The sequence below is a fragment of the Elioraea tepida genome (genome assembly GCF_019203965.1).
Lineage (GTDB): Bacteria > Pseudomonadota > Alphaproteobacteria > Acetobacterales > Acetobacteraceae > Elioraea_A > Elioraea_A tepida.
Genome location: NZ_CP076448.1, coordinates 1001212 through 1057501 on the forward strand (window position 1 = coordinate 1001212; position 56290 = coordinate 1057501).

Genomic DNA, 56290 nt, shown 5'->3' on the forward strand with positions numbered 1-56290 from the left:
CTGCCAGCCTGCCGTCTCCGCCGCCGCGCGCATGCGACCATCATCTCCTCGTGAGCGCGGCGAGATATCCGCCACGAAGCCGCCGTGGTAGCCTCGTGCCGCTCCGGCGGCAAGGCGCACGGGGCCTTCACGGACAAGGGGTTCGGCACCATTCCATGGGTGCGGTGAGCGGACGGGGATGAGCGTCTGGGGCAAGATCCTCGGCGGGATGGCGGGCTTCGCGATGGGCGGGCCCGTGGGGGCGTTGCTCGGCGCCGCGCTCGGGCACGCGGCCGACACGCGGGGGGGTCAGGGGCTCTCCGGGATGCGCCCGGCCGACTTGCTCGGCCGGCCCGACCCGCTCCGGATGACCGAGATCGCGGCGATGCTCGGCAGCCGCGACACCGTGTTCTCGATTGCCGTCGTCGTTCTTGCGGCCAAGCTCGCCAAGGTCGACGGGCCGGTGAAGCGATCTGAGATCGACGCGTTCAAGCGCCTGTTTCGCTTCGCGCCTGAGAACGCCAAGGACATCGCGCGTCTTTGGGACGGGGCGCGGGAGAGCGCAGACGGGTTCGAGCCCTTCGCCGAGAAGCTCGCCGAGGCATTCGCCGACAACCGCGCCGTGCTCGAGGAGGTGCTCGCCGCCCTGTTCGCGGTCGCGCGCGCGGACGGGCCGCTCAACCCGGCCGAGGAGCGGTTCCTCGCCGCGGTGCGCGCGCGCTTCGGCCTGTCCGAGCGGGCGTGGGAGCAGGCGCGCGCAGGCGCTGCGGGGCGCGTCGAGCCCGCCGGGCCCGACCCCTACGCTGTGCTCGGCGTCTCCCGCAACGCCTCGACTGAGGAGATCCGCGCCACCTGGCGCCGGCTGATGCGGGAGAACCACCCCGACACGCTCGCCGCACGCGGCGTGCCGCCGCACTTCATCGAGGCGGCAACGCGACGCGTCTCCGAGTTCAACGCGGCGTGGAACCGGATCAAACGGGAGCGTGGGCTCTGACCGTCAGCGTGATCGACGCGCCGAGCCCAAACCACGACGCGCGCCCCGACGGGGCGCCGATCGACACGCTGGTGCTCCACTACACGGGGATGCAGAGCGGCGAGGCGGCGCTCGCCCGGCTCCGCGACCCCGAGGCCAAGGTCTCGAGCCACTATCTCGTGGAGGAGGACGGGCGCGTCTTCGCGCTCGTGCCGGAAGCCCGCCGCGCCTGGCACGCCGGCCTCTCCTTCTGGCGCGGGCATGCGTCTCTGAACGACCGGTCGATCGGGATCGAGATCGTCAACCCTGGCCACGAGTGGGGCTATCGCGACTTCCCCCCTGCTCAGACCGCCACCGTGATCGCGCTCTGCCGCGACATCCTCAGGCGGCACCCGATCCCGCCCCGGAATGTCGTCGCGCACAGCGACATCGCGCCGGAACGGAAACAGGACCCGGGCGAGCGCTTTCCTTGGGCCGCGCTCGCCGCTGCCGGCATCGGGCTCTGGCCGGGCGAGGCGCCGGAGGAGGCGCGGGCGCTGCCGACGCTCGCGGTCGGCGACGAGGGTCCGGGCGTGGCGTCGCTTCGCCGCACGCTCGGGCGGATCGGCTACCGCGTCGCCGCGGAGGGCGCGTTCGACCGCTCCCTCGCCCTCGCCGTCACGGCGTTCCAGAGGCACTGGGCGCAGCACCGCACCGACGGCGTGGCGGATGGCGAGACCCGCTGGCGCATCGGCCGTGTGGCCGGCCTCGCCGAAGGGCGCGTGCGCTCGGCGCAGACCAGGCAGGCGGAAGCACGCGGCGCTTGACCGGGGCGATCATCCGGGAGCATGACGCGTGCGGGTCAGGCGGCCGGGCGGCCGCGCTCCGCACCCGCCCCGCGAGGGGCGGCAGGCTCCGAAAGGAGGCGGGGTGAGGAAAGTCCGGGCTCCACGGGAACACGGTGCCGGGTAACGCCCGGCGGGGGCGACCCCAGGGAAAGTGCCACAGAAAAGAGACCGCCTGCGCTCCGCACCGGGCTCCCGGGGCGGACCGAAGGCAAGGGTGAAACGGTGCGGCAAGAGCGCACCGCGCGCGCCGGCAACGGCCGCGGCACGGCAAACCCCACCGGGAGCAAGACCGAATAGGGGCGGACGGCCGCTGGTCCGACAGGGCCAGGCGGCAGGCGCGTTCCCGCGCTCTCCGCCCGGGTTGGTCGCGCGAGGCGCCCGGAGACGGGCGTCCTAGAGGAATGGCCGTCCAGGGGCCGAACGGCCCCGGACAGAACCCGGCTTACAGGCCGCCTGACCCCGCTTGCGCGCACCGGGACGCGCCGCGCGGGCAACGACCGTGAAGAACAAACCGTGAATACTTGCGCCGCCCCCGGGCTTGTCCCTCGGCGACCGGAGAAGGTCCCTCGACGCGCGCGGATCCGACGGATGACGGGCTGTTTCCATTTGTATCCCATACTGTCCCGTGTTATCCCATGTTTGACCATGGACGGGAGGCGCCATGAAGCGCCACCGGAAGAGGGCGCGGCTCCCGTCACGGCAGCGCAGGGTGGGGCCTCGCGGCCGCCGCGCGGGGCACCCCCGTCGACACCGGATGCGGAGGCAGTGTCGGAGCCTGGATGACCCAGTTCTACGACACCTATACGAACCGGCTTGACCGCAAGGGCCGCGTGTCGGTGCCGGCGCCGTTCCGGGCCGTGCTCGAACGCCTCGGCGCGACCGATCTCATCCTCTCGCCGAACCACAAATACCCCTGCATCGACGCCCGGCCCGACACGCTGTTCCGCCAGCTCGCCGCGCAGCTTGAAACGCTCGACGTGTTCTCCGACGAGCACGACGACCTCACCACCACGCTGTTCGCGCGCTCGACCTCAGCGATGCCGGATGCGGAAGGCAGGATCACGCTGCCCGAGCGCCTGATCGCGCATGCCAAGCTGACCGACCAGGTCACGTTCATGGGCGCCGGCGCCTCGTTCCAGCTCTGGGCGCCGGAGGCGGCCGAGGCGCGCCTCGCTGAGGCCGAGCGACGCACCCTCGAGCGGAGGCTCACCGTTCCGCGCCGCCGCAGCGCGGGGCCGGCATGACGGGCCGAGGCGTGATGGCCGAGGCCGGCCACACCCCGGTGATGCTCGCCGAGGTGCTCGGGCTGCTCGCGCCGCGGGACGGCCGAACCTATCTCGATGCCACCTTCGGCGGCGGCGGCTACACACGTGCCATCCTCGAGGCGGCGGCGTGCCGGGTGTTCGCCCTCGACCGCGACCCCGACGCGATCGCCCGCGGCGCTGCACTCGCGGCGCGCTTCCCCGGCCGGCTCTGCCTGATCGAGGGACGCTTCGGCGACATGGTGGCGCTGCTCGCCGAACGCGGGGTGGCCGCTCTCGATGGGGTGGTGTTCGACCTCGGCGTCTCCTCCTTCCAGCTCGACGATCCGCGCCGCGGCTTTTCCTTCCGCAATGACGGCCCGCTTGATATGCGCATGGGCCGGGCGGGGCCGACCGCGGCCGAGCTCGTCAACACCCTCTCCGAGCGCGCGCTCGCTGCGCTGCTTCTCGAGTTCGGCGAGGAGCGCTATGCCCGACGCGTCGCCCGCGCGATCGTCCGCGCCCGCGCCGAAGCCCCGATCGACACCACGGCCCGGCTCGCCGTCGTGGTGCGCGACGCGCTGCCCCCTTCGGCAGACGGGATCGACCCTGCGACGCGCAGCTTCCAGGCCCTGCGGATCGCTGTGAACGACGAGCTCGGCGAACTCGAGCGCGGGCTTGCGGCGGCAATCTCCCTGCTCGCGCCCTCAGGCCGCATCGTCGCCGTCTCGTTCCATTCGCTCGAGGACAGGCTGGTGAAGCGGCACCTCGCCGAGGCGTCGGGCCGCGCGGCGCGACCCTCGCGGCACGACCCGGCCGCCCTCGCCTCCGCCCCAGCGCCGCCTGCGCTCCGCCTGCTCACGCCGAAGCCGCTCCGCCCCTCCGCCGCCGAGGTGGCGACCAACCCGCGCGCGCGCTCGGCCCGGCTGCGTGCCGCCGAACGGCTTCCGGAGGCGGCCTGATGCTCCGCCCCGCCACGCTCCTGTGGTTTGCCGTCGCGATCGCCGTCGGTCTCGTCCTCTACAACGTCAAGCACGAGGTGCAGGGGCTCGAGCGTCGCCTCGTCGAGCTCAACCGCGCGATCGCCACCACCCGGGAGCGCATCCACGTGCTCGAGGCGGAATGGTCGCTTCTCAACGAGCCCGAGCGGCTGCGCGCTCTCGCAAGCCGCCATCTCGAGCTCGAACCGATGCGGCCAGCCCAGTTCGTCGACCAGGCCGTCATCGCGTCCCTCCCGGCTGCCCTGCCGCGCTCCGGGGAAGCCGAGGTCGCCGCCTCCCCCGGCAGCGGGCGCGCGGCGCAGGCTGCCGCCCCCGCCGCCACGCCCGTCCCGGCGCCGCGGCCTGCCGAGGCACGGCGCGAGGCGCAGCCGGGCACGCAGCCGCCGTCGCGGCTTGCGCCGCCGCGCGAGGAACCGCTGCCGCGGCCGCGCGAGGCGGCACCAGCCCCGCGGCGCGACCTCGAGGCGGGAGCGCCACGCCCCCTCCTGCCCGGCACCTCCCCTCCCCCGGCCGCGCGTCCGCCTACTCCCGTGATCCCTGTGGCCGCCCCTCCGACAGCGCCACCACCGCGGGCCTCCCACTCGGCGCTCGGCGCTCCCGCCCCGGCCCTGCCACCGCCGGTGCCGATCCGGCGCGGCGCGGACGCGAACTGAGGCGGCGATGATCCGCTCCGTCCCACCCGCTCCCGTCAGCATCGGCCCTGACCAGCCCGGCCGCGCCCCTCTCGCACTGGGGGCGCGGCCGTCGGGGCGGATCACCGCCGACGGCAGGCGGCGGCTTCTGCTCGAGCGCGCGCGCGTGAGGCTGATGATCGGCGCCGGACTGTTCGGCGTGCTCTATCTCGCCGTGGCCGCACGGCTTGCGGATGCGACCGTGTTCAGCCGGGCCACGCCGCGCGTCGCCGCGGCACCTCTCGCCGCGCTCGCTCCCGAGCCGCCGGTCGGACGCGCCTCGATCGTCGACCGCAACGGCGTGCTGCTCGCTGTCTCGCTGCCCACCGTCGCCCTCTACGCCAATCCGCGCCAGATCCCCGACGCGGCCGAGGCGGCGAGCGCGCTTGCCCGCGTCCTGCCGGGGCTCGATGTCGCGGCCCTCACCGAGCGCCTCTCCGCCGACCGCTCCTTCGTTTACATCCGCCGCCACCTTGCGCCGCGCGAGCAGGAGGCGGTGAACGGCCTCGGCATCCCGGGCCTCCATTTCGAGCGCGCCGAGCGTCGCGTCTATCCCCAAGGGAGGGCCGCCGTGCACGTCCTCGGCGGCACCGATATCGACGGCCATGGCATCGCCGGCGTGGAGCGGTTCTTCGAGCAGCGCCTGCGCGAGGAGCCGGGCGAGCCGCTCAGGCTGTCGATCGACGTCAGGGTGCAGCATGTTCTGCGCGAGGCGCTCGCGCGCGCGATCGAGCGGTTCGACGCGATCGGCGGCGCGGCAGTGGTGATGGACGTGCGCACGGGCGAGGTGCTCGGCATGGTCAGCTTGCCCGACTACCTCCCGGCGGAGGTCGGGACGGCGACCAACGACCAGCGCTTCAACCGGATCACCGTCGGCGTCTACGAGCCGGGAAGCACCTTCAAGCTGTTCACCACCGCCATGGCGCTCGAGCTCGGCACCGCGCGGATTTGGAGCGGCTACGACGCCTCCCGCCCAATCACCTACGGCCGCTTTACGATCAGCGACTTCAAGGGCAAGAACCGGTGGCTCACCGTGCCCGAGATCTTCACCTACTCCTCGAACATCGGCACTGCCCGGATGGCGCTCGAGGTCGGTGTGGCTCGGCACAAGGCCTTTCTCGAGCGGCTCGGGCTCACCGCCCGGCCCGGGATCGAGCTGCCGGAGGTCGCTGCCCCCCTCTACCCGCGCGGCAACGCCTGGCGCGAGCTCAACACGCTCACCATCAGCTACGGCCACGGGATCTCGGTCAGCCCGCTTGCGGTCGCGACCGCGACCGCGGCGATGGTCAATGGCGGCGTGCTGCATCGCCCGACCCTGCTCGCCCGCGAGCCGGGGACGGAGGCGCGCGGCACGCGCGTGATCCGCCCCGAGACCTCCGACACGCTCAGGCGTCTGATGCGCCTTGCCGTGACCGACGGCACCGGCAAGGGCGCGGACGTGCCCGGCTATCTCGTCGGCGGCAAGACCGGCACCGCGCAGAAGGTCGGCCCCCGCGGCGGCTACCTCCAGAATGCGCGGATCTCCTCCTTCACCGGCATCTTCCCGAGCCATGAGCCGCGCTACGTCGTCTACGTGATGGTCGACGAGCCGAAGCCGCGGCGTGACACCGCAGGCTACGCCACAGGCGGCTGGGTGGCCGCCCCAGCGGCACAGGAGGTGATCGGCCGGATCGGGCCGCTGCTTGGGCTCGCGCCGATCGCCGAGACGGAGGCCGTGCGCAGCGCGCTTGCGATGCCGCTGCAGCCGCCGCGCCCGCAGCGCCAGGCCGCCCCGCCGGTGCAGCGCACCGCCGCCGCCCCTGCGTCAAGGGCCGAACCCCGTGCCGCGTCTCATTGACCTGATGCGCGCGGCGGGCCTCATCTCTGGTTCCGGCGAGGCGGAGGCCGGCGTCGCCATCGCCGGCCTCGCGGCGGACAGCCGCGCGGTCCGCCCGGGCTTCCTGTTCGCCGCCCTGCCCGGGACACGCGCCGACGGCCGCGCCTTCATCGCCGAGGCCGTGGCGAACGGGGCGGCGGCCGTGCTCGCCCCCGAGGGCACCATGTGGCCTGAGAGCGTGCCGACGCGGCCGCTTCTCACCGACGCCGACCCGCGCCGCTGCCTCGCCCTGATGGCGGCCGCCTTTTACGGCGCTCAGCCGAAGACGATCGCCGCCATCACCGGAACGAACGGCAAGACCTCGACGGCCGATTTCCTGCGCCAGATCTGGGCCGGGCTGCACCAGGGCCGCGCCGCCTCGCTCGGCACGCTCGGCCTCGTCGCGCCGGGGCATGCAGCGGGCCCGAGCCTCACGACGCCCGACCCGGTCGCGCTCGCCGCCACCCTCGCCAGGCTCGCGCGCGAGGGGATCGACCACGCAGCGATCGAGGCCTCCTCGCACGGCCTCGACCAGCGCCGGCTCGACGGCGTTCGCCTCGCGGCGGCCGCCTTCACCACCTTCAGCCGCGACCATCTCGACTACCACGGCACGATGGAGGCCTATCTCGCGGCGAAGCTCAGGCTGTTCGACATCCTCCCCGAGGGTGCTCCCGCGGTCGCCCACACCGCTCTTCCCAATGAGGCGCGCGCGCGCCTTCACGCGATCGCCGCGTCGCGCAGGCTTCGCCTTCTCACCGTCGGGCCGGGAGGCGAGTCGATCGCCGTCGAACGCACCGAGCCGAGCGCGGAGGGGCAGACCCTTACCCTCACCCATGCGGGGCGGCGGCTGCGTCTTGGGCTGCCTCTGATCGGCTTCCAGGGGCAGAACGCTCTCGTCGCCGCGATGCTCGCGATCGCGACCGGGGCGGAGCCGGAGGCGGTGTTCGCTCTCCTGCCGCGCCTTGCCGGCGTGCGCGGGCGGATCGAGCGCGTCGCCGTGCTCGGCAATGGTGCCGCCGTCTATGTCGACTACGCCCACACGCCAGATGCAATCGCAACCGTGCTCGCAGCACTTCGCCCCCATGTCGCTGGGCGTCTTGCGATCGTGCTCGGCGCAGGGGGAGACCGCGACGCCGGCAAGCGCCCGCTGATGGGAGAGGCGGCGGCACGCGGCGCCGAGGTCGTGATCGTGACCGACGACAACCCGCGAAGCGAGGAGCCGGCGCTGATCCGGGCGGCCGTGCTTGCCGGGGCGCGCGCAGCCGGCGCCGAGCCGCTCGAGATCGGCGATCGGGCAGAGGCGATCGCCGCCGCGATCGGCTTGCTCGGCCCCGGCGACGTGCTCGTGATCGCGGGCAAGGGCCACGAGCAGGGGCAGGAGATCGCGGGCCGGATCATTCCCTTCGACGATGCCGCCGTGGCCCGTGCGGCGGCGGCGAGGCGCGCATGAAGGCCCCCCTCTGGACCTCGGCCGAGGCGGAAGCGGCGACGGGCGGCAGGGCGAGCCGCGACTTCGCCGCCTCGGGCGTGTCGATCGACAGCCGAAGCCTCGCAGGCGGCGACCTCTTCGTCGCGCTCAAGGCCAGGCGCGACGGCCACGCCTTCGTCGCCGATGCGTTCGCCAAAGGCGCCGCCGCGGCTTTGGTCTCCGACCCTCCGCCCGCTGTTGCCGCCGACGCCCCGCTTCTCACCGTCCCCGACACGCTCGAGGGCCTGCGCGGCCTCGGCCGCCACGGGCGCGCGCGCTCCGCCGCGACCGTGATCGGCATCACCGGCTCGGTGGGCAAAACGAGCACCAAGGAGGCGCTCGCCGCCGCGCTCGCGCCGCAAGGCGCGACCCATGCCTCCCCAGCCTCCTACAACAACCATCTCGGCGTGCCGCTCACCCTCGCCCGCCTGCCGCCCGAGGCGCGCTTCGCGGTGGTGGAGATCGGCATGAATCATCCGGGCGAGATCTCGCCGCTTGCGCGCCTTGCGCGCCTGCATGTCGCGGTGATCACCACCGTCGAGCCGGTGCACATCGCGTTCTTCCAGAACGAGGAGGCGATCGCCGAGGAGAAGGCCTCGATCATGGACGGCCTCGAGCCGGGCGGAGCGGTGGTTCTCAATCGCGACAACCGCCATTTCCCCCGCCTCGAGGCGGGAGCGCGGGCGCGCGGCATCGGCCGCGTGCTCACCTTCGGCGCGGACCCGCACGCCGATGTGCGGCTCCTCGCGTGGGAGCCCGAGGGCTGGAAGGCGCGGGTTCGGATCGGCCTGTTCGGACGTGCGCTCGAGGCCACCCTCGCCTCGCCCGGGCGGCATGCGGCGCTGAATGCCTGTTGCGTTCTCGCTGCCGTCACGGCTGCAGGGGCGGATGCGGACGCGGTGCTTCCGGTGCTCGCGTCGATCGCGCCGGCGGGCGGCCGCGGCCGTCGCCGCACGATCACGCTCCCGGGCGGCGAGGCCACACTTCTCGATGACAGCTACAACGCCTCGCCGCCCTCCGTTCGCGCAGCACTTGCCGTGCTCGCCGCCGTTCCGGCGGCGCGACGGATCGCCGTGCTCGGCGACATGCTCGAGCTCGGCGACCGTGCGGAGGCGGAGCACCGCGCGCTCGCGGGGCCTCTGGTCGAGGCGGGCGTCGATGCCGTGTTCACCTGCGGGGCGCTGATGCGCGCCCTGCACGAGGCTCTGCCCACCGAGATCGCCGCCGTGCATGCGCCCGACAGCGCAGCGCTCGCGCCGCTGGTTGCCGAGGCGATTCGGCCGGGCGATGTCGTGCTGGTGAAGGGATCGCTCGGCAGCCGGATGGGGCTGATCGTCGCCGCGCTTGCGGGCGAGGCGGGCGGGGGGATGCGCTGATGCTGTTCCTCGCCCTCGCCCCGCTCGCCGACGAGTTCATCCTGTTCAACCTGTTCCGCTACCTCACCTTCCGCTCCGGCGCGGCCTGCATGACGGCGCTTCTGATCGCCTTCGCCACCGGCCCGGCGATGATCCGCCGCCTCCGTGCGCTGCAGGCGGAAGGCCAGCCGATGCGCGAGGCCTACATGACCGAGGCCCATCTCCTCGGCAAGCGCGGCACGCCCACGATGGGGGGCGTGCTGATTCTGCTCGCGCTCACCTTCTCGACCCTGCTGTGGGCCGATCTGCGCAACGCCTTCGTCTGGGCCGTTCTGCTCGTCACCGGGGGCTATGGCCTGCTCGGCTTCGCCGACGATTTCCTGAAGGTGACGAAGCGCAACACACGCGGCGTGCGGGGCTGGGTCAAGCTCGCCGTCCAGGCAGGCGTGGGCCTGGGCGCTGCCGCCATCATCATGCTCGCGACGAGGCCGCCGCTTGCGACCGCCCTCGCCGTGCCGGTGTTCAAGGACGTCCTGATTCCGCTCGGGCTGTTCTTCCCGCTCTTCGCCGCCTTCGTGATGATGGGCGCCTCTAACGCCGTGAACCTGACGGATGGGCTCGACGGGCTTGCGATCGTTCCTGTGATGATCGCCGCCGGGTGCTTCGCGCTGATCGCCTATCTCGCCGGCAACGCCGTGTTCGCGAACTACCTCCAGATCAACTTCGTTCCCGGCGCGGGCGAGCTCGCCGTCGTCTGCTCGGCGCTGATCGGGGCGGGCATGGGGTTCCTGTGGTTCAACGCCCCGCCGGCGATGGTGTTCATGGGCGATACGGGCTCGCTCGCCCTCGGCGGCGCGCTGGGTGCGATCGCGGTCGCGACCAAACACGAGATCGTGCTTGCGATCGTCGGCGGGCTGTTCGTTCTCGAAACGGTCTCGGTGATCGTGCAGGTGGTCTCCTTCAAACTCACCGGCAAGCGGGTGTTCCGGATGGCGCCGCTGCACCACCATTTCGAGAAGAAGGGCTGGGCGGAGAGCACGATCGTCATCCGGTTCTGGATCATCGCCATGGTTCTGGCGCTGATCGGCCTCTCGACTCTGAAGATCCGATGAGCGTCGATCCGATGAGCGCCGTGCCCGACCCGCCCGTCTTCGCCGGCCGGCGCTTCGCCGTGATGGGGCTCGGCCGCGCCGGCCTCGCCGCGGCGCGGCGGCTCGCCGCCTGGAGTGCGGAGGTGACGGCCTGGGACGACAGCGCGGCCGCCCGCGACGCCGCGCGCGACGCAGGCGTCACGCTCGCCGATCTCGCCGCGCGCCCGCTCGCCGGCCTCGATGCGCTCGTCCTCTCCCCGGGCATCCCGCACCTTCTGCCCGAACCGCACCCTGTGGCGGCGAAGGCTCGGGCTGAAGGCGTGCCCATCCTCGCTGACGTCGAGCTCCTCTATCGGGCGGTGCGGGCGACGGGCTCGCGGGCGCGCTTCCTCGGCATCACCGGAACGAACGGCAAGAGCACGACGACGGCTCTTCTCGCGCACATCCTCCGCCGCGCCGGGCTTCCCGTCGAGGCTGGGGCCAATCTCGGGCCGCCCGCTCTCTCCCTCAAGATGTTGGGGTCGGATGGGGTGTATTGCCTCGAGATGTCGTCTTACATGTTGGAGCGACTCGCGACCGTCCGGTTCGATGCGGCGGCGATGCTGAACCTCAGCCCCGACCACCTCGACCGGCATGGCGACATGGCCGGCTACGCCGCCGCCAAGCGGCACATCTTCGACCGGCAGGACGAGTCCTGCACGGCCGTGGTCGGCGTCGACGACCGCTATGCCGCGGCGATGGCGGAGGCGCTCGCCCGAGGCCCTGCGCGTCTTGTGCGGATCTCCGGCCGCGGGGTGGTTCGGGGCGGGGTGTATGTCGCGCATGGCCGGGTGGTCGATGACCGCGGACCTTCGCCCGTTCGGCTTGCGAGCCTGATCGGCACGCTGACGCTTCCCGGCACGCACAACGCCCAGAACGCCGCCGCCGCCGCCGCGCTCGCCGTCTCGCTCGGTGTCGGCGCAAACGAGATCGCCGACGGCATCGCCTCCTTCCCCGGGCTGCCGCACCGGCAGGAGCTGGTCGCCGAGGTCGCGGGTGTGCGCTTCGTCAACGACAGCAAGGCCACCAATACCGATGCCGCCGCCCGCGCTCTCGGCTGCTACCCGCGTGTGTTCTGGATCGCGGGCGGTCGGGCGAAGGAGGGGGGAATCGCCTCGCTCGCGCCCCACTTCCCCGCGATCGCCCAGGCCTTCCTGATCGGCGAGGCGGCGGAAGCCTTCGCCACCACACTCGCTGCCGCGGGCGTTCCCCACACCATCTCGGGAACGCTCGATCGGGCGGTGGCCGAGGCCTTCGCCGCGGCCCGCGCCGAGGCGCCCTCGGTCGTGCTCCTTTCTCCGGCCTGCGCGAGCTTCGACCAGTTCCGCGACTACGAGGCGCGCGGCGCGGCCTTCGCCGCGCTTGCGCGCGCGCTTGCCGTGGAGGTGGGGCGATGACCGCGCTCGCGCCTGCCGACGGGTCGATGCTCGGCCGCTGGTGGTGGACGGTCGATCGCCTGACCCTCACCGCGCTTCTGCTTCTGATCGCCGTCGGCATGCTGATGACGGTCGCCGCCTCGCCGGCCGTCGCGGTGCGGATCGGCCTCGACCCTTACGCCTTCGTGCGGCGCCAGCTCCTGTTCCTGCCGGCGGCGTCGGCGCTGATGCTCGGGGTGAGCCTGCTCGGGCCGCGCGGGGTGCGCCGGCTCGCACTCGCGGGCTTCGCCGCCTCCTTCGCGCTCACCGCCGCCACCCTCGTCGTCGGCGCCGAGATCAAAGGGGCGCGGCGCTGGCTCGCGTTCCCTGGGCTGTCGCTCCAGCCCTCGGAGTTCCTCAAGCCCTGCTTCGCCGTGCTGACCGCCTGGCTGTTCGCTGAGGGCCAGCGTGCGGGGCGCTGGCTCGGTGCCGCCGGGGCGTGCCTTCTGCTCGCGCTCGTTCTCGCGGTGCTGAAGCTTCAGCCCGACATCGGCATGGCCGCCGTCGTGCTCGGCGTGTTCCTCGCGCAGTGGTTTGTCGCGGGCCTTCGGCTGTTCTGGGTCGGCGTGCTTGCGGCCCTTATGGTCGGCGTGGCGGTCGCCGCCTATAGCTTCTTCCCGCACGTGCAAAGCCGGGTGCACCGCTTCCTCGACCCGTCCTCTGGCGACACCTACCAGGTGGCGACGGCGCTTGCGGCCTTCGCCAATGGCGGGCTGACGGGCCGCGGGCCGGGTGAGGGCCGGGTGAAGGGCATCCTGCCCGACGCGCATGCGGATTTCGTCTTCGCCGTCGCGGGCGAGGAGTTCGGCATGCTCGTCTGCCTCGCCATCCTCGCCCTGTTCGCCGTCGTGGTGATCCGCGGCTTCTTGCGCCTGCTCGCCGAGATGGATGCGTTCGTGATCATCGCCGCGACCGGGCTGCTCACCCAGTTCGGCCTTCAGGCCTTCATCAACATGGCCTCGTCTCTGCACCTGATCCCCACCAAGGGCATGACGCTTCCCTTCGTCAGCTATGGCGGGTCGTCGGTGTTCGCGGTCGCGCTCGGGATGGGAATGCTGCTCGCGCTGACGCGACGCCGAAACCACGGAGAGGCGGGATGAGGGGGGCGATGCTTCGACCGGTCGCGATCGCCGCCGGCGGAACGGGCGGGCACCTCTTCCCGGCCGAGGCGCTCGCCGCGGCGCTTGCCGCGCGCGGGCAGCGCGTGGCTCTGTTCACTGATCGGCGCACCGCCCGACACCTCGGCCCCGGTTTCGCGACCGCGGAGACGCACGTGATCCCGGCCGCGGGGCTCGCAGGCCGCGGCCTTGTGCGCGCCCCCGGCGCGATCGTTTCGCTCGCTCGGGGAACCCTCGCCGCCCGCTCGGCTCTCGCGCGCATCGGCGCGGCCGCCGTCGTCGGCTTCGGCGGCTATCCCTCGGTGCCGCCGCTCGTCGCGGCGCGCACCCTGCCGCGCACCCGCCGCCCCGCGCTCGTGCTCCATGAGCAGAACGCCGTGCTCGGCCGCGCCAACCGCTTCCTCGCCCCGTTCGCCGACCTGATCGCCCTCTCCTTCGCCGCGACCGAACGTGTTCCGCCCGGGGCGAGGACGCTGCTCACCGGCACGCCGGTTCGCCCCGCGATCGCCGCTCTCGCGGGCGAGCGCTACACGCCGCCCGATCCGGCCGGGACGGTCCGGCTGCTCGTGCTCGGCGGAAGCCTCGGCGCGCGCGTCTTCGCACGCGTCGTTCCGGCCGCACTCGCCGCTCTTCCCGTGGCCCTGCGCGCGCGCCTCTCCGTCGCGATGCAGGCGCGGCCCGAGGACGTGGCGTCGGTCGAGCACGCCTTGGCGGAAGCGGGCGTTGAGGCGACCGTCTCGCCCTTCTTCACCGACGTGGCCGAACGCCTCGCCGCGGCGCATCTCGTTCTCGCCCGCGCTGGGGCTTCGACGGTCGCCGAGCTCGCCTGCCTCGGCCGCCCGGGCCTGCTCGTTCCGCTTCCTGGCGCGATCGACGACCACCAGGCGGCGAATGCGCGCGCGCTTGTCGAGGCGGGTGCTGCGCGGGCGATGCCAGAGCCTGCGTTCACGGCAGAGGCGCTCGCCGCCGCTCTCATCGAGCTCCTCGATGCGCCGTCGCGGCTTGAGGCGATGGCGCAGGCCGCCGCCCGGCTTGGCGCTGCCGATTCGGCCGAACGCCTCGCCGATGCCGTGCTCGCTCTTGCGCCGACGGAGATCACGCCATGAGGGCGCTGCCGCTCAGCATCGGAACGATCCACTTCGTCGGCATCGGCGGCATCGGCATGTCCGGCATCGCCGAGGTCCTGCACAATCTCGGCTACCGCGTCCAGGGCTCCGACATCGCCGAGAACGCCAACGTCAAGCGGCTGCGCGAGGCCGGCATCCCCGTCACGGTCGGGCATGCGGCGTCGAACCTCGGCGATGCGCAGGTGGTCGTCGTCTCCTCCGCCATCGGGCGGGACAACCCGGAGGTGGCGGCGGCACGGGCGCAGCTCATTCCGGTGGTGCGGCGTGCCGAGATGCTCGCCGAGCTGATGCGTCTGCGCTGGTCGATCGCGATCGGTGGCACGCACGGCAAGACGACGACGACGAGCCTGGTCGCCGCCGTGCTCGAGGCAGCCGATCTCGACCCGACCGTGATCAACGGCGGCATCGTCAACGCCTACGGCACGAACACGCGCCTCGGCGCGGGCGATTGGATGGTGGTCGAGGCCGACGAGAGCGACGGCTCCTTCCTCCGCCTCCCGGCGGTGATCGCGATCGTGACGAACATGGATCCCGAGCACCTCGACCACTGGGGAACGGTCGAGGCGATGAAGGAGGGTTACGCGCAGTTCGTCGGCAACATTCCGTTCTACGGCTTCGCCGTGCTCTGCCTCGACCATCCCGAGGTGCAGGCGATGATCCCCCGCCTCTCGGACCGGCGGATCGTCACCTACGGGTTCAGCCCGCAGGCCGATGTGCGGGCGGACCGGCTGGTGATGGACCGGCTCGGCGCCACCTTCGAGGTGGTGGTGGCGGACCGGCACAGCGGCCGGACGCGCCGGCTCGCTCCGTTCCGCCTGCCGATGCTCGGGGCGCATAATGTGCAGAACGCGCTCGCGGCGATCGCCGTTGGCATCGAGATGGAAATCGCCGAGGACGTGATCCGCAGCGCCCTCCTCGGCTTCAAGGGCGTGAAGCGCCGCTTCACCCGAACCGGCGAGGCGGGCGGCATCACCGTGATCGACGACTACGGCCACCATCCGGTCGAGATCGCCGCCGTCTTGAAGGCGGCACGCCAGGCCGGGGCGCGCGACGTGATCGCGGTGGTGCAGCCGCACCGCTACACGCGGCTTGCGACACTGTTCGAGGAGTTCTGCACCTGCATGAACGACGCCGGAACGGTGATCGTCGCCGACGTCTATCCGGCGGGCGAGCAGCCGATCGAGGGGGTTGACCGCGACGCCCTGGTCGAGGGCCTGCGGGCGCGCGGCCACCGCTCGGTCGTGCCGCTTCCGGGGCCCGAGCATCTCGCCGAGATGGTGCATGCGATCGCCCGTCCGGGGGACTACGTCGTGTGCCTCGGTGCCGGAACGATCACGTCTTGGGCACACGCCCTTCCCGGCGAGCTCAAGGCTCTGCAGGCGGCGATCCCCCGCCGCGCCAACGGGGGCGCGCCATGATGGCGGCGAAGCGTTTCCCACCACACCTGATCGACACGCTCCCCCGCGTGCGCGGGCGGCTCGTCGCCGATGCGCCGCTCGGCCCGCTCACCTGGTTCCGCGCCGGCGGGGCGGCCGAGGTGCTGTTCCGGCCGGCTGATGTTGAGGATCTCTCGGCCTTCCTCTCCGCTCTCGACCCTGCCGTTCCGGTGACGGTGATCGGTGCGGGCTCGAACCTGATCGTGCGCGACGGCGGGGTTGCCGGCGTCGTCATCCGCCTCCCTGCATCCTTCGCGCGCATCACGGTCGAGGCGGACGGGATCGTCGCCGGAGCGGCGGCGCTCGACCTCACGGTCGCCGAGACCGCCGCCGAGGCGGGGCGTAGGGGGCTTGCGTTCCTGTCCGGCATTCCCGGAACGATCGGCGGGGCGGTGGCGATGAACGCCGGCGCCTACGGTTCGGACACGGGCGCGGTGCTCGACTGGGCCGAGCTCGTGCTGCGCGACGGCGCCCGTCTCCGGTGCGCCGATCTCGCCACCTCCTACCGCCGCACCGACCTTCCTGAGGGCGCGATCGTCACCGCCGCGCGCCTGCGCGCCCCTCCCGGCGACCGTGCGGCGATTGCCGAGGAGATGGCCGGAATTCACACCGCACGCGAGGCGACGCAGCCGGTGCGGGCGCGCACAGGCGGCAGCACCTTCAAGAACCCCCCCCTCGGCCCGAAGGCCTGGGAGCTGATCGACCGCGCCGGCTGCCGCGGCCTTCGCCTCGGCGCGGCGCAGGTTTCGGAGAAGCACTGCAACTTCCTCATCAATCTCGGTGGCGCAACGGCCGCCGAGATCGAGGCCCTCGGCGAGGAGGTGCGGCGCCGCGTGGCGGAGGCGACCGGCGTCGTGCTCGAGTGGGAAATCCGCCGGATCGGCAGGCCGCTCGCTGCGGGAGGCGGCCCGTGACGCGCGTGGCGGTTCTGTTCGGCGGCCTCTCCGCCGAGCGCGAGGTGAGCCTCTCGACGGGGCGGCAGGTGATCGAGGCGCTTCGGGAAGCGGGCTTCGAGGTCGCGCCTGTTCTGGTCACACGCGATCTCAAGGCGCTGGTCTCGGCGCTGACGGAGCCTCGACCTGACGTCGTGTTCAACGCGCTGCACGGGCGCTACGGCGAGGACGGCTGCATCCAGGGAATCCTCGAGTGGCTCGAGCTCCCCTACACCCATTCGGGCGTGCGCGCCTCAGCGGTCGCGATGGACAAGGCGGCGGCGAAGGCTGCCTTCGCCGCCGCCGGGCTGCCGGTCGCGAAGGGCCGGGTGGTCCCGCTTGCCGAGCTCGAGGCCGAGGACCCGCTGCCGCGCCCCTATGTCGTCAAGCCGCTCGACGAGGGCTCCTCGGTCGGGGTGCATATCCTGCGCGAGGGCGCGAACGCGCGCGCCGAGATCGCCCGCTTCTGGCGCCACGGCAGGATGGCGCTCTGCGAGGAGTATGTTCCGGGGCGGGAACTGACGGTCGGCGTGCTCGGCGACACGCCGCTGGCGGTCACAGAGATCATCGCGCTCGCGGGCGGCGGCTTCTACGATTACGAGGCGAAATACGCCGCCGGAGGCTCCCGCCATGTCGTTCCGGCTGAGCTCCACCCAGAGGCCTATGCGCGCGCGCTCGAGGTGGCGCGCGCCGCGCACGCCGCGCTTGGCTGCCGCGGCGCCACGCGGGCGGATTTCCGCTACGACGACACCGCGGGCGAGCCGGGGCGGCTCGTCCTGCTCGAGGTGAACACCCAGCCTGGGCTGACGCCGACCTCGCTTCTGCCCGAGCAGGCGGCCTATCGCGGCATCGCCTTCCCCGACCTGTGCCGGTGGATGGTGGAGCAGGCGGCATGCGGCTTCTGAGCGCCCCGCGGAAGACGCAACGGCCGAGCCGGCTCAGGCTCTGGCTGCGGCGGAACCGCGCGCTCGCGCGGCCGGCGGCGCTCGGGCTCGCAGGCGTCGCCGTCCTCGCCGGCGCCGTCCTGCTCTGGCGCGCGGCGGAGCCTGGCCGCGCCCTCGCCGCGTGGCGTGACCATGCGCTCCGGCTCACCGCCGCTTGGGGGCTCGCGGTAGAGGAGATCACCGTCGAGGGGCGGCGCAACGCCTCCGGCCCGATGCTGCTCGAGGCAAGCGGGCTCGAACGCGGCATGCCGATCCTCGCGGTCTCGCCGGAGGCGGTGCGCGCGCGTCTCGAGGCGCTGCCGTGGGTCGAGCGGGCGACGGTGCAGCGGCGTTTCCCCGGGCGCGTCCATATCGTGCTCGCCGAGCGCGAGGCCTTCGCTCTCTGGCAGCGCCAGGGCCGGTTCGCCCTGATCGACCGCTCGGGCAAGGTGATCGTCGAGAACGACGTCGCCCCCTTCGCCGGCCTGCCGCTCGTGGTCGGTGCAGGGGCGGAACGGGCTGCGGCGTCGCTGCTCGACGAGATCGCCCGCTTCCCCGAGGTGAAGCTGCGCGTCACCGCGGCGATCCGGGTGGGCGAGCGGCGGTGGAACCTGCGGCTTGCCTCCGGAGCGGACGTGATGCTGCCCGAGGGAGCGGAGGCGGCGGCGATCGAGCGGCTCGCCGCCCTGCACCGCGACCAGGGGCTGCTCGACCGGTCGCTTGCCGCGATCGACATGCGCCTGCCGGACAGGCTCGTGCTCCGCCCCCAGCCGGCGCCGGAGCCGCCGGCCGGAGCGCGGCCGCCGCCGCGTCGGCCGACATGAGGCGGGAGGGGCGATGAACGAGCTGTCGCGAGCAGGGGTTGCCGAAGCCGGGGCGGAGGGACGCGCAGGCCTCTCCATCGGGCCGGCGGCGCGCGGCCGGTTCCGTCGCGCCTCCGGAACGCTCGCCGCGCTCGACATCGGCTCGACCAAGATCACCTGCCTGATCGGCCGGGTCGAGAGCGACGGGCAGCTGCGCGTCCTCTCGGTCGGGCAGCACCGGGCCCGCGGCATACGCGCGGGCTCGGTGGTCGATTTCGAGCAGGCGGAGGCCTCGATCCGCGCCGCCGTGGCGCAGGCCGAGGAGCTCGCCGACATGCAGGTGCGCGAGGTCGTCACCAACCTCTCCTGCGGGCGGCCGGCGAGCCACCGCCTCGACGTGCGCCTCACCCTCGGCGGCCACGCCGCCGACCAGAACGCGCTCCGCCGGATCGTGCTGGAGGGACGGGCGCGCGCCTATGCCGAGGGCCGCGAGATCATCCACGCGCTGCCGCTCGGCTATGCCGTGGACGGCACGGAGGGGGTGAAGGACCCGCGCGGCATGGTGTGCGAGACGCTTTCGGCGCGTCTGCACATCGTCGATGCCGAAGTGGGCACGCTTCGCAACCTCGCCTCCTGCCTCGCCCGCTGCGACCTCGACATCGAGGCCCTCGTCGCCGCGCCCTTCGCGGCGGGTCTCGCCGCCCTGGTGGAGGATGAGCGCGAGCTCGGCGTCACCGTCATCGACATGGGCGGCGGCACCACGAGTCTCGCCGTGTTCGCCGAAGGCCAGCTCCAGCACACCGACGTCATCCCCGTCGGCGGCCAGCACGTCACCAACGACATCGCGCGCGGGCTCTCCACCACCATCGCGCATGCGGAACGGATGAAGACGCTGCACGGCTCGACCCACGCCGTCCCCGAGGACGAGCGCGAGCTCCTGCCCGTGCCGCTCGTCGGCGAGGACGACCACGCGATCGCCAAGGTGCCGCGCTCGATGCTCGTCGGCATCATCCGCCCGCGGCTCGAGGAGACCTTCGAGCTCGTCCGCGAGCGGCTCGAGGACGCAGGCTTGGGCCGCGCGGCCGGACGGCGCGTGGTTCTCACGGGCGGCGCGAGCCAGCTGATCGGCGTGCGCGACCTCGCCGCCCAGATCCTCGACAAGCAGGTTCGGCACGGCCGTCCCCCGAGCCCCCGCGGCCTGCCCGACAGCGCCTCCGGCCCCGCCTTCGCCGTTCCCGTCGGCCTGCTCGTCTGGGCGGCGACGGAAGGACAGATCGCCCGCGACCTCGCCTCCACCGGCCACGAGGCCCCGCCCGGCCTCCTCGGCCGGCTCGCCACCTGGCTGCGCGAAAGGCTCTGAGCCGGATGCGCCGCCGCTCCGAAACCGCCTGACCGCCCCACCCAAGGAGACCACGCCATGGCCATCACGCTGACCCTGCCGCCCCAGGCGATGACCGATTTCCAGCCGCGGATCACCGTCATCGGCGTCGGTGGCGGCGGCTCGAATGCCGTCAACAACATGATCGCAGCCAAGCTCGAGGGGGTCGAGTTCATCGTCGCCAACACCGACGCCCAGAGCCTGATGGCGAGCCGCGCTGACCGGAAGATCCAGCTCGGGCCGCACCTGACCCAGGGGCTCGGCGCCGGCGGCCGGCCGGAAGTCGGCCGCGGCGCGGCGGAGGAGGCGGTGGAGGAGATCGCCTCCCACCTCGCCGGCAGCCACATGGTGTTCATCACCGCCGGCATGGGCGGTGGCACCGGCACGGGTGCGGCGCCGGTGGTGGCGCGGATCGCCCGCGAGCGGGGGATCCTCACCGTCGGTGTGGTGACCAAGCCGTTCGAGTTCGAGGGGCTGAAGCGGCGCCGCGCGGCGGAGGCAGGGATCGAGGAGCTGCAGTCGGTGGTCGACACGCTGATCGTCATTCCGAACCAGAATCTCTTCCGGATCGCAAATGACCGCACCACCTTCGCCGAGGCGTTCAAGATGGCCGACAACGTGCTCTACATGGGGGTGCGCGGCATCACCGACCTGATCGTCAACCCGGGCGTCGTCAACCTCGATTTCGCCGACATCCGCTCGGTGATGGCCGAGATGGGCAAGGCGATGATGGGCACCGGCGAGGCCGAGGGCGAGGACCGGGCGACCCGCGCCGCCGAAAGCGCGATCAGCAACCCGCTGCTCGAGGAGGCCTCGATGAAGGGCGCGAAGGCGGTGCTGATCAATATCACCGGCGGCACGGACATGACGCTGTTCGAGGTGGACGAGGCCGCAAACCGGATCCGCAAGGAGGTCGGCGACGAGGAGGCCAACATCATCTTCGGCTCCTCGATCTCTGAGGAGATGGACGGCAGGATCCGCGTCTCGGTGGTGGCCACGGGTATGGAAGCCAACACCGCCGCCAAGCCGCGCCCCACGCTCGTGAGTGTTGCCGGCGCCCCCGCGCCACGGCCCGCGGCTCAGCCCACCCCGCAGGCCTCCGGCCAGGCAGCGGCTGCGGTGGCGGCCGCTGCGATCGGCGGGACGGGCGCGTTGCCGCAGCGCGCCGCCGCCCAGCCGACGATGACCGCCGCCCCGGCCCCGTCGTTCCCGACCGCCGGCGCCACCGCTCTGGCCCCCGACCTCGAGCCGGGCATCGCGCCCGCGGACCCCGCACCGGCCCCACCAGCCGAGCCGCCACTGCCTGCGGCACCGTCCTTCGCCGCACGCGCCCCCGAGCCGCAGCCGGAGCCGCAGGCCCAAGTCTCCCAGGGTGGTGAGCGCCGGCCGAGCCTGTTCCGGCGCGTGACCAACCAGCTGATGCAGCGTGACCTGGAGCCGCCGCGGCAGGCGCCGACGCTCGGGGCGGCGGCCGCGCCGCTGCGCCAGCCGCCCGCTCCTCCCGCTGCTCCCACCGTGCGGGCCGAGCCGCCCACCCGCCCGGCCGCCCCGAGAACGCCCCCGATCGACGAGCTCGGCCTCGACATTCCCGCCTTCCTGCGCCGCCAGGCGAACTGACGCCACAGCGATCGCCCCTGCTTCGGCCCCCGCGAAACTGGCCTGCGGGGGCCGAGTCGGCGCATTTCCGAAGTATTCCCGAACTTGCCCAGAATTCGCCCGAAATGTGCAAGAATTGGGGCAGGGCTTTGAAATACGCGGTAACAAGCCTTGACTTGAGCCTCGGCCTCCCGCCGCCTAGGGTCGAATCGTGCCACGGTGCCTTTCCGCGCGTCGTGGCTCCGGAACGGCGCTGGAGGTCTACGCCCCACCCGGTCCGCTGCCTTCTGACGACTGAAGGGTCGCCCGGACCGTTTGGAAGATCGCCCGTGCCGATGACACCTGAGCGCGCTCCGCGCCGGAACCGAGTGGGCCCCTCGGGGGCACGACGCAAGGGGCCGAGATGAGAGCTGAAACAACCGCACGCGAGGACCGGGCCGCTTTCGGCAGGGGTGTGCGTGACCGGGCGGTGCTTGCGACCTTCGCCTCGCCGCAGCGCACGCTTCGGGCACCGATCGGCTGCACCGGCGTCGGCCTGCACTCGGGGGCGCGCGTCTCGCTCCGCCTTCTGCCGGGGGCTGCCGGACGGGGGATCGTGTTCCGGCGAACCGACCTTCCCGGCGGCCCGGTCGAGATCGCCGCCGCCCATGATCGCGTGGTCGACACGCGGCTCAACACCACGCTCGGCCTTCCCGGCCGTCCCGAGGCCGTGGTCGGCACGGTCGAGCACCTGATGGCCGCGCTCTCCGGCATGGGGATCGACAACGCCGTGGTCGAGCTCGACGGGCCGGAGGTTCCGGTGCTCGACGGTTCCGCCGCACCCTTCGTGTTCCTTCTCGAGTGCGCGGGTGTGGTGCCGCTCGAGGCGCCGCGGCTGATGATCGAGGTGCTGCGGCCGGTCAGGGTCGAGGACGGGGAGGGCTTCGTCGCCCTGCTTCCGGCCAAGGCACCCGGACTTGTGATCGAGGCGGAGATCGACTTCCCGGCCGCGGCGGTGCGTCGCCAGGCACGCGCGATCCGCCTCACGCCTCAGGCCTTCAAGGCCGATCTCGCTGCCGCGCGCACCTTCGGCTTCGTCGAGGAGGTGGAGGCGCTCCGGGCCGCCGGCCTCGCCCGCGGCGGATCATTGACCAACGCCGTCGTGGTCTCCGGCGCGCGTGTGCTCAACGAGGGCGGGCTTCGCTTCGCCGACGAATTCGTCCGCCACAAGATCCTCGACATGGTTGGGGACCTTGCCCTCGCCGGCCTGCCCCTCTCGGCGCATGTGATCGCGCGGCGGCCTGGCCACCGGCTGAACAACGCGGTGCTTCGCGCCCTGTTCGCCGACCCGGCGTCGTGCCGGATCGTGCCGGCAGGAGCCGGCGCGGGCGCCCAGGTCAGGGCCGGCGTGGGCGGCCTCTCCGCGGCGGCGGCCGCGCCGGCCTAAGTACCCGCCAACGCGGGGTGACCCGCGGCCGATCGGCACGGCGGGAACGACGCGCCTCTGGCGAGACGCGCACCGATGCTATAGTCCAGCACCCTCATGAGCAGGACGGCTGATCCGGCACGCGCGCGCGCCTCGCCCCGCCGGCCCGCGACACTCGTCGCGGCGCTCGCGGCAGCGCTCGCCCTCGCCGCCTGCCGCACCGACGACCCGGCCGACCCGCTGATCTCTCGCGAACGGCCCGTGGAGCAGATCTACAACGAGGCGGTGGACGAGCGAGAGGCGGGCAACTACGGCCGCGCCTCGGCCCTGTTCCAGGAGGTCGAGCGTCAGCACCCCTACTCGCCCTGGGCCACCACCGCCAAGCTCATGGCCGCCCATGCCGAGTACACGCGCGGCCGCTACACCGAGGCGATCGGTATGCTCGACCGCTTCATTCGCCTCCACCCGGCGCACCGCGACATCCCCTACGCCTACTATCTCCGGGCGATGTGCTACTATGAGCAGATCGCGGACGTGCAGCGCGACCAGAGGATGACGCAGCAAGCCTTGAGCGCGCTGCAGGACGTCGTCAACCGCTTCCCCGACACGGCCTATGCGCGCGATGCGCGGCTCAAGATCGATCTCGCCCGCGATCATCTCGCCGGCAAGGAGATGGTGATCGGCCGGTACTACCAGCAGCGGCGGCTCTTCGCCGCCGCGCTGAACCGCTTCCGGACGGTGGTGGACCAGTACGACACCACCAACCACGTGCCCGAGGCGCTGCACCGTCTCGTCGAGGTCTATCTCGCTCTCGGCCTGACCGAAGAGGCGCGCAAGACCGCTGCCGTGCTCGGCCACAACTATCCCGGCAGTTCCTGGTACCAGGACAGCTACGCCCTGCTCACCCCGGGCGCCCAGCCGTCTGAGGGCGAGCGGCCGGGCCTGCTCACGCGGCTGTGGAACTCGGTGTTCTGAGCCTCGGCGCGGCTCGGACCGCGCGCGCTCCCGGCCGAGCGTGAGCTGCGGCCATCGATGCTCGTCTCGCTCTCGATCCGCGACGTGGTGCTGATCGAGCGGCTCGATCTCCCGCTCGGGCCCGGCCTGACCGCGCTCACCGGCGAGACCGGGGCGGGCAAATCGATCCTGCTCGACAGCCTCGGGCTCGCGCTCGGCGAGCGCGCGGAGGCGGGGCTCGTTCGGCAAGGCGCGGCGCAGGCCTCCGTCACCGCCACTTTCGCGCCGCCCAAGGGGCACCCGGCCTTCGACCGTCTCGCGGAGCACGGCATCGCGGCCGAGGGCGAGATCGTGCTCCGCCGCGTGCTCGCCGCCGATGGCCGGTCGAAGGCCTTCGTCAATGACGAGGCGGTCGGCGTCGGCTTCCTGCGCCGTCTGGGTTCACTTCTCGTTGAGATCGAGGGGCAGTTCGCGCAAACCGGCCTTGCCGACGAGGCGACGCATGCGGGGCTGCTCGACGCCTTCGGCGGGCTCGCTCCGCTCCGCGCCACGGTGGCCGGCGCCCATGCCTCCTGGCGCGCCGCGCGTGCGGCGCTCACCGATGCCGAAGCCGCGGTGGCCGCGGCGCGGTCGGAGGAGGCGTTCCTGCGCCACGCGGTCGAGGAGCTGCGCGCGCTCGCTCCGGAGGAGGGAGAGGAGGAGCGGCTCGATGAGGAGCGGCGTCGGCTGCAGCAGAGCGAGCGCGCGGCGGAGTCCTATGCGGAGGCGCTGGCCGCGCTCACCCGCCAGCGCGGCGTGGCGTCGGCCCTGCGCGAGGCGGCGCGGGCGCTCGAGCGGCTGCCGCGCCCGAACGAGGGCACGGAGGCGCCGCTCGCCGCGATCGGCCGGGCGCAGGACGCGGTCGCCGAAGCCGAGACGCTGCTCGAGCGGCTTCTCGCCGAGAGCGGGCCCGACCCGGCGGCGCTCGACCGCACCGAGGAACGCCTGTTCGCTCTGCGGGCGATGGCGCGGAAGCATCACACGACGGTGGCGGACCTTCCGGCGCTCGCCCGGTCTCTCGCCGAGCGGCTTGCCGAGCTCGAAGCCGGCGAGGAACGGATCGCTGCCCTCGTAGCGGCGGTCGAGGTGGCGCGCACCAACTACCGCTCCGCCGCCGCCGCTCTCTCGGCCGCACGTGCCGAAGCGGCGCGGCGTCTCGACCGGGCGGTCGCCAAGGAGCTCGGGCCGCTCAGGCTCGAGAAGGCGCGGTTCCTCACCGAGCTCGCGCCTCTGCCCGAGGAGTCGCACGGGCCGGGCGGGGCGGAGACGGTCCGTTTCCTCGTCGCGATGAACCCGGGCCTTCCGCCCGCTCCGCTCGCGCGCACCGCTTCGGGGGGCGAGCTCGCGCGGCTGATGCTCGCGCTCAAGGTGGTGCTCGCCGCCGGCGCGCCCACGCCGACCCTCGTCTTCGACGAGGTCGACAGCGGCGTCGGCGGCGCCACCGCCGCGGCCGTCGGCGAGCGGCTCGCGCGGCTTGCCGCAACGCGCCAGGTGCTGGTCGTCACCCACTCGCCGCAGGTGGCGGCGAAGGCCGCCTGCCACTGGCGCGTTGAGAAGCGCGCCGGCCGTTCCGGAACCGTCACGCTCGTCACCCCGCTCGACGCGGCGGCGCGGCGCGAGGAGATCGCGCGCATGCTCGCGGGCGAGCGCGTCACCGACGCGGCCCGCGCCGCCGCCGAAAGCCTGCTCGCCGCCGGATGACAGGGGGGTTGCGCGCGCGCCCGCCGGAGGCGCTGACCGAGACGGAAGCGGCGGAGGAGCTTGCCGCGCTCGCCGCCGAGATCGCCCGGCACGATAGGCTCTACTTCCAGCGCGACCGGCCCGAGATCTCGGATGCCGAATATGACGCGCTGAAGCGACGGAACGACGCGATCGAGGCGCGGTTTCCCCATCTCGTCCGGCCCGACAGCCCCTCGCGCCGGGTCGGCGCCGCCCCGGTGCGCGGCTTCGCCAAGGCGCGGCATCGCCAGCCGATGCTCTCGCTCGACAACGCCTTCGATCGGGAGGATTTCGCCGCTTTCGTTTCGCGCATCCGCAATTTCCTCGGCCTCGACCCGGGCATCCGCCTCGCCTTCGTCGCCGAGCCGAAGATTGACGGCGCCTCGATCAACCTGACCTACGAGCGGGGCGTGTTCGTCCGCGGCGCCACGCGCGGCGACGGCACGGAAGGCGAGGACGTGACCGCCAACCTGCTCACCGTCGCTGACCTGCCGCGCCGGCTCTCGGGCGACGCCCCGGCGCTGATCGAGATTCGCGGCGAGGTCTACATGGAGAAGGCCGAGTTCCTCGCGCTCAACGCGCGGCTCGAGAGCGAGGGCGAGGAGCCGTTCATGAACCCGCGCAACGCCGCTGCCGGATCGTTGCGCCAGAAGGACCCGTCCGTCACCGCAACGCGGCCGCTGCGCCTGTTCGCCTATGCGATGGGCGAGGCCTCGGAGCGCGTCGCCGACACCCACCACGGCTTCCTCGAGCGCCTGCGCCTCTGGGGCATGCCGGTGAACCCGCTCTCCGCCCTGCTCGAGGACTGGCAGGAGGCGGAAGCGTTCCAGGAACGAATCGGCGCCCAGCGCTCCGCCCTGCCCTACGACATCGACGGTGTGGTCTACAAGCTCGATCGGCTTGATTGGCAGGAGCGGCTCGGCGTCGTCGGCCGCGCGCCGCGCTGGGCGATCGCGTGGAAGTTCCCGGCCGAGCGGGCAACGACCGTGCTGCGCGACATCGAGATCCAGGTCGGCCGCACCGGGGCGCTGACGCCGCGCGCGGTGATGGACCCGGTCACCGTCGGCGGCGTCGTCGTCCGCCACGCCACGCTGCACAACGAGGACGAGATCGCGCGCAAGGACATCCGAATCGGCGATACGGTGATCGTCCAGCGCGCCGGAGACGTGATCCCGCAGGTGGTCGGCGTGGTGCTGGAGAAGCGGCCGGCCGGCGCGGCTCCTTACGTGTTCCCCGACCGCTGCCCGGCCTGCGGCAGCCACGCGGTTCGCGCCGAGGGAGAGGCGGTGCGTCGTTGCACCGGCGGGCTGATCTGCCCCGCCCAGGTGGTGGAGCGGCTGCGCCATTTCGCCTCGCGCGGCGCGGTCGACATCGAAGGCCTCGGCGAGGAGAACATCATCCTGTTCCACGACGCGGGCCTGATCCGCGAACCGGCCGACATCTACCGCCTCCATCGCCACCGCGAGGTGATCCTCTCCTGGAAAGGCTGGAAGGAGCGCAAGCTCGACAACCTCCTCAGGGCGATCGAGGCGCGGCGGCGCATCCCGCTCGAGCGGCTGATCTTCGCCTTGGGGATACGCCGCGTCGGCGAGGCAACGGCGCGGCTGCTTGCCCGCCACTACGGAAGCTTCCGCGCCTGGCGCGAGGCGATGCTCGCGGCGCGTGTCGCCGGCTCCGAAGCCCGCCAGGAGCTCGGCACCATTGTCGGCATCGGCCCCGCGATCGCCGAGGAGCTCGTCGAGTTCTTCGCCGAACCGCGCAACCTCAAGGCGCTCGATGCGCTGATGGCGGAGGTGACGGCCGAGGACGCGACCGTGCCGGAGGCGGCAGCGAGCCCGCTCGCCGGCAAGACAGTGGTGTTCACCGGAACGCTCGAGACGATGACGCGCCAAGAGGCGAAGGCGCGCGCCGAGGCGCTCGGCGCGAAGGTGACCGACAGCGTCTCGAAAAAGACCGATCTCGTTGTGGTCGGCGCGGACGCCGGCTCGAAGGCGGAGAAGGCGGCGGCGCTCGGGGTGCGCACCCTCACCGAGGCGGAGTGGCGGGCGCTCATTGGGCTTTGAGGAGCTCGAGCGTGCGCGCGCAGCGCCTGCCCGCGCAGAAGCGGTCAAGCGCGCGCTCGAACACGCTGTCATCTTCGAGTGCTGCTTCGGCGAATAGGGTCATCGAGGAGCGGAACTTCAGATCATCGGGCGAGCCGAAGATCTCGGCGAGGCTCCGCCCGGCATGCGCGAGCACGGCCTCCGTGCAGACGCGCAGCCTGGGCCCGAGCACCGGATGGGCGAGATAGGCGCGCGCCTCGGCAAACGAGCTGATGCCGTAGCGCTGCGCCATCGGCGAGGTTCCGAGGCCACACAGCTGCGGGAAGACGAACCACATCCAGTGCGTGCGCTTGCGGCCCGCGCGGAGCTCGCCAAGAGCGGTCTCGATCACCGGAGCCTGGGCGGCGAGAAAACGGGCGAGGTTGTACGGGTCGTCCATCACGCCCGCCCGAGCGGCGCGCAGGCGCGCGCGAGCCAGTCGCCGACCTCCGGCTCGACGAGCGGGGCGATCTCGCGCTGCACGCGCGCGTGATAGGCGTCGATCCAGGCCCGTTCCGAGTCCGCGAGGAGCGCGGGCAGGATCAGGCTGCGGTCGAAGGGAACAAGCGTCAGCGTCTCGAAGCCGAGGAAGGGCCGCGCCGCCCCCTCGATCGCCTCCTCGCGCACGAGCACGAGGTTCTCGAGCCGGATGCCGAACCGGCCCGGAGCGTAGAAGCCGGGCTCGTTGGAGAGGATCATCCCAGGCGCGAGCGGGACCGGCCGCGCCGCGCGCGAGAGCGACACCGGCCCCTCGTGCACCGAGAGGAAGCTTCCCACGCCATGGCCCGTGCCATGATCGTAGTCGAGGCCCACGTCCCACAGCGCGCGGCGGGCGAAGGCATCGAGATGCGGCCCGGCGACACCTTTGGGGAAGCGGGCGGTTGCGATCGCGATATGGCCCTTAAGCACGCGAGTGAACCGGTCGGCGATCTCGTTGCGATCGGGCGGAGAGGGCCCGACGAGCACGGTGCGCGTCACGTCCGTCGTGCCGTCGCGATACTGGCCGCCGCTGTCGATCAGGAACAGCTCGCCGGGGCTGATCCTGCGGTCGGTCGCCGCGGTGGCGCGGTAGTGGATGATCGCGCCGTTCGGCCCCGACCCCGTGATCGCCGGGAAGCTTTCGCCGACGAAATGCTCGCCCGAGGCGCGGAAGCGCAGAAGCGCCTCTCCAGCCGCGCGCTCGGTGAGACCGCCGCCCTCTGCCGCGCGCTCGAACCAGGCGAGGAAGCGGGCAAGTGCTGCGCCGTCGCGTCTGTGCGCGGCGCGGGCGCCTTCCTGCTCGGTCTCGTTCTTGACCGCCTTGGGCAGGGCGACAGGGTCGTCGGCCGCGACCACGGTCGCGCCCGCGGCGCGCAGAGTGGCGGCGAACCAGGCGGGAACGGTGCGCGGGTCGACGAGCACCCGCGCCTTCGCCGCACCAAGGTCTGCAAGCGCTGGGCGGAGCCGCTCGACCGGCTCGACCGTGACGGCCTCGCCGAGCGCCGCCCGCACCTCCGCGCCCACACGGTCAGGCGCGAGGAACAGGGCGACACGTCCGTCGGCGTGCACGAGAGCATGGGCAAGAGCGACCGGGGTGTAGGGAAGGTCGCTTGCGCGGATGTTGAGGAGCCAGGCGATGCTCTCGGGCGAGGCGAGCACCGCCGCCGCCGCCCCCGCCTTGCCGATCGCCGCGCCGATCCGCTCCCGTTTCGCCGCCGCCTCCTCCCCGGCGAAGCGGACCGGGTGGAGCACCACCGGCGAGGCGGGCGGGGCGGGACGGTCGGTCCACACGCGATCGATGAGATTGTCCTCGACCGGCACGAGCACCGCCCCGGCCGACTCCGCTGCGGCCGCGAGCTTGGCTACCCCCTCCTCGCCGTGAAGCCAGGGGTCGTAGCCGAGCCGCATGCCGGCGCGCAGAACCTCGCGCAGCCAGTCCTCCACCGGCGCCTCGACGCTGTGGCGCAGCGTGAACAGGGACTGGTCGATCTCCGCTGCCGCCTGGAGCTGGTAGCGCCCGTCTGTGAAGAAGGCGGCACGGTCGGCGAGCACGACCGCGAGCCCGGCGGAGCCGGTGAAGCCGGTGAGCCACCGAAGCCGGTCGGCCGAGGGGGGGATGTATTCGCCGAGATGGGAATCGGCGCGGGGGACGACGAAGCCGTCGAGGCCGCGCCGGGAGAGCTCGGCCCGAAGCGCTGCCACGGGCGTGTTCACGAAAGGTTTCACGACGCTGTCATAGCTCCGCGAAATCCATGCGCTAGGCGCATAGCGGCCGAGGCATCATCTCGCATGTGCGAAATGCCGGCGACTCCCATCTTTCCGTCAGCGATCCGGGGGTGGCAGCCGGCGCCAGGGACGGCGACGGCCGAGAGCTGCCCCCCTCGCCGGAAAGGACCCTAGACCATGGACCCCCGCATCACCAAGGAGGAGACAGCCCTCCTCCTCAACCTGGCGCCGAGCCGCACCGCGCAGGAGGTGGAGGCGATCCGGCTTGCCGCCATCCGCGCGCGCGACGAGGCGATCGGCCGGGCGATCGCGCGCGGTGTCTCCGCCCTGTGGCGTGGCCTCCGCGCCGCCGTTCTGTTCCTGCTCGACTATCCGCGGCGCCGGGCCCTGTTCGAACAGCTCCAGGCGATGTCTGACCGCGAGCTCGCCGATATCGGGCTCACGCGCTCTGACCTCGCGCGCGTGTTCGACGAGGACTTCCCGATGAGCGTGGCGACGCGCGAGCGGGAGCGGCGCGAGGCCGCGGCAGAGGCCGCGCAGCCGAAGGCGGCGGCGGCGAACAGCAACCTCCCCGTCGGGGCGAAGACCGCCGCCTGAACCGCGCCGCGACGCCTTGGCGATACGGGGCGGGCTCCGGAGACGGGGCCCGCCCTTTTCGCGTGCCGTGGCTCAGCGCCTCTTGAGGATCAGCGTTGCCCAGTGGCCGAGCGCGATCCGTCCAGCGAGGGCGAAACCGACGCGGCGATAGGCGGCGAGCACCATCGGCGCCTGCTCGACCAAGAGGCCGGAGAGGACGGCGTGGCCGCCGCGCCTGAGGTTGCGCGCGACATCTACCGCCATCGCACAGAGCGGCCGGGCGAGGATGTTGGCGAGCACAAGCCCGTACGGCGCGTGCCGCCGCAGCGCGGGCGCGGCCAAGCCGTTCCCGTGCACGATCATCACCCGCCGATTCAGGCGGTTCATCCGGGCGTTCTCGGCCCCGACCCGAGCCGCCCAGGGCTCGATCTCGACCCCGACCGCCCGCACATGCCAGAGAGCGGCGGCGGCAAGGGCAAGTATCCCCGAGCCGGTGCCGACATCAGCCACCGGGCCGCGCGGCCGGGGCAGACGCTCGAGCGCCATCAGGCAGCCGCGCGTCGTCGCATGCTCGCCCGAGCCGAAGGCGAGGCCAGCGTCGATGGTAAGAGCGATCCGCCCCGGCATCGTCACGCCTGCGTCGTGCGTGCCGCGGATCAGGAAGCGACGGCCGATCGGCTGCGGCGGGAAGGCATCGCGGGTGCGGGCAAGCCACCCCTCCGCCTCGACACTGTCCTCGCGCACATCGGGCGGCGCGATTCCGGAGGCGGCGGCGGCGAGCGCAAGAGCACCCGCAAGCCTCGCCCGGGCAGCGGGATCGGTCAGCAACCCCTCGACGGTCCAGTCGGGGCCAGTGGGATGGCCCTGGTCATGGCTTCGGAAGAACGCGACCCCTTCGCAGGCGGTTTCGAAGGCGGCGGCGAAGGCGGGGACGGCGTGCTCCGGCACCGTGACGGCAAGACGCGGCAGAGGGGGAGCGCTCATGCCCGCTCCACGAACCGGTCAAGCAGGCGCTTGAGGCCAGTCGCGAACTCGACCTCGAGCTTGTCGTCCTCGACCGATCGCACTGTCCCGTAGCCGAACTTCTGGTGGAACACGCGTTCGCCGACGGCGAAAGGGTCGGGTCTCGCCGGCCGCTCCGCCACCTCCCACGCACCGGCCTCGATCACCCGGCCGCGTCGGGCACCGCCGAAGCCGATCGCGGGGAAGACGGAGGGGGCGTCCTGAGGCGGGCGGCCCGCAAGCCCGGGCGCGGCCACACGCTCGACCTCCGCCTCGGGCAGCTCGGCGAGGAAGCGTGAGGGGATCGCCGCCTGCCAGTTTGCATAGAGCCGCCGGTTCGCGGCCCAGGAGATGATCGCGCGTCGCCGGGCGCGGGTGAGCCCGACATAGGCGAGTCGGCGCTCCTCCTCGAGCGCCTTCTGCCCCCCGTCGTCGAGAGCACGCTGGTTCGGAAACAGCCCCTCCTCCCAGCCGGGCAGGAACACTGTGTCGAACTCGAGCCCCTTCGCGGCGTGCAGCGTCATCAGCGTCACCCGGTCACCGTCCGACGCCTCGTCGTTCTCCGTCACGAGAGCGACGTGCTCGAGAAACCCCTCGAGCGTCTCGAAATCGGCGATGGCGCGCAGAAGCTCGCGCAGGTTGTCGAGCCGCCCGGGCGCCTCCGGAGACGGGTCCTTGCGCCACATCTCGGTATAGCCGCTCTCGTCCAGCATCGCCGCGACGGTGGCGACATGCCCCTCGCGGTCGAGCATCGCCCGCCAGCGCGAGAGGTCGCGGAAGAACTCGGCGAGCGCCGGCCGCGCCCGTCCTTTGAGGAGATCGGTGCCGAGGAGCGCCTCGGCGGCGAGCGACAGCGGCAGCTTCTCGGCACGCGCATGCGACGTGATCGCGCGCAGGGCGCCGTCGCCGACGCCGCGGCGCGGGGTGTTGACGATCCGCTCGAAGGCGAGGTCGTCGGCAGGGCTCGCGAGCAGGCGCATGTAGGCGAGCGCGTCGCGGATCTCGGCGCGCTCGTAGAAGCGCGGGCCCCCGACCACGCGGTAGGGGATGCCGAGCAGGATCAGACGCTCCTCGAAGGCACGAGTCTGCGCGCCTGTGCGCACGAGAACGGCAATCTCGCCGGCCGCGTGGCCCTCGCGGCGAAGCGCCTCGATCCGCCCGGCCACCATGCGGGCCTCCTCCTCGCTGTCCCACAGCGCATGCACCTCGATCTTGTCGCCCTCGGCATCGTCGCGGCCGGGGCGAAGCGTCTTGCCGAGCCGGCCCTCGTTCTGCGCGATGAGCGCCGAGGCAGCGGCGAGGATCGGCCTGGTCGAGCGGTAGTTGCGCTCGAGCCGGACGATGCGGGCTCCAGGAAAGTCGCGCTCGAACCTGAGGATGTTCTCCACCTCCGCCCCGCGCCAGGAATAGATCGACTGGTCGTCGTCGCCGACACAGCAGATGTTGCGGTGCGCTTGGGCGAGCAGCCTGAGCCAGAGATACTGAACCGTGTTGGTGTCCTGGTACTCGTCGACCAGGAGATAGCGGAAGCGTCGCTGGCACTCGGCGAGCACCTCCGGCTGACGTTGCAGGAGCGTGACGGTGTGCAGAAGCAGGTCGCCGAAGTCGCAGGCGTTGAGCGAAAGAAGCCTCGCCTGGTAGTCGGCATAGAGCGAGCGGGCGCGGCCCGGGGCGAAGTCACTGTCCTCGGCGGGGGTGATGCCCTCGGGCGTGAGGCCGCGGTCCTTCCAGCGCTGGATCACCGCCATCAGCCCCTGCGGCGGCCAGCGCTTCTGGTCGATCCCGGCCGCCTCCATCACCTGCTTGAGGAGGCGGAGCTGGTCGTCGGTGTCGAGGATGGTGAAGCTTGAGCGCAGCCCCACACGCTCGGCATGGCGTCGCAGAAGCCGCACGCAGAGGGCGTGGAAGGTGCCGAGCCAGAGCCCCTCGACGGGGCGGCCGATCATCGCCGCCACACGCTCGCGCATCTCGCGCGCCGCCTTGTTGGTGAAGGTGACGGCGAGCACCTCGCCCGGCGCGGCGCGGCCGGTGAGCAGAATGTGGGCGAAGCGTGCGGTGAGCACGCGCGTCTTGCCCGTGCCGGCGCCGGCAAGGACAAGGAGCGGGCCCTCGAGCGTCTCGACGGCCTCGCGCTGTTCGGGGTTCAGCCGCGCGAGATAGGGATAGGCGTCCATGCCGCGAGCATGGTGCCCGTGCCCGCGGGCCGCAACCGGCGCGCCGACATCACGACCCTACTGGCAGACGCCGATCGAGCCCTCGGCGCAGACGCGCTCGCCGTCGAGCCAGCGCGCCCCGCCGAGCCGGGCGTTGTTGAGATCGACGCCGGCGAGATTGGCCCCGGTCAGATCCGCGCCGCGCAGGTCGGCGCCGAAGAAGCGCGCCTGGCGCAGATCGGTCTCCTTCAGCTTCGCCTCGCGCAGATCGGCACGGGTGAAATCGGCGGAACGGAAGTTCGACCCGGAGAGGTCGGCGCCGCGCATCGCTGCGGAAACGAAACGGGCATCCTGCCCTTCGACGCGGACGAGCTTGGTGCCGGTGAGGTTCGCCCGCTGCAGCGAGGCGTCACGCAGCACCGCTCCGGTGAGGTCGGCGCCTGCGAAGTCGCGCCGGTCGAGGAGGCAGCGGCGCCAATCCACGCCCGGTTCGGGAGCGGAGGTGCAGGCAGCGAGGGAGAGGCCGGCGCTGAAGGTGAGCAGCGCCGCGACCAGGACCGGTAGCGTGTGCATGGCCGCGCATATAGAACAGGCGGGCGGGCGCGCAAAGGGCCGATCCGCCGAAGCGACGCCTGGGCCGGGGACGGATGAGACGGGCGCTCGAATTCTGTGCACGCCAGGGCGCTGTCCTGCTCGCCGCCTCGATCTTCCTCGGTCTCCTTGTGCCGCCGCTTGCCCGCGCGATGCGGTTCATCATCACGCCGACGGTGGTCGGGCTGATGACGCTCGTTCTCCTGCGCGTCGATTTCGCGGCCGTCTTCGCCTATCTCCGCCGCCCCGTTCTCGTCGTGTGGCTGCTCGCCTGGCTGATGGTGGGCGCGCCGATCGCCGCCTTCGCCGCCGTCCGGCTCGCCGAGGTGGTGGGGGTGTCGGGGCCGCTCGGTGCCGCTTTCGTGATCGCCGCGACCGGCTGCGCGGCCACCTCCGCGCCGGCCTTCGCGCGGCTCGTCGGCCTCGATGCGCAGCTCTCGCTCGTTGGCTCGGTGCTCTCGACCCTGCTCGTGCCGTTCACGGCACCGCCGCTCGCGCTCGGGCTCCTCGGCGTCGTGCTGCCGATCACCGTCGGCGGGCTGATGGCGCGTCTCGCCCTCGTGGTCGGCCTGCCGCTGCTCGCGAGCCTGCTGATCCGGCGTGTCGTCGGGGATGAGCGGCTCAGCCCCTGGGGCGGGGCGATCGATGGGGCGGCGGTTCTGCTCGTCTGCCTCTACGGGATCGCGGTGATGGACGGGATCCTCGCCGCGGCGGTCTCGCGGTTCGGGCTCGTCGCCGCCGCGACCCTGCTCGCCTTCCTCGTCAACTACGGCATGAACGCGCTCACCACGCTTCTGTTCCTGCCCTTCGGGCGGGCGATCGCGCTCGCGACCGGGCTGATGTCGGGCAACCGCAACATGGCGCTCTACCTCGCCGTGATGCCGCGCGACAGCGACCCAGCACTCCTGATGTTCTTCGCGCTCTGCCAGTTCCCGCTGTTTCTGAGCCCGTTCCTGCTCAGGCCGATCTACCGCCGGCTGGTCAGGCCGCAGCCGTCGTGACGGCCTCCGACGCCTTCGGCCGGACGCCGAGGATGTGGGCGATCGCGTAGGTCAGGTCGGGGCGATTGAGGGTGTAGAAGTGGAACTCGTCGATCCCAGCCGCCTGGAGCAGGCGAACCAGCTCGGCCGCGGCGACGGCGGCGACCATGCGCCGCGTCTCCGGGTCATCGTCGAGGCCTTCGAACAGGTGGGCGAGCCAGGCCGGGACGGTCGCGCCGCACATCGCGCTGAACTTCAGCACCTGGGCGAAATTGGTCACCGGCAGGATGCCGGGAACGATCGGGACGGTGATGCCGGCGGCGACACAGCGGTCGAGGAAGCGGAGATAGACATCCGCCTCGAAGAAGTACTGGGTGATCGCCCTGGTCGCGCCGGCGTCGATCTTCCGCTTGAGGTTGTCGAGGTCGGCCTCCGGCGAAAGCGCGGCCGGATGACCCTCCGGATAGGCGGCGACCGAGATCTCGAACGGCGCGATGGCGCGAAGCCCGGCCACGAGATCGGCGGCGTAGGCGTAGCCTTCGGGGTGGGGCTCGTAGCGCGCCGTGCCGGCGGGCGGGTCGCCCCGGAGGGCGACGATGTGGCGCACGCCCGCGTCCCAATACGCTCGGGCCACCTGATCGACCTCGGCGCGCGAGGCCCCGACACAGGTCAGGTGCGCGGCCGGGGTGAGCGAGGTCTCGCGGGCGATCCGCGCCACCGTGGCGTGCGTGCGCTCCCGGGTCGAGCCGCCCGCGCCATAGGTGACGGACACGAAGCGCGGCCTGAGCGGCTCGAGCCGTCGGATGCAGGTCCAGAGCTGGGCCTCGAGCGCCTCGGTCTTCGGCGGGAAGAACTCGAACGAGAGTTTCGGCGGCGCAAGCCCGTCCGGCCGCGCCGGAGGGGCCGAAAAGCGCGGCCCCGCCGCCCAGCGGGCAAGCACCGACTCGGACGGGTTGGCCATGGGCGTGTGCAGCATCAGGCCCTTCCTCCAGATCTCCCGCGGCATGAATGGCGACGGAAGGCGTTGCACGCAAGCCTCACCGGGCGGGCGCGTGCCGGCGGTCACCCGTAAATCGCTTGCAAACCTGTCTAGGCGACAGTAGGTGCGCGACGCTACTGTGAGGCGCGTAAATCGTGGCGGCAGGGGCGCCTGCAGTACGCGACGGCGCGCGGCCATCCGCCGCGGTCGGAGCGACCCGGAGCAACAGAGTGTGGATGAGACCGTGACCAGTCGCCTGCCCCTGAGAGCCGCCGCAGCGCTCGGCATGCTCGCCCTGCTCGCCGCATGCACCACGCCTCCCCCCGCCTCGGACCCGGAGGCGCGAGCAGAGTATTTCGAGACGAACGACCCGTGGGAGCCGACCAACCGGGTTCTCTTCTTCGTCAACGACGGGATCGACACGTTGCTCCTCCGCCCGGCGGCCGAGGCCTACCGGATCTTCGTCCCCCCACCCATCCGCGCAGGGATCGGCAACGTGATCGACAACCTGTTGCTGCCGCGCAGCGCGCTGAACAGCCTGATGCAGGGCAACACGACGCTTGCCGGCCAGAACGCGGCCCGCTTCGTGATCAACAGCACGCTCGGTGTCGGCGGCATCATCGATCTCGCCTCCGACATGGGGATCGAGGGACGGTTCGAGGATTTCGGCCAGACCCTCGCCATCTGGGCCGGAACCACCAATGGCGGGCCCTATCTCGTTCTTCCCGTGCTCGGCCCGTCCAACCTGCGCGACACGTTCGGCCGGGCAATGGACATGGTCACCGACCCCTTCACCTACATCCTGAGCCCTGATGCGAGGCTCGTGCGCACGGGCGTGTCGGTCGTCGACACCCGCGAGCAGCTGATCGAGCCGCTCGATGCGCTGAGGGCCTCCAGCCTCGACTACTACGCCGCAACGCGCAGCGCCTACATTCAGCAGCGCGAGCGCGACATCCGCAACGAGGGGCGGGTGCAGCGGCGCTTCTTCAACTGGGAGGGGGAGATCCGGGTCGGCCCGCAGCGATGAGGCGTCGCCTGTTCTCCGCCTGCCTCGTCTCCCTGCCGTTCGCGGCCGCCGCACCGCTTGCGGCCGCGGCCGACCTTCCCTCCCGCGCGGCTGGGTTCATCGAGGCGCGCGGGGCGGAGGTGATCGCTGTGATCAACGGACCGGGCACCCTGGAGGAGAAACGCGAGCGGGTGGCTGCGATCCTGCGCGAGGCGGTCGATGTCCGCGGGGTCGCCCAGTTCGTGCTCGGCCGGCACTGGCGCACCGCGACGGCGCCGCAGCGTGACGCCTATCTCGCCCTGTTCGAGGAACTGCTCGTGCGCACCCTGTCCTCACGCTTCGGCGAGCTCAACGGCGCGAGCTTCACCGTGTCGCGCGCGCAGATGGTCTCCGAGGACGAGGCGGTTGTCTCGACCGTGGTGACGCGGCCGAACACCCCGGCGGTGACGCTCGATTGGCGCGTCGCGGATATCGGGGGCAAGCCGAAGATCGTCGACCTCGTTGCCGAAGGCACGAGCCTCAGGATCACCCAACGCTCCGAATATTCCGCCGTCGTGCAGCGCAGCGGCGGCGTGGACGGGCTGCTCAACGCCATGCGCCAACAGCTCGCCCAGCTCGAGCAGCAGGCCCTGCCCCGCTGAGACCGAGGCTCGGGCCGGCAGCTCGCGAAGGCAGGTCCTAAAGCGCAAGCGGGCAGCGCCCGGGCGGCGAGCCCGTAGCGTGAGCCTTGGCAGACTGTGGGGGTGGCCGCTCTGCCCTCCGACCGCCACTCAGGCCTTGACCACCTCGAGATAGGCGATCGCCTCGTTGACGCTCGAAAATGCGGTGCGGGAGGCGACCTCGCGAGGGTCGAGCGCTCCCGCTAGCCGAGACAGCATCGCCTCGTCGCGGAAATAAGGCTCGAGGCCGGCGACGACCGTCCAGAACGCCGAGTCCGGCGCGCCCGGCGCGCGGCAGGACAAGAGCAGACGTCCGCCCGGCTTAAGGCGCGCAAAGGCGGCGACCACGAGCGCCTCGGCGGCAGCGTCGGCCATCGTCTCGAGCGTCTTGCAGTAGACGACGTCGAACTGCCCGACGAGGTCGGGCCGGAGCAGGGTCGCGAGCACGTTGCCCCGGATCGGCACGACCCAGGGAAGCGGCATCGACCGGGCGATCTCCGCTGCGGCCTTGGTCTCGCCGACCAGCGCCACCCAGCGGCCTATCGCGCCCGCAGGGCCGGCGATCGAGGACTGCGCCTCGCGCATGTAGCCTGGGTCGATGGCGAGCACCTCGGCGCCGAACCGCCGCTCGGACGCCGCGTCCATGTACCGCGCGAGCAGCCGGCGGCGGTCGCGGACGGCGTCGCACAGAGCGAGCGACGAGGTCGCGGCATGGATGTTCCGGCCGACCGGCTCGGTCGCCTGGACGAGACGGTCTCCCTCGGGGTGGCGGAGCATCAGGTCGCCGATCGTCATCTCCGGCGCGGCGGTGCGCCTGCCCGCCCGGCGCATGTGGTGGATGAGCGGATCGCGGCCGAGCTCCCGCATCAAGGGATGGAGCGCGATGCCCTTGCGCAACAGCGCCCATTCCTGCGGATCGGCCGCGTCGGCGGCGGCGCCGAGGGCGGCGACAAATCGGCTCACCTCGCGATAGGCCGAAACGGGATCCTCGAGGGACCGCAGGCAGCGATCGGCGAGGCGAAAGAGCGCCTCACCGCTCGGCGCCTCCAGGAGGAACTGAACGCGATTGCGCATCGATTCCCTGCTTCTTCCCGTGATCTCTGCGCGTTGACCGTCGGCAGGATGGGTAGGCGGCGCCTCGATCGCATCACCCGAACGGGTGAGGCTGGTTGCATCACGCCCCGCGTCTGGCGATGCTTCGCTCATGCAGAATGATGCGGTCCTCGCGCTTGCCCTTGCCTTTTCGGAGGCCGGGCTCGATGGCGCGCCGCTGCGTGAGGCGCTCGGCCGTCTCGCCGCCGCGACCGGGGCGGAGGAGGCGCTGCTCTACCGGAGCGGGCCCGCGGGCGGGTGGGTGGACGTCCAGAGCATCAGGACCGGAGAGGATGTTCTCGCTGCCTATCAGCGTGAGTTTATCCCGCGCAATCCGCGCGAGCGCGTCTGGGCTGCGATGCCGGCGGGCGTGGCGGTGGACATCGACCGTCTGGTCGATCCAGACGAGGTCGCGGTGGGCCCGCTTGCCGCGTTCATGCGACGCTCGGGCTTCCCGGCGCGGCATGTGTGCGGGATACGGCTCGACCTCGGCCAAGGGGAGGTGGCGCGCCTGTCGCTTGGCCGAAACGGGTTGGGAGGCTTCGCTCCGCGCGCCCTTGACCTGCTTTCGGCACTCGGCCCGCATCTTGTCGGCATGCTGCGCGCGCGCGCCCTGCTCGATGCATCGCCCCCCGGCCGACGCCCGCAGGCCTTCGGTATCGACGAGATCGAGGTTCTGCCTCAGCCGCTTGCGATCATCTCCGGAACGCCCCCGCTTCTCGTGGCCAACGCGGCGCTGCGTCGGCTCGCGCGTCGGCGCGATGGCCTGACTTTCGGCCATGCCCGCCTCGCGGCGTCCGATCCGCGCGCCGATTCGGCGCTCGCCCGGGCGATCGAGGCGCTCGCGCACGGCGTGGGCCCCGGCGTCCCGCCGGTGCGCAGCGTCGCCGTGCCGCGCCGGGGCCATGCCCTGCCCTATGTCGTTCAGGTGATGGCGCTGAGGGGGGCGCCGCCGCGCGCCCATGCCGTGCTGCTTGCGGTGACCGACCCCGCCGCCGGCAAGCCCGATCCGAGGCTTTTGCGCGACGTGCTCGGGCTCACCCAGGCCGAAGCCGCGCTTGCGGCGGAGCTTGCGGCCGGAGCGACGCTCGCCGCCGCAGCCCGGGCGCGCGGCATCTCGCTCGAGACAGCACGCACCCAGCTCAAATCCGTGCTCGGCAAGACCGGCTGCGCCCGCCAGCAGGATCTCGCCCGACTGCTCGCGCGCCTCGCCCCGGAGCCTGGCGGATGAGCGGGGAGGAAGCAGCGGCGGCGGGACGCCTCGCCGAGATCGCCCTTGCCTTCTACGCCGCGGCGACCGGCACCGGCAGCTTCGAGCGGGCGCTCGCGCTGAGCCGGGCGGCGCTCGGCGCCGACACGTGCTTCTACTACGTCAGCCGGCTCGACGATGCGACGCGGCTCGACCTTCATGTCGCCGGCGCCGTCTCCGCCGACCGGATCGACGACTACACGCACCGCTGGGCGCCGCTCAATCTTCGCCAGCGCGCCTGGGTCGAGGTGCCGGACGGGCAAGTGATCGATTTCGACCGGGTCGTGCCTGCGTCCGAGTTCGTCCAGTCGGCAGCCTGGCGCGGCTTCATGCGCGCCCACGTGCCGATGCTGCACGCGCTCGGCCTTGCCGTGACCGTCGTGCCCGGCCTGCAGGCGCGGCTTGGGCTTGGGCGCCTGCCTGAGAACGGCCCCTTCCCCAACGAGGCGCGGGCGCGGCTTGCCGCTCTCGCACCGCATCTGCGCCGGGCGGCGCGGGCGCGGATGCGGCTCGTCGATGCCCAGGCTGCCTCACCCCTGTCGCAGGATGTCGCCGGGCTCGTGGAGCTCGCGGTCGCGCGGTATGACCGCGAGGGGAGATTCCTCGGGGCGAACGGGCCGATGCGCCGGCTCGCCGCGCGTCGGGATGGGCTCGCTCTCGGTCCGGCCGGGCTGATGCCGCAGCGGCCGGGCGATGCCGCAGCGCTTGCGGATGCGATCCGCGGCGCCGAGAGCGGCGTGCGTCTGCCGCTTGCGCGCGCGAGCGGGCCGGTGCCCTACCTCGCCGACGTGATCCCAATCCTGCCGCCCAAGCGTGAGGTGCTCGTGGTGGTGAGCGACCCTGCCGCTCCGGTGGCCGTGACCGAAGCAAGCCTCGCCGAGCTTTTCGGCCTGACGGAGGGGCAGGCGGCTCTCGCCCGCGCCATCGCCGAGGGTGTTCCGCTCAATGTGCACGCGGCCTGCGCCGGGATCCCGCTCGAGACCGCACGGTCTCGGCTCAAGGCCGTGCTCGCACGCACAGGCTGCCGTCGCCAGGCAGAGCTCGCCGCCCTGCTCGCCCGGCTCCCCGGCCTCCGGCCACTCACACCCTGACGAGCGGCTTGTACCTGATCCGGTGCGGGTCGGTCGCGTGCTCGCCGAGGCGTCGGCGCTTGTCCTCCTCGTAGGCCTGGAAATTGCCCTCGAACCACTCGACGTGGCTGTCGCCCTCGAAGGCGAGGATGTGGGTGCAGAGACGGTCGAGGAACCAGCGGTCGTGGCTGATCACCACCACGCAGCCGGCGAAATCGGCCAGGGCATCCTCGAGCGCGCGCAGCGTATCGACGTCGAGGTCGTTGGTCGGCTCGTCGAGCAGCAGAACGTTCGCCCCCGATTTCAGAATCTTGGCGAGGTGCACCCGGTTGCGCTCGCCGCCCGAGAGGATGCCCACCTTCTTCTGCTGGTCAGGGCCCTTGAAGTTGAACGCACCGACATAGGCGCGCGAGGGCACGGCGCGCTTGCCGAGCTGGATCACGTCCTGCCCGCCCGAGATCTCCTCCCAGACGGTCTTGTTCGGGTCGAGGCTGTCCCGGCTCTGGTCGACATAGCCGAGCTTCACCGTCTCGCCGATCCGCAAGTTTCCGGCATCGGGCGTCTCCTGGCCGGTGATCATGCGGAACAGGGTCGTCTTCCCTGCGCCGTTCGGCCCGATCACACCGACGATGCCGCCGGGCGGAAGCTTGAAGCTCAGATCCTCGATCAGGAGTCGGTCGCCATAGCCCTTGGTCAGACCCTCCGCCTCGATCACCGTGTCGCCGAGGCGAGGGCCCGGCGGGATGACGATCTCGGCCACCCCTTGGGCCTGCTGCTCGCTCTTGGCGAGCAGCTCCTCATAGCGCTGGATCCGCGCCTTGTTCTTGGCCTGCCGCGCCTTGGGGCTTGCCGCGATCCACTCCCGCTCGGCCGCGAGCGCCCGCATCCGGGCGGTCTCCTCCTTCTCCTCCTGGGCGAGGCGCTTCAGCTTCTGCTCGAGCCAGGAGGAATAGTTGCCTTCGAAGGGGATGCCCCGGCCGCGCTCGATCTCGAGGATCCAGCCGGTGACGTTGTCGAGGAAGTAGCGGTCATGGGTGACGACCATGACCGTGCCCGGATACTCGCGCAGCGTCCGCTCGAGCCAGGCCACGCTCTCGGCATCGAGGTGGTTGGTCGGCTCGTCGAGCAGGAGAAGGTCAGGCTTCTCGAGCAGCAGCCTGCAGAGAGCCACGCGCCGCTTCTCGCCGCCCGAGAGGTTGGTCACCGGACTGTCGGGAGGAGGGCAGCGCAGCGCATCGAGAGCGATCTCGATCTGGCGGTCGAGCTCCCAGCCGTTCGCCGCGTCGATCTTCTCCTGCAGCTCCGCCTGCTCGGCGAGCAGGGCGGTCATTTCATCTTCTGAGAGCTCCTCGGCGAAGCGGGCGGAGATGGCGTTGAACCGATCGAGCCAGCCGACGACCTCGCCGAGCGCCTCGCGCACGTTCTCGGCGACCGTCTTCGTCGGGTCGAGTTCCGGCTCCTGCGGCAGGTAGCCGACGCGAACCCCCTCCGCGGCCCAGGCCTCGCCGCCGAAATCGGTGTCGAGACCGGCCATGATCCTGAGCAGGGTCGACTTGCCGGCGCCGTTGACGCCGAGCACGCCGATCTTCGCTCCGGGCAGGAAGGAGAGGGTGATGCCCTTGAACACCTCGCGCCCGCCCGGGTAGGCCTTGGTGAGGTTCTTCATCACGTAGACGTACTGGTAGGCGGGCATGGTCTCTGCCTTCCGGCTTGGATGCGGCGGGGAGCGCCGGTTCTACCGATGCCCCCGGGCGGCCGCAACCGCGACGCGACGACGACGCCGCATCGCCGGCGCCACGGCATGAGCGGTGCTGTCGCCCCGGCTCGCGCGCGAGAGCGGCCAAGGCCGTTGGACCGCGGAAGCCCTGGTGGGCCGGGCAGGACTCGAACCTGCAACCAGGCCGTTATGAGCGGCCAGCTCTGACCATTGAGCTACCGGCCCACCCCCCGGCCGAGTGATGCGGGCAGGCGGAGCCGAGCGCAAGCCCCGCCTGCAGAGACCGCCGCCGGTGAACGGCGCCGCAGCCCCTCCGCACGACGGGCCTGCGGACGGGAGGGCGGAGCGCGGGGGGCCCCCACGCCCGAACCCGTGGCGCGCGCGAGCCGGTGCCGCTAGAAGCCGTGCACCCTGAGGCCTAGCCCCTCTGTCTCGACCGCGAGGAGACGCACGTGGACATCAGCCGGATCGCGATCGGCCGCAACCCGCCCCACGACATCAACGTGATCGTCGAGATCCCCCAGGGCGGCGTTCCGGTGAAGTACGAGCTCGACAAGGCCTCGGGCGCGCTCACGGTCGACCGGTTCCTGCACACGGCGATGTACTACCCAGGCAATTACGGGTTCATCCCGCACACCCTCGCCGAGGACGGGGACCCGATGGACGTGATGATCGTGACCCAGGCGGGGCTCGTTCCGGGCTGCATCGTGCGCTGCCGGCCCGTCGGCGTGCTGCAGATGCGCGACGAGGCGGGGCCTGACGAGAAGATCCTCGCCGTGCCGGTAGACAAGCTGCACCCGTTCTACACTGGGATCCGCAGCTACACCGACCTGCCCGCGATCCTGATCGACCAGATCGCGCATTTCTTCAAGCACTACAAGGATCTCGAGAAGGGCAAGGAGGTCAGCTTGGGCGAGTGGGCGGGCCCCGAGGTCGCCGAGCGGCTCATCCTCGAGAGCATCCGGCGCGAGGCGGAGGCGAAGGAGGCCCGGAGCCGCGAGGACTAGCCCCTCACCCGAGCAGGGCGTTCCACAGGGCGAAGGAGGGGGCGGCGGCGACCGTGCTCCAGAGGCAGAGGGCGGCGGCCGTGCGCGAATCCTGCCCCCCGGCGGCGGCGACGAGGAAGAAGCCGAGCGAGACCGGGCAGGCCGCCATCATCGCCCCCGCCACCACCGCCCCGCGCGGCAGATCAAGCAGCATCGCCGCCCCAACATAGGCCGCCGGCTGCAGGACGAGCTTCGCCGGCACGGCGGCAGCGACACCGGCAAGCGGGCGGAACGACAGCCCTGCGCCACCGGCGGCGAGCACCGCGCCGAGACTGACGAGAGCGCCCGGAACCGCGCCGCCCGAGAGCATCGCGGCAAGCCGCGCCGCCGGCTCAGGCAGCGCGAGCCCAAAGCCCCGCAGCCCAAGGCCCGCGAGCATCGCCCATGCGATCGGCGCGCGGACGAGAGCGCCGAGCCCCGCGCCGAGCCCGCCGCGCGCCATCAACACCATGCCGAGATTGAGCGTGCCGAGAACGTCGAGCACGAGCAGAGCGATCGCGGCGCCGACCGCCGCCGGGTCGGCCCCGAGCGGGGAGACGGCGATCGCGGGCAGGCCGATATAGCCGAGATTGGCGCTGATCGCGGCCATGAAGGCCATGCGCCGCAGGCCGCGGCGCGCGCCCATGGCCGAGGCCCCGCCCGCGACGGCGGAGGCGAGCACATAGGCGAGCGGAGCGAGCAGGGCCGCAGGCGGCGGCCGTTCCGCCTCGACGACGAACCGGAATACGAAGGCCGGCAGGGCCGCATAGAGAACGAAGGCGCGCAAGCCAGCCTGCGCCTGGGGTGCCGCGAGCGGCCCGCGCCCGAGCAGCCAGCCGAGCAGAATCAGGGCGAAGAACGGGAGAAGGATGGGGAGCGGGATCACGTGCCGGTCGCGGTCGCATCCTCCGTGCCTAATGCCGCCGCGAACGACCGCGACGACAGGTTCGATGCCGCCGAGCCCTCGCTCACGGTTCCCGGCCCTCGCGCTCCAGAACCTCTGCGCGCAACGCTCCGCGGCCGCGAGGCTCTGCCTCGGCGCAGCGAGCGGGCCTGACCCCGATACCGGCGGGGCTCAGAGCCCCGCCTGCTCGAGCCGGCAGATCGCGCGCGCAAGCGCCTGGGCGCGCGGCACCAAGCTCTCGACCTCGAGATATTCCTCCGGCGTGTGCGCCTTGCCCCCGACCGGCCCGACACCGCACAGCGTGGGCGCTCCCACCGCGGCCGTGAACCCGCTGTCGGCGCAGCCGCCCGAGAACTCGCCCTTGAGCTCGGGGTGTCCGGAGGCGTCACGGTAGAGGGCGAACAGGGCCTCGGAGGCTGCGCCCTGCGTGACGGGCAGGAACTCGCCGTTGATCCGCCAGGAGGACTTCGTGCCCGGAACGTTCGCCGTGCGCACGATCGCCTCGATTCGGGCGAGGATCTCCTCGCGCTGCGCCGGCTCGACATAGCGGAAATCGATGTCGAACTCGGCCCACGGCGCGACGGTGTTGACGCTCTGCCCGCCGCGCACGACGCCCACGTTCAGCGTGATCCCTCGCGCGAGGTCGGTCAGCGCATGCACCGCCTGAACCTTGCGCGCGAGCTCCTCGATCGCGCTGATGCCGGCTTCGAAATTGCCGCCCGAATGCGCCGCCCTGCCCTCGATCGAAACGGTCGAGAACACGCCCCCCTTGCGGCCGGTGACGACGTTGCCGGAGGGCCGCCCCGGCTCGCTGTTGAACACCGCCCGCGCCATCCTCCCTTCCGCCTCGATCAGCGGTCTGCCCTCGGGCGAGGCGATCTCCTCGTCGGCCGTGAACAGGCCGACGATCGGGGCGGGGTGGCCGCCGAACTTCCGGAAGGCGGCGATCACGAAACAGTTCATCACGAGGCCCGCCTTCATGTCCGCGACCCCGGGTCCGTAGGCGAGGCCGTTCTCGACACGGAACGGGCGGCGCGCGGCCTCGCCGCGTGGGAACACCGTGTCGCGATGGCCCAAGAGGACGATGTTGCGCCGCGCGTTCGCTCCGGCCGACGCCGCCCCGGGAGCATCGAGCACGGCGCGCAGCACATCGCCCTGCTGCGCGCCGGGCGTCACCTCAACGGGGATGCCATGCTCGGCGAAGAAGGCCTTGATCTGCTCGCCAACCGAATCGACCCCCGCCTTGTCGGCGCTGCCGCTGTCGGTGTTCACCATCCGCTCGAGCATCGCGAGCATCGCCTGCCTCTGGGTGGCGAGCCAGGCGGTGATGGCGGCTTCCGTCGGCGCTGCGGTCATGCGGGGCTCCCGGTCTGTCCCGCCGCAGGGTTGGCGGCACGGGCGCCCTGGTCAAGCCCCGGGGCGGAAGGGCGAACGGCGGTCAGGCGCACGCCGCGCCTCGGGAGCGCGCGCCAGACCCCGCCGTTTCGTCCATACTCGTCCGCCGCCCGAGGACCGGCGAGGACCATGAGCACCGGACTGATCGCGCTTCTCGACGACGTCGCCGCCATCGCCAAGGTCGCGGCCGCCTCGCTCGACGACGTGGCCGCCGCGGCCTCGAAGGCGGGCGCCAAGGCCGCCGGCGTGGTGATCGACGACGCCGCGGTCACGCCGCGCTATGTGGTCGGCCTCGCGGCCGCACGCGAACTGCCGATCATCCGCCGCATCGCGCTCGGCTCGCTCCGGAACAAGATCGTCATCCTCCTGCCCGCCGCACTTGCGCTCTCGGCGCTCGCACCGTGGGCGATCACACCGCTGCTCATGCTCGGCGGCGCCTGGCTCTGCTACGAGGGCACGGAGAAGGTGTCCGGCGCGCTGTTCCGCCACGCGACGGAGTCGCACGCGGAGGTGGCCGGCCCCGCAGGCGGCGACCCGCAGTCGGTTGAGGACGCGAAGGTGCGCGCCGCCATCTCCACCGATCTCATCCTGTCGGCCGAGATCATGGCGATCGCGCTCGCGACCCTCCCCGATATCGCGCTGCCCATGCAGGCGGCCATCCTCTCGGCCGTTGCCTTCGGCATCACTGTGGCGGTGTATGGCACGGTCGCGCTGATCGTGAAGGCAGATGATGATGCCGGCGTAGCGCTTGCCGCGAGCGGCAACCGCTTCGTCGCGGCTCTCGGGCGCGGGCTCGTGCGCGGCATGCCGCCCCTGCTTGCGGGCTTGAGCATCCTCGGCACGGCGGCGATGGTCTGGGTGGGCGGCGGGATCATCGTGCATGGGCTCGAGGCGTTCGGGCTGGGCGCGCTCGGCCATGCGATCGATCGCGCGGGCCATGTGGTCGGGGCGCTTGTTCCGGCTGCGGACGGTGCAATCTCCTGGGCTGTCGCGGCCGCAGGGGCAGGGGTCGTCGGCCTCGCCGTGGGGTTCGCGCTGGTCCCGCTCGTCGAGCGGATCGCCCGCCCGCTCGCTCGGCGGCTTCGCGCGCGCACACGCTGAAGGAGGAACGGCATGCCGGCCAATGCGCCCACCATCGCCGTGCTGCCGGGCGACGGCATCGGCGCGGAGGTGATCGCGGCGACGCTGCCGGTGCTCGACCGTCTCGCGCCACGGCATCGGGCTCCGCTTCGAGCACCTGCGCGCCGGGGCGTTCTGCTATCGCGACACCGGAACGGCGATGAGCGAGGAGACGTTCCGTCGCGCCGCTGCGGCGGATGCGATCCTGCTCGGCGCAATGGGCTGGCCGGGAATACGTGTCGAGGACGGAACGGAGCTCGCGCCCCAGCTCGAGCTTCGCGCCCGGCTCGACCTCTACGCCGGCGTCCGCCCCGTGCGCGCGATCCCGGGCGTGCCGGTGGCGCTCGCCGCCCCCCGCGCGCGGGGGATCGACCTCGTGATCGTCCGCGAGAGCACCGAGGGCTGTTCCATTCGCGCGGCTGCGGCAGGGTCACCGACATGGCCGAAGAGACGCTGCGGATCACCCGCGCGAGCACCGAGCGTCTGGCACGCTTCTCCTTCCGGCTCGCCGAGCACCGCGCGCGGGTGCGCGGCCGACGCGGCGAGGTCAGGCTCGTTGACAAGGCGAACGTGTTCCGCGCCTTCGCCTTCATGCGACGAGTGTTCGACGAGCAGGCGCGCGCGCACCCTGACGTCGCCTACGCGACCCACTACGTCGATGCGATGGCGCTCGACCTCGTCCGGCGCCGCTGGGACTTCGACGTGCTGCCGACCGAGACCATGTTCGGCGACATCCTCTCCGACCTTGCCGCCGGTCTCGTCGGAGGCATGGGCTTCGCGCCGTCGGCCGATATCGGCGACAGCCATGCCGTGTTCCAGCCGGCGCATGGCTCCGCTCCCGACATCGCCGGGCGCGGCCCTTGCCAACCCGACCGCCAGCTTGCTTTCGGCGGCGATGCTGCTCGAGTGGCTCGGCGCGCGCGGCGCCGGAGCGCGCTTCGCCGATGCGGCGGCGGAGCTAGCCGAGGCAGTGGATGGCGCCTTCGCCGACGGCCGCTCCACGCCCGACATCGGCGGAAGCGCCGGCACGGTCGCCGCGGCCGCGGCGGTGGCGGAGCGGCTCAGGCCGGCAGCTTCCGGCTGAACACGCTCCCCCAGCGCTCGGCGAGCGGCGCGGTGTCGTGCCCGAGCGTCCTCAGCACCCACCAAAGCGGCACCGTGGTCGTATCAAGCACGGGGATGCCGTGGCGACGCTCGGCCTCCGCCGCGAGAAGCCCGCCTGCGAAATTGGTGGAGACGGAGAGGATCGCCTCCGGCCGCGACGCCGCCACCGCGTCGAGCTGGGCGGCGATCTCGGCAAGCGGAACGGAGGCGTAGGAGAGATTGTCGGCAAGCCCCGCGTGGGTTTCGGCCACCGTCTCGCAGCCCCAGCGGGCGAACTCGGCGACAAGCCGCTGCTGGTAGGCGGACGTGAACGGTGTCGCGAGGCCGATCCGCCGCGCGCCGAGGCCGCGCAGCGCCACCGCGAGCGCGAGCATCGAGGTGGTGGCCGGGATGCCGGTCTCGGCGGTGATGGCGTCGGCAAGGGCGCGGTCATGCTGAAGCCCGATGGCCCCGCCCTTCGAGCCGTTCCAGAAGATCACGTCGGGCTTCGCGTCGGCGAGCAGGCGCGCGGCGGCGAGCATCCCGTCCATGTCGTAGCTGTCCGGGAACGGATCGACCGCGCCACGAACCGCGATCCGCGCATAGTGCGCTGACACGCCCGGCACGGCCGAAAGCAGTGCGGTCGTCACCCGCTCGACCACCACATTGCCCGAAGGCGTGATCACCCCGAGCCGGTGCGTGTAGCCCATCGCATCCACCATCGTAACTTCCCCTTCTTCAGAACCCGGCCGCCCGCGGCAGCCACAGCACAAGCCCGGGCACCAGCATGCAGGCGCCAAGAAGCCCGTACAGAAACGCAACGAACGGCCAGACATGCCGCGCGATCTCGCCCACCGGCATGCGCGCAAGCCCGCAGACGACGAACAGCACCACGCCGACAGGCGGCGTCAGCATGCCGATCACGAGGTTAAACACGAACAGGAACCCGAAATGCAGCGGATCCACACCGTAGTCGACCGCGATCGGGTGCAGGAGCGGCACGAGCATGATGTAGGCGGCATTGCTCTCGAGGAAGCAGCCGACGACCACAAGCACCACCGCGACGAGCGCCATGAAGGTGAGCGGGTCGGTGGTGATCCCCTTCAGCCAGGCGGCGAGCTTCTGCGGAAAGAGGTCGATCGTCAGCATGTAGGTGACGGCGGAGGCGAAGGCGATCATGGCGCCGACCACGGCGGTGGTGACCACCGTCGCGCCGATCGCTTCCGGAAGATCGGCCAGCCTCAGCCGGCGGGTGACGAGGAACCCGACCGCGAGCGCATAGACCACCGCGACGGCAGAGCCCTCGGTCGCGGTGAAGGCGCCGCCGACAGTGCCGCCGATCACCACCACCGGCATCATCAGCACGATGAAGGAGCGCCTGAGCTCGGAGAGCACGCGACGCGCGCTGAACGCCTCGCCGGTGAGCGGCAGGCCCCGGGCGTGGGCGATCACCGAGCACATCGTGAGCATGCCGAGGACGAGCAACAGGCCCGGGATGACACCCGAAAGGAACAGCCCGCCCACCGAGACCGTGGAGCCCGCCATGTAGGCATAGACGATCATCGCCCCAGAGGGCGGAATGATCGGGCCGAGATTGGCCGAAGCCGCGATCACCGCGGCGGAGAAGCCCCTGCCGTAGTGACGCTCGAGCGGGCGGAGCATGGTCGAGCCGAGGGCGGAGGCATCGGCCACCGCAGCGCCCGAGACGGTGGAGAGACCCATGCCCGCGAGCACCGTCACATGGCCGAGCCCGCCGCGCACGCGGCCGATCGCGGCGTTGGCGAGGTCGATCAGCCGCTCCATGATGCCGGCCTTCAGCATCAGCTCGCCTGCAAGCACGAAGAACGGGATCGACATCAGCGGGAAGGCGTTCACCGCGTTCATCATCCGCGTCGGCAGCATGTTCAGCGGGAAGCCGCTCTCGAGCACGCCAGCGACCGCACCGAGGCCGAGCGCGAACGCAAGCGGCATGCCGATCAGGGCGGCGCCGAGGAACACGAGCATCACGGAGAGGCTCATGCGCGCCCCCGCTCCCCGGCGACCGCCGCGGCGAGGTTGAGCGCCGAGACCGCCATGCCGACCACCACCGGGACGAGGAACCAGCCCGAGGAAAGCTCGACCGAGATCATCCGCTCGTCCCACTGCTCGGCGGCGATCAGGCCGGCCTGCCAGGCGACGATCGCGGCAAACGCCGCAGCGCCTGCGAGCACGAGGCGTCGAACCGCCCGCGCGACGGCGGCAGGCAGCATGGCGGCCGCGAGCTCGATGGCGATATGGGCACGCGCGCGCACCGCCACCGCGATGCCGAGGAACACGGTGGTGACGAAGGCGAGCCGCGCGATCTCGTCCGCCCAGCCGATCGAGGCGTTGAGGCCGTAGCGCGCCACGACTTGCGCGAACACCACGGCCACCATCACGGCGACGACGAGGACGAGGACGGCGCGGATGCCCCGGTCGATCAGGGAGAGCAGCCGGTCCACGGCACCGGTCAGGCGCCTGCGCGGGCGACCTCGGCCTGGACGCGATCGACCAGATCGGCGCCGATCCGCGCCTTGATCCCGTCCACCACGCCGGCGGTGAGGGCGCGCATCCGCGCAAGCTCCGAAGGCGGAAGCGGGTCATACTGAATGCCACGGGCCTGCAGGGCGGCGAGCGCCTCGCCGTCGGTGCGCGCCGCGAGCTCGCGCTGCGCCTTGATCGCGCTGCCCATCGCGGTGCGGATGATCCCCTGCTGCTCGGCCGACAGCGCGCCGAAGCCGCGGCGATTGGCGACGACCGAGATGAAGTCGAAGAAGTGGCCGGTGTTGGTCAGGTGCCGCTGCACCTCGAAATAGCGGCTCGCGAGGATGATGGCGTAGGGGTTCTCCTGGCCATCGACCACGCGCTGCTGCAGCGCCGAGTAGAGCTCGCGGATGTCCATCGCCACCGGGTTGGCGCCGAGCGCGCGGAAGGTGGCGAGATGGGTCTCGTTCGGCTGAAGCCTGATCTTGAGCCCGCGAAGATCATCGACGCTGCGGATCGGCTTGGCGGCCGTGGTCACATGGCGGAAGCCGAGCTCCATGAAGCCGAGCGAGATGAACCCCCTGTCGGCCATGCGCTGATCGAGCAGCTCGCCGACCGGGCCGTCCACGACCTTGAAGGCGGCCTCCCGGGAAGGGAACTGGAACGGCAGGCTGATCGCCTCAAGCTCCGGAACGGTCCGGGAAAGGAACGCCATGCCCACCCAGGTCATCAAAAGCGTGCCGGCGCGCACCTGGCTCACGTTCTCCTGCGCGCCGCCGAGCTGCATCGCGGGGAAGGTGTCCACCTCCATGCGCCCGCCGGAGAGCCGCGCCACCTCGGCCTTGAAGCCCTCGATGGCGATCGAGGAGGAGTGCTCGGTCGCGCAGTTGCCGGCGATCCTGATCCGTGTGGCCGGCTGGCCGAACACCGCCGGGGCGGCGAGAGCGGCCGGGGCGGCGGCGAGGGCGGCGAGGGCGCTGCGGCGCCGGAGGGTCATGGCGTGTCGGCTCCGATCAGGATCGCTCCGGCCGGGCGGCCGGAGCGCGTGGCGTGTGGATGCAGCCGCCGTGCCATGCGAGGGGGCGGCCTTCGGCGTGCGGCGTGAGGGGGCGATGCCGCATGCGGCGGCACCTGCCGCCTGTGTGTTCGGCATCGGCCAAGGTGATCGGGCCGCACGGGGGGCGTGCACCCGGCCGCGTTCATGCTACCGTCTGCCGGGGGACGCCGCCCCCCACGGCGCCAGAACCAGCAAACGATGCGAGGAAACCGATGCACGAGACCTCTCCCGTGAGCCTCTCCCGTCGCGCCGCGCTCGGCGCGCTCGGCGCCGCCGCGGCGCTGCCACTTTTCGGCCGCGCGGAGGCAGCGGCGCCGATCACCGGCATCCGCGCGCCAGACTGGTATCGCTTGCGGATCGGCGAGTTCGAGGCCACCGTCGTTCAGGACGGGCCGCTCGCGCTCGGCGAGCCCGCGGGCGGCTTCCCGCAGCACCCGCGCGACGACCTGACGTCCCTCCTGCGGTCGAACTTCCTGCCGACCAATGCGCTGACGCTCGACCAGAACTGCCTGTTCCTCAACACCGGTCGGCAGCTCATCCTGTTCGACAGCGGCGTCGGCGTCACCCGGCCGTTCGGCCTCGGCACCGGGCTCCTGCTCGCCAACATGCGGGCGGCCGGCCTGCAGCCCGAGCAGGTCGATGCGGTCGTGATCAGCCACGCGCACATCGACCATTGCTGGGGCATCATTGGCGCCGACGGCAAGCCGAACTTCCCGAACGCGCAGATCTTCATCTCGAAGGCCGATTTCGACTTCTGGACGGCGGAGGACCGGCAGAACGCTCAAGGCTGGCTGGGCGATTTCGTCAAGGGAGCGCGGCGCAACCTCCTGCCGGTGCGTGACCGGATCACCTTCGTCGAGGACGGCAAGGAGGTCGTCCCGGGCGTGATCGCGGTCTCCGCGCCGGGGCACACGGTGGGCCACACCGTCTATGCCATCCAGTCGGGCAAGTCGCGGGCGATGTTCATCGGCGACCTCGCGCACCACCAGGTGATCATGCTGCGCCGGCCGCAGATCGAGTTCGCCTTCGACACCGACCCGCGGCTCTCCGCCCAGTCTCGGCTTCGGGTCTTGCGGATGCTCGCGCAGGAGCGGATGGGCATCGTCGCCTACCACTTCCCCTTCCCGGGTGTCGGCCATGTTGCCGCCGAGGGCGAGGGCTTCGGGTGGTATCCGGCCCCCTGGGGCACCGACCTCTGAGCATCGACGCCTCCTGCGCCGCCGAGCTCACGCTCCGCGGCGCAGGAGCAGACGACCGTTCCGTCCGCGAGAGGGTTCGGCAGCGTCGGCTCCTCGCAGTGCGGGCAGAGAACCACCTCGCGACTCATCCCCTGCCCTCCTCCTCGCGGCCACGATCGGGAAGCGGCCTGAGCGCGGCGATGGCCTCCGCCAGCGCCTCGTTTTGTGCACCGCGGGCGAGGCGGGCGGCCGCGTCGCGCGCCGCCTCGAAGCCGGCGACATAGCCGGCATAGGTCGCGCGGTCGAGGCTCTTCGCCAGCGCCCGCGCCGCGGCCCGGGCCGAATCGCCTGCCGCGCTCATCCCGCCTTCGCCGGGCTCTGCGCCTTCAAGGCCAGGATCGCGCGGTCCAGCACCTCGGCGAGCGTCCGCACGAGCGCGATCGCCTCCTGGCCGCGGCCCTCGCGGGCGGCGGCCTCGATCTCGCCGGCACGCTCGGCGAGCTCGCGCAGGCCGTAGTTCGCAGCCCCGCCGCGCAGCGCATGCGCCTCGCGCTGCAGCATCACAAGATCGGCTGACGCCGCCGCGCTCTCGAGCGAGCGGGCGCGGCTCTTCACTTCGTCGATGCAGGCGCCGATCAGCATCGCGAGCGTGTCAGGGGAGAGGCCGCGGCGAAGCCGGGCGAAATGGTCCTCGTCGATGCCGCCTGGCATGGCGGAAGGCGGCGGCTCGGCCGGGCCGTGCGGCAACTGCCGCGCCAGCGCCTCGTTCAGCATCCGTGCCGTCAACGGCTTCGCGAGCACGCCGTTCATGCCGGAGGCGAGGAAACGCTCGCGGTCGCCCGCAAGAACGTTTGCCGTCAGCGCGATGATCGGCACCCGGCCCGCCGGCCCCGGCAGGGAGCGGATCTCGCGCGTCGCGGCGAGCCCGTCCATCTCCGGCATGAACATGTCCATGAAGACGACGTCGTAGGGGCGGGCGCGCACCGCCTCGACCGCCTCGATGCCGTTGCCGACCACGTCGACGTGGTGGCCGGCCTTGCGCAGGAGCGTTGCCGCGACGAGCTGGTTGGCGGGGCTGTCCTCCGCGAGCAGCACCCGGGCGCGGCGGACGGGAACGAGCGAGAGGGGCTCGGCCTGCGGCTCGGGCGCCCCCTCGGCCTCCGGCAGCTCGAGGATGAACCAGAAGACGCTGCCCCCTCCCGGACGCGCGTCGATGCCGATCGTGCCGCCGAGCAGTTCGACGAGGCGGCGGCAGATCGCAAGACCGAGCCCGGTTCCGCCGGTGCGCCGGGCATCCGGTCCCTCGAGCTGCGAGAACGGCTGGAACAGGAGCGCGCGCTGCTCCGGCGGGATGCCAGGGCCGCGGTCGGCGACGGCGAAGCGAAGGAGGTGCGTGCGCGACCCGTCCCTCCGCCCGCCAGCGACGGTGACAGAGACAGCGATCTGGCCTCTCCGGCTGAACTTCACCGCGTTCGAGATCAGGTTGAGGAGGATCTGCCGGATCCGGCCCGAATCGCCGCGCAGAGCGGCCGGCACGCCCGCGCCGATCTCGACCGCGATGTCGAGGTCGCGCTCGCGCGCCTGCGGCCGGAACAGCTCGACCGCGCCGGCAACGAGCGGCGCGAGCGCGAAATCCGACGGCTCGAGCACGAGCTTGCCCGCCTCGATCTTCGAGAGGTCGAGGATGTCGTTGATGATGGCGAGCAGGTGCTCGGCGCTCTCCCGCGCCGTCTCGACATAGCGCCGCTGTTCCGGGTCGAGCGGCGTGTCGACGAGCAGGCCCAGAGTGCCGATCACCGCGTTCATCGGCGTGCGGATCTCGTGGCTGACGACCGCGACGAAGCTGGACTTCGCAGCCGAGGCGGCCTCGGCGATCTCGCGGGCGCGGCGCATCTCCTCCTCGGCGCGGCGCCTCGGCGTGATGTCGGTATAGACGGTCACGAAGCCGCCGCCCGGCAGGCCGGTGCGCTTCGCTTCGATCACCCGCCCGTCCGGCCGGGTCCGCTCGTAGATGCCGAACGAGCCGGCGCGGACCATGTCGAGGCGCCGGCGCACCTCGGCCTCGATGTCGCCCGAGCCGAACTCGCCCTCAGCCGCCTGGGCACGGATGATGCTCTCGTAGCTCGCCCCCTCGAACAGAACCGAGGGCGGCAGGTTGAGGAGGTCCTCGAGCCGGTCGTTCCAGGTCACGAGGCGGTAACTCGCGTCGAAGACCGTCACGCCATCGGAAAGGTTGGCGAGCGTCGTCTCGAGCAGGGCCGACTTCTCGTCCGCAAGCCGCTTGGCGCGCGCCATCTCGCGGTTCGCCTCCTCGAGCACGACGCGCTCGCGCGCGAGCTCCGCCTCGCGCCGGGCGCGGCGGCCGACCTCGAGCAACAGCGCGCCGACGAGCGCGGCGAGGGCGAGCGTGATGCCACCCGCGGCGACCAGCGTGGCAAGCCAGCGCCGGGTGATGCCCGCGCTGATCACCCGCTCCGGGATCGCCACGACCGCGATCAGCGGCACCTCGGGAACGTGGCGGAAGGAGACGTGCAGCATTGCCTCCGCCTCCGCTGGTGCGGCCACGACGAGCGTGCCGCGGGGGGCGGCGCGCATCCCGAGGAACAGCGGCGAGGCGCCGATGTCCTGGCCCACCTCGCCGAGCAGCGGGCCGGAGGAGGCGCGCACCACACCGTCGGTGCCGACGAGGGCGAGCTCGAGTCCGGTCTCGCGCTCGGCGTCGATCACCGGTCGCAGCAGATCGACCGGGTCGAGCTCCGCGGCGATCACCCCAGCGAAGGCGCCGTCGGGCCGCGTCAGCCGGGCGGGAACGGCGATCGAGATCCGGCCGTTCAGCTGGCTGGCGAAGGGCCGGCTGACATAGGGCCGCTGTCCCTCGCCGGACGCGAGCGCGAGGAAGAAGTCGCGGTCGCCGGAGACGACGAGCCCACGCGGGGCGAGCGGGGCTGCACCGGCGACGACGCCGTCGGCCCCGACGAGCAGGACCTGCGCCACCGCCTCATCGATCTGGCGGAGCCGCCCGAACAGCGCATCGGCGGAGACGGCCGGGGGTTCGCCGGGTGCCTCGCGCAGAAGCTGGTCGCGCGCGGCCGCGAGCTGGGCGTGCACCATACCGAACACCCGACGCGCATGGGCATCGAGCGTGGCGGCGGTGGTGGCGGCAAGCCGGGCCGCCTCCTCGCGCTGCGCCTCGCTCGCGGCGGCGAGCTGGCCGATCACGCCGACCCACAGCACGGCGATCGCGAGCGCGCCTGCGGCGACAAGCCCAAGCGACGTCGGCCAGCGGCGCAGGAGCCGGGCGAGCGCCCGCGCCGAGGCCGGA

The 56290-nt window shown here is 72.2% G+C and carries 49 protein-coding genes, 1 tRNA gene, 1 other RNA gene and 2 pseudogenes (2 of these 53 running past the window's edge); 35 read left to right on the forward strand and 18 right to left on the reverse strand.

Features of this window, described 5'->3' with window-relative positions:
• Window positions 1-33, reverse strand: partial view of a hydantoinase B/oxoprolinase family protein gene (locus KO353_RS04840; RefSeq protein WP_218286602.1) — the 5' end (the start) only. 3597 nt of this gene lie to the left of the window's left edge; the window shows 33 of its 3630 coding nt (coding positions 1-33); it begins with the start codon at window positions 31-33; the stop codon falls past the left edge of the window.
• A gap of 145 nt (window positions 34-178) precedes the next feature.
• Here KO353_RS04840 and KO353_RS04845 point away from each other — a divergent pair, with 145 nt between their 5' ends.
• The 23 genes from KO353_RS04845 to ligA all read left to right on the forward strand — a co-directional run bounded on the left by KO353_RS04845 (window position 179) and on the right by ligA (window position 27408).
• Window positions 179-973, forward strand: a complete 795-nt coding sequence (locus tag KO353_RS04845; protein WP_218286603.1) for a TerB family tellurite resistance protein — start codon at window positions 179-181, stop codon at window positions 971-973.
• 8 nt (window positions 974-981) lie between these two features.
• Window positions 982-1758 (forward strand): peptidoglycan recognition protein family protein, encoded by a 777-nt coding sequence (locus KO353_RS04850; protein WP_235692029.1) that lies wholly within the window; start codon window positions 982-984, stop codon window positions 1756-1758.
• Between the two features lie 35 nt (window positions 1759-1793).
• An RNA gene (gene rnpB / locus KO353_RS04855) (RNase P RNA component class A) lies at window positions 1794-2240 on the forward strand.
• A 318-nt stretch (window positions 2241-2558) separates the two neighbouring features.
• Window positions 2559-3023, forward strand: coding sequence for a division/cell wall cluster transcriptional repressor MraZ (gene mraZ, locus KO353_RS04860; RefSeq protein WP_218286604.1), 465 nt, complete (start codon window positions 2559-2561; stop codon window positions 3021-3023).
• Window positions 3020-3982 carry a 16S rRNA (cytosine(1402)-N(4))-methyltransferase RsmH gene (rsmH, locus tag KO353_RS04865; RefSeq protein WP_407928210.1) on the forward strand — a complete coding sequence of 321 codons (963 nt, stop codon included), beginning with the start codon at window positions 3020-3022 and terminating at the stop codon, window positions 3980-3982. The genes mraZ and rsmH overlap by 4 nt, the downstream gene beginning before the upstream one ends.
• A complete protein-coding gene (gene ftsL / locus KO353_RS04870) occupies window positions 3982-4674 on the forward strand; it encodes a cell division protein FtsL (protein WP_218286605.1) in 693 nt (230 codons plus the stop codon). The genes rsmH and ftsL overlap by 1 nt, the downstream gene beginning before the upstream one ends.
• Window positions 4675-4681: 7 nt before the next feature.
• Window positions 4682-6529 carry a peptidoglycan D,D-transpeptidase FtsI family protein gene (locus KO353_RS04875; RefSeq protein ID WP_218286606.1) on the forward strand — a complete coding sequence of 616 codons (1848 nt, stop codon included), beginning with the start codon at window positions 4682-4684 and terminating at the stop codon, window positions 6527-6529.
• 4 nt (window positions 6530-6533) lie between these two features.
• Window positions 6534-7997: a UDP-N-acetylmuramoyl-L-alanyl-D-glutamate--2,6-diaminopimelate ligase gene (locus KO353_RS04880; protein ID WP_218287267.1), complete on the forward strand. Its 1464-nt coding sequence runs from the start codon at window positions 6534-6536 to the stop codon at window positions 7995-7997.
• Entirely contained in the window at window positions 7994-9391 is a 1398-nt protein-coding gene (murF, locus tag KO353_RS04885; protein WP_218286607.1) for a UDP-N-acetylmuramoyl-tripeptide--D-alanyl-D-alanine ligase, read from the forward strand. The genes KO353_RS04880 and murF overlap by 4 nt, the downstream gene beginning before the upstream one ends.
• Entirely contained in the window at window positions 9391-10482 is a 1092-nt protein-coding gene (gene mraY, locus KO353_RS04890; RefSeq protein WP_218286608.1) for a phospho-N-acetylmuramoyl-pentapeptide-transferase, read from the forward strand. Before murF ends, mraY begins: the two co-directional genes overlap by 1 nt.
• Window positions 10479-11897 carry a UDP-N-acetylmuramoyl-L-alanine--D-glutamate ligase gene (murD, locus tag KO353_RS04895; protein ID WP_407928211.1) on the forward strand — a complete coding sequence of 473 codons (1419 nt, stop codon included), beginning with the start codon at window positions 10479-10481 and terminating at the stop codon, window positions 11895-11897. The genes mraY and murD overlap by 4 nt, the downstream gene beginning before the upstream one ends.
• Window positions 11894-13015, forward strand: coding sequence for an FtsW/RodA/SpoVE family cell cycle protein (locus tag KO353_RS04900; protein ID WP_218286609.1), 1122 nt, complete (start codon window positions 11894-11896; stop codon window positions 13013-13015). The genes murD and KO353_RS04900 overlap by 4 nt, the downstream gene beginning before the upstream one ends.
• A gap of 8 nt (window positions 13016-13023) precedes the next feature.
• A complete protein-coding gene (murG, locus tag KO353_RS04905; protein WP_218286610.1) occupies window positions 13024-14139 on the forward strand; it encodes an undecaprenyldiphospho-muramoylpentapeptide beta-N-acetylglucosaminyltransferase in 1116 nt (371 codons plus the stop codon).
• A complete protein-coding gene (murC, locus tag KO353_RS04910) occupies window positions 14136-15578 on the forward strand; it encodes a UDP-N-acetylmuramate--L-alanine ligase (protein WP_218286611.1) in 1443 nt (480 codons plus the stop codon). Before murG ends, murC begins: the two co-directional genes overlap by 4 nt.
• Window positions 15578-16510, forward strand: a complete 933-nt coding sequence (murB, locus tag KO353_RS04915; protein ID WP_407928212.1) for a UDP-N-acetylmuramate dehydrogenase — start codon at window positions 15578-15580, stop codon at window positions 16508-16510. Before murC ends, murB begins: the two co-directional genes overlap by 1 nt.
• Entirely contained in the window at window positions 16507-17433 is a 927-nt protein-coding gene (locus tag KO353_RS04920; protein ID WP_218286613.1) for a D-alanine--D-alanine ligase, read from the forward strand. Before murB ends, KO353_RS04920 begins: the two co-directional genes overlap by 4 nt.
• Window positions 17421-18275, forward strand: coding sequence for a cell division protein FtsQ/DivIB (locus KO353_RS04925; protein WP_218286614.1), 855 nt, complete (start codon window positions 17421-17423; stop codon window positions 18273-18275). The genes KO353_RS04920 and KO353_RS04925 overlap by 13 nt, the downstream gene beginning before the upstream one ends.
• A gap of 13 nt (window positions 18276-18288) precedes the next feature.
• Entirely contained in the window at window positions 18289-19614 is a 1326-nt protein-coding gene (gene ftsA / locus KO353_RS04930; RefSeq protein ID WP_218286615.1) for a cell division protein FtsA, read from the forward strand.
• A gap of 57 nt (window positions 19615-19671) precedes the next feature.
• Window positions 19672-21249, forward strand: a complete 1578-nt coding sequence (gene ftsZ, locus KO353_RS04935; protein WP_218286616.1) for a cell division protein FtsZ — start codon at window positions 19672-19674, stop codon at window positions 21247-21249.
• A gap of 382 nt (window positions 21250-21631) precedes the next feature.
• Window positions 21632-22654 carry a UDP-3-O-acyl-N-acetylglucosamine deacetylase gene (lpxC, locus tag KO353_RS04940; protein ID WP_218286617.1) on the forward strand — a complete coding sequence of 341 codons (1023 nt, stop codon included), beginning with the start codon at window positions 21632-21634 and terminating at the stop codon, window positions 22652-22654.
• A gap of 96 nt (window positions 22655-22750) precedes the next feature.
• Window positions 22751-23608 carry an outer membrane protein assembly factor BamD gene (locus tag KO353_RS04945; RefSeq protein WP_218286618.1) on the forward strand — a complete coding sequence of 286 codons (858 nt, stop codon included), beginning with the start codon at window positions 22751-22753 and terminating at the stop codon, window positions 23606-23608.
• Window positions 23609-23665: 57 nt separating this feature from the next.
• A complete protein-coding gene (recN, locus tag KO353_RS04950) occupies window positions 23666-25327 on the forward strand; it encodes a DNA repair protein RecN (protein ID WP_218286619.1) in 1662 nt (553 codons plus the stop codon).
• The gene (ligA, locus tag KO353_RS04955) at window positions 25324-27408 is read left to right on the forward strand and encodes an NAD-dependent DNA ligase LigA (protein WP_218286620.1); all 2085 of its coding nucleotides are present in this window, start codon (window positions 25324-25326) and stop codon (window positions 27406-27408) included. The genes recN and ligA overlap by 4 nt, the downstream gene beginning before the upstream one ends.
• Here the strand turns inward: ligA and KO353_RS04960 are convergent.
• Entirely contained in the window at window positions 27395-27826 is a 432-nt protein-coding gene (locus KO353_RS04960; RefSeq protein WP_218286621.1) for a DUF1810 domain-containing protein, read from the reverse strand. The two genes, ligA and KO353_RS04960, sit on opposite strands and share 14 nt — an antisense overlap.
• Window positions 27826-29631: an aminopeptidase P family protein gene (locus KO353_RS04965; protein WP_218286622.1), complete on the reverse strand. Its 1806-nt coding sequence runs from the start codon at window positions 29629-29631 to the stop codon at window positions 27826-27828. The genes KO353_RS04960 and KO353_RS04965 overlap by 1 nt, the downstream gene beginning before the upstream one ends.
• A gap of 177 nt (window positions 29632-29808) precedes the next feature.
• Between KO353_RS04965 and KO353_RS04970 the strand changes: the two genes are divergently transcribed.
• A complete protein-coding gene (locus KO353_RS04970) occupies window positions 29809-30228 on the forward strand; it encodes a DUF1127 domain-containing protein (protein ID WP_218286623.1) in 420 nt (139 codons plus the stop codon).
• Window positions 30229-30300: 72 nt separating this feature from the next.
• On the opposite strand, the gene KO353_RS04975 is transcribed toward KO353_RS04970, so the two are convergent.
• From KO353_RS04975 to KO353_RS04985, 3 genes are read right to left on the reverse strand one after another with little or no spacing between them, the layout of a single operon-like run.
• Entirely contained in the window at window positions 30301-31191 is an 891-nt protein-coding gene (locus tag KO353_RS04975) for a 50S ribosomal protein L11 methyltransferase (protein ID WP_218286624.1), read from the reverse strand.
• Window positions 31188-33383, reverse strand: coding sequence for an ATP-dependent helicase (locus tag KO353_RS04980; RefSeq protein ID WP_218286625.1), 2196 nt, complete (start codon window positions 33381-33383; stop codon window positions 31188-31190). Before KO353_RS04980 ends, KO353_RS04975 begins: the two co-directional genes overlap by 4 nt.
• 57 nt (window positions 33384-33440) lie before the next feature.
• A complete protein-coding gene (locus KO353_RS04985) occupies window positions 33441-33935 on the reverse strand; it encodes a pentapeptide repeat-containing protein (protein WP_218286626.1) in 495 nt (164 codons plus the stop codon).
• Window positions 33936-34009: 74 nt separating this feature from the next.
• On the opposite strand from KO353_RS04985, the gene KO353_RS04990 reads away from it, so the two are divergent.
• On the forward strand, window positions 34010-34954 hold the full coding sequence (locus KO353_RS04990; protein WP_218286627.1) for a hypothetical protein: 945 nt from the start codon (window positions 34010-34012) through the stop codon (window positions 34952-34954).
• Here KO353_RS04990 and metF read toward each other — a convergent pair.
• The gene (metF, locus tag KO353_RS04995; protein WP_218286628.1) at window positions 34935-35909 is read right to left on the reverse strand and encodes a methylenetetrahydrofolate reductase; all 975 of its coding nucleotides are present in this window, start codon (window positions 35907-35909) and stop codon (window positions 34935-34937) included. The genes KO353_RS04990 and metF overlap by 20 nt on opposite strands.
• A gap of 247 nt (window positions 35910-36156) precedes the next feature.
• Between metF and KO353_RS05000 the strand changes: the two genes are divergently transcribed.
• A complete protein-coding gene (locus KO353_RS05000; RefSeq protein WP_218286629.1) occupies window positions 36157-36939 on the forward strand; it encodes an MlaA family lipoprotein in 783 nt (260 codons plus the stop codon).
• A complete protein-coding gene (locus KO353_RS05005; protein WP_218286630.1) occupies window positions 36936-37559 on the forward strand; it encodes an MlaC/ttg2D family ABC transporter substrate-binding protein in 624 nt (207 codons plus the stop codon). Before KO353_RS05000 ends, KO353_RS05005 begins: the two co-directional genes overlap by 4 nt.
• A gap of 129 nt (window positions 37560-37688) precedes the next feature.
• On the opposite strand, the gene KO353_RS05010 is transcribed toward KO353_RS05005, so the two are convergent.
• Entirely contained in the window at window positions 37689-38651 is a 963-nt protein-coding gene (locus tag KO353_RS05010; RefSeq protein WP_218286631.1) for a hypothetical protein, read from the reverse strand.
• Between the two features lie 130 nt (window positions 38652-38781).
• Between KO353_RS05010 and KO353_RS05015 the strand changes: the two genes are divergently transcribed.
• Window positions 38782-39900, forward strand: a complete 1119-nt coding sequence (locus KO353_RS05015) for a hypothetical protein (RefSeq protein WP_218286632.1) — start codon at window positions 38782-38784, stop codon at window positions 39898-39900.
• Window positions 39897-41009 (forward strand): helix-turn-helix transcriptional regulator, encoded by a 1113-nt coding sequence (locus KO353_RS05020; RefSeq protein ID WP_218286633.1) that lies wholly within the window; start codon window positions 39897-39899, stop codon window positions 41007-41009. The genes KO353_RS05015 and KO353_RS05020 overlap by 4 nt, the downstream gene beginning before the upstream one ends.
• On the opposite strand, the gene ettA is transcribed toward KO353_RS05020, so the two are convergent.
• Both ettA and KO353_RS05030 read right to left on the reverse strand, forming a co-directional pair.
• The gene (ettA, locus tag KO353_RS05025) at window positions 40999-42681 is read right to left on the reverse strand and encodes an energy-dependent translational throttle protein EttA (protein WP_218286634.1); all 1683 of its coding nucleotides are present in this window, start codon (window positions 42679-42681) and stop codon (window positions 40999-41001) included. The two genes, KO353_RS05020 and ettA, sit on opposite strands and share 11 nt — an antisense overlap.
• Window positions 42682-42854: 173 nt before the next feature.
• Window positions 42855-42930: transfer RNA gene (locus KO353_RS05030), tRNA-Ile, on the reverse strand.
• Window positions 42931-43157: 227 nt separating this feature from the next.
• Here KO353_RS05030 and ppa point away from each other — a divergent pair.
• Window positions 43158-43712, forward strand: a complete 555-nt coding sequence (gene ppa, locus KO353_RS05035; RefSeq protein WP_218286635.1) for an inorganic diphosphatase — start codon at window positions 43158-43160, stop codon at window positions 43710-43712.
• Between the two features lie 4 nt (window positions 43713-43716).
• Here the strand turns inward: ppa and KO353_RS05040 are convergent, their stop codons facing one another.
• Both KO353_RS05040 and KO353_RS05045 read right to left on the reverse strand, forming a co-directional pair.
• Window positions 43717-44616 (reverse strand): AEC family transporter, encoded by a 900-nt coding sequence (locus KO353_RS05040; RefSeq protein ID WP_218286636.1) that lies wholly within the window; start codon window positions 44614-44616, stop codon window positions 43717-43719.
• 189 nt (window positions 44617-44805) lie between these two features.
• Window positions 44806-45990, reverse strand: a complete 1185-nt coding sequence (locus KO353_RS05045) for a M20 family metallopeptidase (protein ID WP_218286637.1) — start codon at window positions 45988-45990, stop codon at window positions 44806-44808.
• 168 nt (window positions 45991-46158) lie between these two features.
• On the opposite strand from KO353_RS05045, the gene KO353_RS05050 reads away from it, so the two are divergent.
• From KO353_RS05050 to KO353_RS16680, 4 genes and pseudogenes are all read left to right on the forward strand, one after another.
• Complete coding sequence (locus KO353_RS05050; protein ID WP_218286638.1) at window positions 46159-47130, forward strand: DUF808 family protein; 972 nt, start codon at window positions 46159-46161, stop codon at window positions 47128-47130.
• A 136-nt stretch (window positions 47131-47266) separates the two neighbouring features.
• Window positions 47267-47494, forward strand: a pseudogene (locus KO353_RS16670) (isocitrate/isopropylmalate family dehydrogenase); the annotation flags it as partial.
• A 92-nt stretch (window positions 47495-47586) separates the two neighbouring features.
• Window positions 47587-47934 (forward strand): annotated as a pseudogene (locus KO353_RS16675) (isocitrate/isopropylmalate family dehydrogenase); the annotation flags it as partial.
• A gap of 40 nt (window positions 47935-47974) precedes the next feature.
• On the forward strand, window positions 47975-48232 hold the full coding sequence (locus KO353_RS16680; RefSeq protein WP_268906212.1) for an isocitrate/isopropylmalate family dehydrogenase: 258 nt from the start codon (window positions 47975-47977) through the stop codon (window positions 48230-48232).
• Here KO353_RS16680 and KO353_RS05060 read toward each other — a convergent pair.
• Genes KO353_RS05060 through KO353_RS05075 form a run of 4 tightly spaced genes read right to left on the reverse strand, consistent with a single transcriptional unit; the run spans window position 48210 to window position 51730 of the window.
• Window positions 48210-48953 (reverse strand): maleate cis-trans isomerase family protein, encoded by a 744-nt coding sequence (locus tag KO353_RS05060; protein ID WP_218286639.1) that lies wholly within the window; start codon window positions 48951-48953, stop codon window positions 48210-48212. The two genes, KO353_RS16680 and KO353_RS05060, sit on opposite strands and share 23 nt — an antisense overlap.
• Window positions 48954-48969: 16 nt before the next feature.
• The gene (locus KO353_RS05065) at window positions 48970-50250 is read right to left on the reverse strand and encodes a TRAP transporter large permease (protein WP_218286640.1); all 1281 of its coding nucleotides are present in this window, start codon (window positions 50248-50250) and stop codon (window positions 48970-48972) included.
• Window positions 50247-50711 (reverse strand): TRAP transporter small permease, encoded by a 465-nt coding sequence (locus tag KO353_RS05070; protein ID WP_218286641.1) that lies wholly within the window; start codon window positions 50709-50711, stop codon window positions 50247-50249. The genes KO353_RS05065 and KO353_RS05070 overlap by 4 nt, the downstream gene beginning before the upstream one ends.
• Before the next feature lie 8 nt (window positions 50712-50719).
• Entirely contained in the window at window positions 50720-51730 is a 1011-nt protein-coding gene (locus tag KO353_RS05075) for a TRAP transporter substrate-binding protein (RefSeq protein WP_218286642.1), read from the reverse strand.
• Between the two features lie 272 nt (window positions 51731-52002).
• Here KO353_RS05075 and KO353_RS05080 point away from each other — a divergent pair, with 272 nt between their 5' ends.
• Window positions 52003-52989: an MBL fold metallo-hydrolase gene (locus KO353_RS05080; protein WP_218286643.1), complete on the forward strand. Its 987-nt coding sequence runs from the start codon at window positions 52003-52005 to the stop codon at window positions 52987-52989.
• Window positions 52990-53113: 124 nt separating this feature from the next.
• On the opposite strand, the gene KO353_RS05085 is transcribed toward KO353_RS05080, so the two are convergent.
• The gene (locus KO353_RS05085) at window positions 53114-53329 is read right to left on the reverse strand and encodes a hypothetical protein (RefSeq protein ID WP_218286644.1); all 216 of its coding nucleotides are present in this window, start codon (window positions 53327-53329) and stop codon (window positions 53114-53116) included.
• Window positions 53326-56290, reverse strand: partial view of a PAS-domain containing protein gene (locus tag KO353_RS05090; protein ID WP_218286645.1) — the 3' portion only. It continues 77 nt past the right edge of the window; only the last 2965 of its 3042 coding nucleotides appear in the window; its start codon lies off the right edge, out of view; its stop codon occupies window positions 53326-53328. Before KO353_RS05090 ends, KO353_RS05085 begins: the two co-directional genes overlap by 4 nt.

Excerpts from the sequence above, each read along its gene's own strand:
- KO353_RS04845 (WP_218286603.1), top strand. The coding sequence starts at position 179 with ATGAGCGTCTGGGGCAAGATCCTCGGCGGGATGGCGGGCTTCGCGATG.
- mraZ (WP_218286604.1), top strand. The coding sequence starts at position 2,559 with ATGACCCAGTTCTACGACACCTATACGAACCGGCTTGACCGCAAGGGC.
- rsmH (WP_407928210.1), top strand. The coding sequence starts at position 3,020 with ATGACGGGCCGAGGCGTGATGGCCGAGGCCGGCCACACCCCGGTGATG.
- ftsL (WP_218286605.1), top strand. The coding sequence starts at position 3,982 with ATGCTCCGCCCCGCCACGCTCCTGTGGTTTGCCGTCGCGATCGCCGTC.
- KO353_RS04875 (WP_218286606.1), top strand. The coding sequence starts at position 4,682 with ATGATCCGCTCCGTCCCACCCGCTCCCGTCAGCATCGGCCCTGACCAG.
- KO353_RS04880 (WP_218287267.1), top strand. The coding sequence starts at position 6,534 with ATGCGCGCGGCGGGCCTCATCTCTGGTTCCGGCGAGGCGGAGGCCGGC.
- murF (WP_218286607.1), top strand. The coding sequence starts at position 7,994 with ATGAAGGCCCCCCTCTGGACCTCGGCCGAGGCGGAAGCGGCGACGGGC.
- mraY (WP_218286608.1), top strand. The coding sequence starts at position 9,391 with ATGCTGTTCCTCGCCCTCGCCCCGCTCGCCGACGAGTTCATCCTGTTC.
- murD (WP_407928211.1), top strand. The coding sequence starts at position 10,479 with ATGAGCGTCGATCCGATGAGCGCCGTGCCCGACCCGCCCGTCTTCGCC.
- KO353_RS04900 (WP_218286609.1), top strand. The coding sequence starts at position 11,894 with ATGACCGCGCTCGCGCCTGCCGACGGGTCGATGCTCGGCCGCTGGTGG.
- murG (WP_218286610.1), top strand. The coding sequence starts at position 13,024 with ATGCTTCGACCGGTCGCGATCGCCGCCGGCGGAACGGGCGGGCACCTC.
- murC (WP_218286611.1), top strand. The coding sequence starts at position 14,136 with ATGAGGGCGCTGCCGCTCAGCATCGGAACGATCCACTTCGTCGGCATC.
- murB (WP_407928212.1), top strand. The coding sequence starts at position 15,578 with ATGGCGGCGAAGCGTTTCCCACCACACCTGATCGACACGCTCCCCCGC.
- KO353_RS04925 (WP_218286614.1), top strand. The coding sequence starts at position 17,421 with ATGCGGCTTCTGAGCGCCCCGCGGAAGACGCAACGGCCGAGCCGGCTC.
- ftsA (WP_218286615.1), top strand. The coding sequence starts at position 18,289 with ATGAACGAGCTGTCGCGAGCAGGGGTTGCCGAAGCCGGGGCGGAGGGA.
- ftsZ (WP_218286616.1), top strand. The coding sequence starts at position 19,672 with ATGGCCATCACGCTGACCCTGCCGCCCCAGGCGATGACCGATTTCCAG.
- lpxC (WP_218286617.1), top strand. The coding sequence starts at position 21,632 with ATGAGAGCTGAAACAACCGCACGCGAGGACCGGGCCGCTTTCGGCAGG.
- KO353_RS04945 (WP_218286618.1), top strand. The coding sequence starts at position 22,751 with ATGAGCAGGACGGCTGATCCGGCACGCGCGCGCGCCTCGCCCCGCCGG.
- recN (WP_218286619.1), top strand. The coding sequence starts at position 23,666 with ATGCTCGTCTCGCTCTCGATCCGCGACGTGGTGCTGATCGAGCGGCTC.
- ligA (WP_218286620.1), top strand. The coding sequence starts at position 25,324 with ATGACAGGGGGGTTGCGCGCGCGCCCGCCGGAGGCGCTGACCGAGACG.
- KO353_RS04960 (WP_218286621.1), bottom strand. The coding sequence starts at position 27,826 with ATGGACGACCCGTACAACCTCGCCCGTTTTCTCGCCGCCCAGGCTCCG.
- KO353_RS04970 (WP_218286623.1), top strand. The coding sequence starts at position 29,809 with ATGGACCCCCGCATCACCAAGGAGGAGACAGCCCTCCTCCTCAACCTG.
- KO353_RS04975 (WP_218286624.1), bottom strand. The coding sequence starts at position 31,191 with ATGAGCGCTCCCCCTCTGCCGCGTCTTGCCGTCACGGTGCCGGAGCAC.
- KO353_RS04980 (WP_218286625.1), bottom strand. The coding sequence starts at position 33,383 with ATGGACGCCTATCCCTATCTCGCGCGGCTGAACCCCGAACAGCGCGAG.
- KO353_RS04985 (WP_218286626.1), bottom strand. The coding sequence starts at position 33,935 with ATGCACACGCTACCGGTCCTGGTCGCGGCGCTGCTCACCTTCAGCGCC.
- KO353_RS04990 (WP_218286627.1), top strand. The coding sequence starts at position 34,010 with ATGAGACGGGCGCTCGAATTCTGTGCACGCCAGGGCGCTGTCCTGCTC.
- metF (WP_218286628.1), bottom strand. The coding sequence starts at position 35,909 with ATGCTGCACACGCCCATGGCCAACCCGTCCGAGTCGGTGCTTGCCCGC.
- KO353_RS05005 (WP_218286630.1), top strand. The coding sequence starts at position 36,936 with ATGAGGCGTCGCCTGTTCTCCGCCTGCCTCGTCTCCCTGCCGTTCGCG.
- KO353_RS05010 (WP_218286631.1), bottom strand. The coding sequence starts at position 38,651 with ATGCGCAATCGCGTTCAGTTCCTCCTGGAGGCGCCGAGCGGTGAGGCG.
- KO353_RS05015 (WP_218286632.1), top strand. The coding sequence starts at position 38,782 with ATGCAGAATGATGCGGTCCTCGCGCTTGCCCTTGCCTTTTCGGAGGCC.
- KO353_RS05020 (WP_218286633.1), top strand. The coding sequence starts at position 39,897 with ATGAGCGGGGAGGAAGCAGCGGCGGCGGGACGCCTCGCCGAGATCGCC.
- ettA (WP_218286634.1), bottom strand. The coding sequence starts at position 42,681 with ATGCCCGCCTACCAGTACGTCTACGTGATGAAGAACCTCACCAAGGCC.
- KO353_RS05045 (WP_218286637.1), bottom strand. The coding sequence starts at position 45,990 with ATGACCGCAGCGCCGACGGAAGCCGCCATCACCGCCTGGCTCGCCACC.
- KO353_RS05050 (WP_218286638.1), top strand. The coding sequence starts at position 46,159 with ATGAGCACCGGACTGATCGCGCTTCTCGACGACGTCGCCGCCATCGCC.
- KO353_RS16680 (WP_268906212.1), top strand. The coding sequence starts at position 47,975 with ATGGCTCCGCTCCCGACATCGCCGGGCGCGGCCCTTGCCAACCCGACC.
- KO353_RS05060 (WP_218286639.1), bottom strand. The coding sequence starts at position 48,953 with ATGGTGGATGCGATGGGCTACACGCACCGGCTCGGGGTGATCACGCCT.
- KO353_RS05065 (WP_218286640.1), bottom strand. The coding sequence starts at position 50,250 with ATGAGCCTCTCCGTGATGCTCGTGTTCCTCGGCGCCGCCCTGATCGGC.
- KO353_RS05075 (WP_218286642.1), bottom strand. The coding sequence starts at position 51,730 with ATGACCCTCCGGCGCCGCAGCGCCCTCGCCGCCCTCGCCGCCGCCCCG.
- KO353_RS05080 (WP_218286643.1), top strand. The coding sequence starts at position 52,003 with ATGCACGAGACCTCTCCCGTGAGCCTCTCCCGTCGCGCCGCGCTCGGC.
- KO353_RS05085 (WP_218286644.1), bottom strand. The coding sequence starts at position 53,329 with ATGAGCGCGGCAGGCGATTCGGCCCGGGCCGCGGCGCGGGCGCTGGCG.